Origin of the sequence: Acinetobacter sp. YH12136, from assembly GCF_013418545.1 — a bacterium.
Taxonomy (GTDB): Bacteria; Pseudomonadota; Gammaproteobacteria; order Pseudomonadales; family Moraxellaceae; genus Acinetobacter; species Acinetobacter towneri.
In genome coordinates this window covers 1-57,671 of record NZ_VPBV01000003.1, presented here as the reverse complement: position 1 = coordinate 57,671, position 57,671 = coordinate 1, and the positions used below count along the sequence as shown (strand labels likewise).

The window sequence follows — 57,671 nt, the reverse complement described above, 5'->3', positions numbered from 1 at the left end:
TCGACACGGTTTAAAAACTCTTTGAGTAAACGGTCTTCATTGGCGGCTGTGGCACGTTCTGCACCGCTGGTGCTATATAAGTTATCATTTTGAACAGGAAATGCACCATGTGGCAGTCGTTCATTCAAGTCGCTGTCATCTACAGAAAACTCATGGATTACACGATCATTGGAGGCCTTAATCAGACGTCCAATTTCACGACTGATCACTACCACATAGTATTGCACTGCATAAGATAGCTCACGAATAAAATCACGCACTGAAAATTGTTGATCAATCACAATACGTTCTTGGGTAGGGAATGGCAGACGCAGTACTTGTGCACTGTCGGCTGTGGCAAAAATAGCCAGACTGTCTAAATGGTAGTTGGGATTCAAATCTTTGGTTTGATGATGAATCTGTTCTAAAATTTGTGCCACCAGACGTTTGTCATAGTCTGCCAACAGGCGTTCTTCGAGTTGTTTAAGTTGGTTTTTAAGAGCAATCACATCTTGCTGATTGTCTGGAAAGGTACGATGTGTGGGTAGAAATAAGCTGACTGCAGGTTGTGCCTGCACATTTTTAAGTTGGTTGAGGGTGTCTGTTAAATTAAGCATGTTGGAATTCCTCTTCTAATGAAAATAAGAAGAACAACCAAATGCTTGAGCAAGATAAAACTCAAAGTACTGCTTTATACTCCACTCAAGTCAGTTTTAGTCAGCATCTACAACATTTTGCTACCGTGCTAAGTGCTGCATAAAATGCCGAATAGCATTGTATAAAAGCTGACAAAACAACATTTTCGGTTGTTCAAGTCTGAAAAAAACGAAATAAAAAACTAAAAATAGAAAAGATAAAAAATAAGCAAAAACAGCATAACAAGGAAAGTTATTCAATCGCCTGCTTTTGAATAGAGAAATACCTGAAAAATGTAAGGGATTATGAGACCTTGGTAATTTTGTAAACTGTGTATAAAAAAGCAGTGCCGAGGCACTGCTTTTGGGTTTCTCAATTGCGATTCGCAATTACATATTCGGGTAATTCGGACCACCGCCACCTTCAGGTGTTACCCAAGTGATGTTCTGTGATGGGTCTTTAATGTCACAAGTCTTACAGTGAACACAGTTGGCTGCGTTAATCTGGAAGCGTTTTGAACCATCATCATTTTCCATGATTTCATAAACACCCGCAGGGCAGTAGCGCTGTGCAGGCTCATCCCATTTAGGTAAGTTTACGTTCACTGGAATAGAGGTATCTGTCAACTTTAAGTGTGCTGGCTGATTTTCTTCATGTACGGTATTCGATACAAACACTGAAGATAAACGGTCAAAAGTCAGCTTGCCATCTGGTTTTGGATAGTTCGGTTTAAAGCTGGTTGCATCTACAGTTTTGAGTGCGCTGAAATCAGGCACTAAATCATGCAAAGTAAATGGTACTTTAAACACGTTCTGGTCGATAAAGTTAAACGCACCACCCATCCATTGACCAAACTTATGCATTGCAGGGCCAAAGTTACGTGCGCTATAAAGTTCTTCTTTCAGCCAGCTGTTGTTGAATTTTTCAGTGTAAGCCGTTAGCTCTTTCACAAAGAAATCTTCGCCTTCAGTTACGCGAGCAATCGCCAAGTCACCGCCTTTTGCGACACCTGCAGCAATCGCTTCAAATACTGCTTCACCGCAAAGCATGCCAGACTTCATGGCGGTATGAGAGCCTTTGATTTTGGCAAAGTTTAAGAAGCCTGCATCATCACCAATTAAAGAACCACCTGGGAAGGTGAATTTTGGCAATGAGTTAAAGCCACCTTTGGTCACAGCACGTGCACCATAAGAAATACGCTTGCCGCCTTCTAGATACTGTTTAATTAGAGGGTGAGTTTTCCAGCGCTGCATTTCCATAAATGGATACATGTGTGGGTTGGTATACGACAAGTCCACAATCATACCCAAAGTCACTTGGTTGTTTTCTGCGTGGTATAACCACCAACCGCCTGAAGAACCTGTTTCACTTAATGGCCAGCCTGCACCGTGCATGACTAAACCTGGTTTGTGTTTTGCAGGGTCAATTTCCCAAAGTTCTTTAATACCAATCCCGTAGTGTTGCGGATCGGCATCTTTATCCAAATTGAATTGCTGGATTAAACGCTTACCTAAATGACCACGACAGCCTTCTGCGAAAATGGTGTATTTGGCATGTAGTTCATAACCCGGTGTGAAGTTATGCGTTGGCTCGCCATCTTTACCAATGCCCATGTCACCAGTTTGGATGCCTTTAACCGTACCATCGGCATGGTAAAGAATTTCAGATGCCGCAAAGCCAGGGAAAATAGAAACTTCTAATTCTTCGGCTTTTTGACCTAACCAACGCACCACGTTGCCTAACGAGATCACGTAGTTACCATCGTTATGCATGGTTTTAGGCACCATCCAATGCGGTGCTTGCTGAGCTTTTTCAGGTGACATCAAGAAGAAAGTTTTATCTTCAGTCACAGGCACATTTAAAGGCGCACCTTCTTCTTTCCAGTTAGGAAATAACTCGTTGATGGCGCGAGGCTCAAGAATTGCACCCGAAAGGATATGCGCACCAACTTCAGAGCCTTTTTCGACCACACAAACGGACAGATCATTTAAATTGTTTTCAATTGCAAGTTGACGAATTTTGATCGCAGCAGAAAGACCCGCAGGGCCTGCGCCTACGATGACTACGTCAAACTCCATCGATTCACGTTCGATGTGTTCCATGTAGGACTCCTCATATAATTGAAGGTGGCAACCGCATCAAGCAACGGTGCTGCCATGAGTATTTTTAGTTGCCAGACACAAATTTAATCGTGTCTTTTACAGTATGGGTAAGTATTGTGAGCTAGTATAGTTTTAAACCGAGTCTTAGCCAATTGGCTGAATCGTATTATTTTTCCGTCAGTAAGGTACTGCAGCATGAAGCATGACGATAATTCAATCAAACCGACAGAAAATGTAGCTACGGCTGATAATAAAAATTTAATGCACATTGCACAATATATAAAAACTGGACAGTCAGGTCACAAAAGATCAATCCCTCCTTTGGAGCAATGGCATCCAAAGCATTGTGGAGCAATGGATTTGCTGGTCAAAGCCAATGGAGAATGGTGGCACGAAGGTCAATTGATCAAACGTCAGGCATTGGTTGATCTGTTTTCTAGTGTGTTATGGAAAGAGCAGGGCAAGTTTTATTTAAAAACCCCAGTGGAACAAATTGAAATCCAGGTAGAAGATGAGCCTTTGTTCATCAATCAGGTTGATGTGGTCGAAATCGGACAGCAAAATTATATTCAACTTATCACTACACATCAGGATATTGTGATTGTTGATGCCGAGCATCCTATTTTTATGCGTGAATATGCAGGTGAGCTGCGTCCTTATGTGCATGTGCGTTTTGGTATTAATGCCCTGATTCAGCGTGCGGCTTTTTTACATTTGGTGGAATTGGGCGAGCTGAGTGAAAATGCGCAGGGCGAAACGATTTTATCGTTGAAAAGTGGTGATTTGCACTTGCATTTAAGCAGCTGAGGTTTAAGCTTTATTCATCCCATTTTGTATTGCTGAATCTCTTGCTATGACAGCCATTCATCCTGTTTCTCCCTTAAATCAAGCCATGCCAAAAGCACAAGCCAGTGCGCCAATTGGTATTTTTGATTCGGGCATAGGAGGCTTGTCAGTTGCCATTGAAATTGCAGAATATTTGCCCAATGAGCGCATCCTTTATTATGCCGATACTGCACATGTGCCGTATGGCCCACGTGATGATCAAAATATTCGAGAACTCACTGCAGCTGCAATCGAATGGTTATATCGACAAGGTTGTAAAGTTGCGGTCGTGGCGTGTAATACTGCTTCTGCTTTTAGTCTAGATTATCTGCGCGATCATTACGGCGAAGATTTTCCCATTATTGGTTTAGTGCCTGCTTTAAAGCCTGCCGTATTAAATAGCCAAAGCAAAACTGTGGCTGTACTTGCGACGCCTGCGACTTTTCGCGGACAACTTATTAAAGATGTGATGCAGCGTTTTGCGATTCCTGCTCAAGTGCAAGTCTTGAATGTCACCAATCTAGATTTAGTGCCTTTTGTTGAGCAAGGGGCGCAAATGAGTGAGGCATGTTTAAGTTCCTTACAGCAGAGTTTGCAACCTGTGGTCGATCAGGGCGCGGACTATTTGGTGCTCGGTTGTACCCATTATCCTTTCCTAAAACCTGCGATTGAGTCCATTTTTGGTCAGAAACTGACATTAATTGACTCAGGAATTGCCGTTGCGCGTCAAACTTCCCGCATTTTAATTAAAAATGAGTTATTATTTGAACAAAGTTTGGCAGATACTTTACAAATTGCGTGTTATGTCAGCGGGAACAATGCAGAACAATTAAAGCCCGTGTTGCAGCATCTTATTCCAGGCAATATTTCTTGGAGTATCGCAAATGTGAGTACTGTGGACTGACTTTAAGATAATTTTTTTATGATTGGGGAAAGGCATTACAAGTAGACGGTGACCGACTTGTAATGGCAATAGGAGAGGGGAAACCAATGCTCGATAAGCGCTATCAGGTCTTTATCTCGACGTCTGGGGCAGATATGCAGCCAGAACGAGTGATCTTGGCACAAACATTGGTGGGAATGGGTTTTTTTTCGTGGGGTTTAGAACAACGTACCCCACTCAGCACTGCATTTGCACGCCGTCAAATTGATGATTGTGATTATGTGGTGATTCTATTGGGCAGCCAGTACGGTGAGCAATCGGTGTCGGGCGTGGGGTATATGCATTTAGAGTATATTTATGCAGTCACCAAGCAAAAGCCGATCATTGTATTTATGCACGAAGACCCAGATTCACGTGATTCATCTTTACATGATGAAAAACCTGAATTGCGTGAAAAATTCAAAGAGTTCCGTAAATTATTACAACAAGAAGTCGATCAGGTGTTTAGCTACCGCACTCTGCGTGATTTAGAGCTTGCTGTCCGCTTTAATATGTCGCAAATGCTAGAACGTTATCCGACTTCTGGTTGGGTGCGCCCGCAAAATACACAAGCTTTGCATGATGAAATTGAACGTTTAAAAAGTAAGTTACGTCAGCTGGAAACCGATGTGGGACAGCGCGAAGCAGACCCGTTTCTAAGCGTATCTAAAGTGTCGATGAATGAATCATATCGTTTTGAATATCGCATGCATGCCTATCAGGATGGTAACTTTAGAGAGCTGAAAGTTGAGCGAAGTTTAAGTTGGGCGCAGTTGTTGGCAATTTTAGGCAATACTTTTATTCATCCAACCCCTGAAGAATATTTTTCGAAACGCATGAATGAATATTTGAATGAAACTGGTTTGGAGGATGCACGTCGGATCATGCCACGTGCGCATGCAGTTGCACGTGCCCAAATCAATATTCGGGCCTTGCATCAGATTAAAATGCAAATGCGTCAAAATGACTGGATTGTGCAGGCGGGGCGTGATGATCGTCAGCGGATGTTGTGGCAAACCACGGCAAAAGCGCAAAAACTTTTAGAGAGCAATTTGCTAGATACCGATCGGGTTTATTCATTTAAAACACCGTATTAATCTCTCAATACAGAGTGAAAAAACTGTTAAAGTAGTCGGGCTCAATCATCAGACACGAGGGCTGAATGTTGTCTACAGCAAAACCCAAAGTAACCGTTCTTTTAGCCAATTTAGGTACGCCTGATGAACCGACTGCAGCAGCGGTTCGCCGTTTTTTAAAGCAGTTTTTATCCGATCAACGGGTGATTGAAATTCCAAAACCGATTTGGCAAATCATTTTGAACTTATTCATTTTGCCATTTCGTCCTAAGCGTGTTGCACATGCTTATGCCATGGTCTGGCAGCAAGATTCACCGATGCGGGAAATTTTGTTGCAACAGGTTGATGCTTTAAAACAGCAGTTATTGCCGCTATATCCTGAGTTTGAATTGAATATTCTACCGGTAATGACCTATGGCAATCCGGGTATTCAACAGGCTTTGGCAGCTTTGAGTCAAAATCCTCAAGATCACGTGATTTTGTTCCCTTTATTTCCACAATATTCGGCAACTTCGACTGCACCTTTATATGATGCCGTTGCCAAATGGGTGCCACAGCAGCGTAATTTGCCGGGCTTATCCATCATTCGTGATTATTATCAGCATCCTTTATATATACAGGCTTTGGCACAAAGTGTACGTGACTTTCAGGCCGAACATGGTGTGGCAGAAAAATTGTTGATGTCATTTCATGGCATTCCACAACCCTATGCAGATAAGGGCGACCCTTATGCCGAGCGTTGCCGTATCACTGCGCAATTGGTTGCCGATGCATTGAATTTAAATGAACAGCAATGGGCAATCAGTTTCCAGTCACGTTTTGGCAAGCAGGAATGGGTTAAGCCCTATACGGATGTTTTGTTAGAAGAGTGGGGGCAGCAGGGGGTGAAATCTGTGCAGATCATGAGCCCTGCTTTTTCTGCAGATTGTCTGGAAACCCTAGAAGAATTAGCGATTCAAAATTCAGAGCTGTTTTTGCAGGCAGGTGGAGAGCAATACGCCTATATTCCTGCCTTAAATACCCGTGCCGATCATTTGGATTTGCTCAATCATTTACTTCAGGCTAATCTTGAGGCTTTAAAGCTTCAGCTCGCCCATTAAATTTTGAGGTCTAGACCTATGTTGCAAGTCAAAATTGTTCCTGTAACTGCATTTCAACAAAACTGCTCAATTGTTTGGGATGCTGAAACCAAAGAAGCAGTTTTGATTGATGCGGGTGGTGAATCTGAAAAATTAAAAGCCGAAGTAGAAGCTTTGGGTTTAACCGTAAAAGCCTTATGGCTAACGCATGGACATTTAGACCATGCTGGTGCAGTGGGTGCTTTGCAACATCACTGGAATGTTCCTGTGATTGGTCCACAGAAAGAAGACGCATTTTGGTTAGATCAGTTGCAAGAAGTGTCTGCGCGTTATGGTTTTCCTATCCCTGAACAAGTCACTGTGAGCCAGTGGTTAGATGGTGGCGAAGTACTACAACTTGGTGAAGAAAGTTTTGAAGTGCGCTATGCCCCAGGGCATACTCCAGGTCATGTGATGTTCTATAACGCCAAATATGGCATTTTGTGGACGGGTGATGTGCTGTTTAAAGGTTCAATTGGCCGTACAGATTTTCCGCGCGGTAATCATCAACAATTATTAGATTCAATTCAGCGCGAGTGTTTCAGTTTGCCAGATGACACCCAGTTTATTTCAGGTCATGGGCCAATCAGCACCATTGGTTTTGAAAAACAGCATAACCCGTTTGTAGCAGGGCAAGCAGGTTAAAAGCAGTGTGTATTTATGCTTTAAGAAAAAGTCAGCAGTCGCTGACTTTTTTATTTGCGAAAGGGATTATTCAGCATTTGTTTGCTTTCAATTGCAAACAGCATTGTGAAAATTGTCAGTAAGATGCCTATGCACAGCATGAGTAAATCATGCGCGTACAGTCCAAAGCCTAAACTGCTGGTAGAGAGTAAAATACACAGCATTACAATTCCTTTTAACATGATTTCCATGGTGAAATGTTCCTAGGTTATTTTTTGCTTTCTTTATTGTTATGTGCAGTGAAGGAGTCACGAATAGTGCAAAGTATAACCTGTGCTAATTCTGCTGAAAGCAATTATAGAACAACTAAATTTTGAATAATTTTTCTAAAAATGTGAAAAATTCCATGAAACTGTGTGTAGTTTTAGGCAATATTTGGCGTGGAAATTTATTGCTTATTCCTCAGAGTTTTCTGCTTGCGGAGCATCTTGGGTGGGTAAACGATACTCGTCATTTGCCCATGCGCCTAAATCAATGAGCTTGCAACGCTCAGAACAAAAAGGACGAAATGGATTGTTTTCCCATTGCGAAGGTTCACCACAACGAGGGCAAGGAAAAGTGCGTGGCATGCTGAACTCCTATGAAAAATACAGGATTGGATTAGGCAAATAGCACCTGACTTGGTAGACTTGTGCCGAATTTTGTAAGTTTGATCTGATTATGCCAATTCGTCAATTTCAAGCACAGCGTATGCATGCCCCTCGTGATTTTCAAGCCATTGCCAATGAATCGATTTGTGTTGAAATTGGTGCGGGAAAAGGCAAGCATGCTTTATTATTTAGTGGGCAACATCCCGATAAAAAATTAATTGCGATTGAGCGTACCCGCGAAAAATTTGTAGCGATGCAAAAACAGCATCAACTTGAAGGTCAGCACAACTTACAAATTGTGCATGCCGATGCCATTCCATGGATTGTGCATGCTTTATTTCCTGCTCAAGTTGAGCAATTCTTTATTTTATATCCGAATCCAGAACCACATAATGCCACCCAGCGTTGGTTGAATATGCCGTTTTTTGAGTTTTTACTGTCACGCCTACAAACAGGCGGCAGTATTACTTTGGTCAGTAATATTCCTGAATATATTGCAGAAGCACAGCAGCAGTTGATTGAGGTGTGGAAGTTGCCATTTATTCAGCAGGATGTTCCAGTAGATTCGGCACGTACCCATTTTGAAATTAAATATTTAGCCCGTGGTGAGCGTTGTCAGGAATTGCGTATCACTAAGCCAGCAGGCTATCAAACTCGTTTTGATGATTTTCAGCCTTTACAGGGACAGCAGCCAGTTTTAATGCCTGCTGAAACAGTTGAAACAAAATCTTCCGCAGACTCAAGCTCAGTTGCCGAGTAAACAGGCATGAAACAGCGCATTGCAATTATTGGTGCAGGCCCTGCAGGCTTAATGGCTGCCGAAGTGCTGAGTCAGTATGCCTATGATGTGCATGTCTATGAGCAGAAACCTTCAGCGGCACGTAAGTTTTTGATGGCAGGTAAAACGGGGCTGAATATTTCACATGCCGAACCGATTGCACAATTTATTCAGCGTTATGATCGGGCGGAATGGTTGGCGCCGTGGATTCAACAATGGGATGCGGCTTGGATTCAAAACTGGATGCAGAGTTTAGGGATTCAGTCTTATGTAGGTTCATCGGGGCGGATTTTCCCACAAGAAATGAAAGCCGCACCTTTGCTACGCGCATGGTTAAAACGCTTGGTTGATGCAGGCGTGCAGTTTCATTATCGGCATCAGGTATGTGATTTAAAGAACAATCAACTCAGTATTCAAAATCTAAGTACAGCGCAAGTTGAACAACAGCAGTTTGCCGCTATTGTGATGGCATGTGGAGCAGTGTCGTGGTCGAAATTAGGTAGTGATGGTGCATGGCAGCGTTGGTTATCTGCCAATGAAATTCAGCCTTTTCAAGCCAGTAATGCAGGGGTGGAATGTCACTGGTCTAACTATATGCAGCCAGTTTTTGGACAACCTTTAAAACGTGTGCAAGCATGGGTGAAAGGCGCTGAACCGAGCATGGGCGATATTGTGATTAGCCATTATGGTTTGGAAAGTGGCTTAATTTATAAGCAAGGGCGAGCATTGCGACAGTTGCAGCACGCTCAACAACCGCTGCAGTTACAACTCGATTTGCTACCCGATTTAACCGTTGAGCAACTCTACCAAAAGTTGCAACCTTCCAAAAAACAGTCTGTAAGCAATATTTGGCGTAAGGCAGGTTTGGATGCCGTGAAGTCTGCAGTCGTGCGTGAGTTGGTGGATAAAGCCCTTTGGCAGCAACCTATGCAATTGGCGCAGCAGATTAAAAATTTAACGGTGCCTTTAAAGGGTTTTCGTCCTATTGAAGAAGCAATTAGCTGTGCGGGCGGAGTCAAACGTGAGGTTTTATCTGCACAATTGCAGTTAAATTCCAATCCACACGTTTTTCTCTGTGGTGAAATGCTGGATTGGGATGCGCCAACGGGCGGCTATTTGCTGACAGCCTGTTTTGCTACGGGACGCGCTGCTGCTGAAGGAGTGCATCAGTATTTACAGCAGCGTCCGTAAAACACGTTATTCATCAAGTTGTGGATATTGCTCACGCCAATGTTCTAGTTGTTGCTGCGCCTGTAGCAAGTCTGCTAAGCCTTGCTGACGTTGTTCTTTACTGACAGGATAAGGTGCAGAAGTTGTATTTTGAGTTGCTAGATATTGCGCTTGCTGTTCCCAATAATGACTCATTAGGCCTTGAATATAACGCCCTTGCGGTGTCTTTAAATCCAGTTCTTTGAGCATACTCAAGGCAGATTGAATGTTGTCCTGCAGGCGATTTTGTGCAAATGCAGCATAGAGTTGTTGGCTTTCATGCAAGCGTTCTAACTCATCTTCCAAATCATTGCTCATTTGGTCATGGCGTTGTTCATAATCCATCAGCAATTGAATATCATGCGGGTCATCCGCAGTCATTTCAAAGGGCTGAATCGCGGCTTGCTCGACCTGAGTTTGCATGATTTGATCTTCAGGGCTGAGTTTGTCTGCATGTTCTACTTTGCTGCGCTCGCAAGCGCTGAGGGAGAACGCCAAAAAAATTGTTAAGGGAGCAATCGCGTGTTTAAAGGTTATTTGCATTTATTTGCTCCCTCTCATTCAACTTTTTGATAGACATACAAATGTGTACAATAGGGAAATTCAATTTCATCTTGCACATGCTTATTCGTATATTCTAATACTAATTGTTCAAATTGTGTTTTGAGTTGTTGTTGCTGAGCGGCAGGCATTGCAGCGATAAAACTGGTCGAGAGTAGACGCTTGGAAACCACTTGCTCGACTGTGCCAACATGCCTGTGGTGAAATTGCTGTTCGTGGCAAAGTTGGAATAAATCTGTATCTGCAAAGACCTGACGCCAGTCTTGATTGTGAAAGCGTGGTGTATCGCCCTCAAAAGGGAGAATCATTTCTGCGAGGGCATTGACCCAATTCACTGAAATATCACGCTGATTCCAGATGAGTAACAAGTGAGCTTGAGGTTTTAAGATTCGGTGAATTTCCTTTAAACTTTGCAGATTGGCAAACCAATGAAAAGATTGCGCACAGCTCACCAAATCTGCACATTGATCGTGCAATGGTAATTGCTCACTTCGTGCTTGAATTGTCTTAACCTGTGGGTAAAGTTGTTCTAATTCGGCTAACATGCTGGCAATTGGATCTACCGCTATAAGCTGAGTTGTCAGTTTGAGCAAATGTGGCAGGAACTTTCCTGTGCCAGAACCCAAGTCTACAATATTGCTATTCAGTGGAACTTGGAGCTGATCTTGCAGGAAAACATCGACTTTTTGCGGGTAACTGGGGCGAACTTGTTGATATAGGTTTGCCCCTAAAGCAAAGCCTTGTTGTGCGGCAGGATGTAGAGATTGTGTCATATTTTGCGATTTTTAATCTGCTGTGCATCTATAAAATAACATATTCACTTTTGAACTTGCGTACAGGGTATTCAAGTTTAAAGTAACGGTTTAATTCAGCGCCTTGGCGCCGGTGTGGGAATGGACAAACACATAATTTTTGAAGACGGACATATCCGCGCTATTTTCATGAAAGGCTCATCTCAGGAGCTGATTTTTTCTTTTGGCGATTTAATTACACGGGCCAAAGGAACGTCTATTAATGCCGAAAAATCACTGGAAAAGTTTCATTTTAATGTGATTGGGGTCATGCCTAAGGAAAAATCATGGTTTCCTGAAGCTTCTATGCGTGCCATGTTGGCAGCCATTCAAGAGCTCATTGCCCCGTTTAAAGTCCGTGTCGGCTATGGCGGCTCTATGGGAGGCTATGCGGCAATTAAGTATTCTAATTTACTGGATTTAAACCGCATTGTGGCTTTGGTGCCGCAGTACTCGATTGACCCTGAAGATATTCACGACGCACGCTACAATATGTTTTACCATGCCGATGTGAATGCCAATATGCGTATTCAAGCGCAGGATGTATCGGCACAGCGTGAATATATTGTGGTTTATGACCAATACTATCCAGAAGATCGTGGGCATTATTTAAAAATACAGCCATTAATTCCGCATTTACATACCTTGCATTTGCCATTTACAGGGCATGATGCGATTGCGATTTTGGCTAACTCAGAATTATTAAATGACTTTTTGACCCATCCTTTTGATGCGCCGTTTTTTTACCAAAAAATTCGCAAGGTGAAAAAGAACAGTAAGTTTTACTACCGTAAAGTGATTGAAAATGTCTTACCGAATCACCGTTGGTCTTTAGGTCGTATTTTAAAATACAACAATTTACAGCTAGACAGTAATTTCTTTGATGCCAAGCTGAAACAAAACCTGATTCGTTCTTTATTGAGCAATAAACAGGTCGATCAGCACGACCTAAACAAATTGGGTCTGCAAATCCAGTTACCGTATGAAAATCGGAATGTATTGCTCGATCATTTTGGTCATGGTTTGGTGTTTAACATCATCAGCCAAAAAATTGAGAGCTATGCAGCAAATGCAATTGCCTTAAACCATAAATTTTTGATTCCGATTTATGCCAAAGGCAGTGGCTTGGTACAAATTTATCTAAACGATGAGCGCTACTTAATTAGTATGAATGATCGTCATGTCATGAAATTATGCAAAGAGCAAGATGCGCTTGCGGCAGGCATGCATCCCTTAATACTGAAAAAATATAGCGACTATTTTGTCTTGAGTTATAAGGATTTAAACCTGAGCAGCGATGAGTTTGGCGGCAACGACTTTGTAGAAGATTTACCAGATACTGCCAAATTTACTCTAGAACTTGAACAGTAGTCTGCAAAGTTTTAAAGCCTTAATTTCTATGGTTTAAATTTTAGACACTTGTATTGTTTTGCCATTGGGCTAAGATGGTCTTGAAACCTTGTTTTATTGATCATTCCAAGGGTAGTGTGTATGACCAAGTTGTTAATGCCTGCTGTGCTTGTTTTATTGTTCAGTTTAATTGTATCTGCAACGGCTTTTGTCGATGCGCCAGAGCCTAAAGCCTATTTATTCTTTGCTTTAGCTGTGTTGGTATTACTTGGGCTTAGCCTATATGTGTTCCGACAAATACAAAACTCTATTCGTTTTCACATGAATAAGCCTGCAGAATAATTGCAGGCTTTTTTATAATTTTAAAGCAAATCATCAATCCAATATTTTTATAGTTTAATCACTTTAATTTCTTCTTCAGATTCGTCACTTGGGGCAGCCTGAGTCTGTGCTTCCTGTGTCTGTGGTGTTGTAGTGGTTGGCGCAGGCGTTACATTTTGTGATGGTGTACTTAATGGCGCTTGATAGATTGGTACGGCTTGATCACTTTGCCCTGTAATCACTTCTTTGGTTTCCTGAATTTTATTATTGACCTGACCCGCCAGTTGCTGCCCTGTTTGCTTGGCTTGCGCTGCACCCTGACTGCCCAAAGTTTTGGCATTGTCTAAAGCCTGATGTGCCGATGGACGAATTTTCTCAATGCCTTTTTCTGTGACTTCACCCACTTTATGTGCAGCCTGAATCACACCTTCCTGAGTTTTATAAGCCCAGACGTGTAATAAATTTGGATTGTCTGCATAAGGGCGAATCGGTTTGTGGCTTTGATTGTCTTGTGTAGGTTCAGAACTGTTTTGCGCACATACAGCAGCACTGCTGAGCAATAATCCAATGGCAATACCGAAACTGATTTTATTCATGTGTTGGCCTCTTTAAATACGCAGTGTGGTGGCTACTGAAAGCTTGAATGTAGATGAGGATTCTTGGCAGTACCCATCTTAAAATTACAACCTTCACGCGCTATGTAGTGATGTTGTTGAGGATTGTATAAGGAATACATGACAAATACTGTTTGCTTCTCGCAAGTTTAATTGTCTTTAGAGTGATGATTGAACATGCGTTTGAATCATGTGGTGTTTCTAAGCACAATTTATGCAGATCATAAGCAGAGCATAAATAGAAAGACCCACAATAATTTGTGGGTCTTGTTACTCTGGAGAGTTTTAAAGCAGGGCAGTATTGGACTGCACTGCACGATTATCTTAATTTGAAATATCTGAAGATGGCGGGTTTGTGTTAAAAGTCACACAATCTTGCTACATCAGGATACATTCAAGTTCGTTTTAAATTAGTTGCATTGTGCAAGTGCATCTTTATGAAAGTGACTGCGCAAGGTAATGAAGTTTTTTTGTACCGTAGCATCGTGCAAGTCAAAGTGCTGTGCAGTGCTGGTGCCGTCTTGGGCAAAAGTTGCAGAACCTGCTGAAATTAAGGTGTTGCCTTTAAATGCCCATTGTTCGATTGAGCGACCTGCCTTGAGTGTACCTGTAAATTCAATAACGCATTTATCAATAAATTTAGTGAGTTTTGCGCTGTTGTTTACGGTGTCTGGGTAAACTTCGATATTTTGAACTTCTTGTAATACACCTGCTGTGAGCTGAGGAATAACAGGTGCAGAGGTACACGCACTAAGAGAAAGGCAAGTTAAACCCGATAAGATGAGTGTTTTAAGTTTCATAAGCTTGTTTTCTTGTTGAGTGTTGTTAGGTTGAGTATAGGGAATCTAGAGTAAAATGCCTACCGATTAATGATTCCAATCTTGTGAACGGATACGTCCAGTCTGATAGTAAATCGACACTAATTCTATAAAATTCTTAAAATCTGAGTTTTCATTTAGAATTCTATTGATTGATTGCCAGTCAACTTCTTGTCTACGTCGTGCAGGCAATAAAATTTCACTTTCGGTTGGATTCTCAGGAATTAAAATTATTACACCAATACCATGAAGTGCAGAAAGCATCCGAAGTTCTTCCTCCACTTCACTTGTTGATATTGAGGTTGCGACTAAATAACCTTCATTGGCCCAACTTGAATTACTCACAGCTTGGAAAAAGCTACTACGCACATTTGAACTATTTAATTCTTTTTTGACTTCAAAAGCCCAAAGACGAACATTTTGCCCAGAGCTATGTTTGACGCAAGTTTTAACTAGATCATTCCAACGATTATCTACTGCTTGCATGGCCACAATATCAGGATGTAACCACTGATTTCCATTTTGACCACGAGTGTTTTTTGAACGTTTCTCATCAATTCTAAGACAATATAGATTAAGTTCCGAATTTAAGAACTCAGTCAGAATGGGATAAAGATCGTGCTCTGATAAGTGATCTAATTTAATTATTGGCAAGTGAACTTCAGTGTTAGTATTTTCAGAAATAATTAAATTACCAATGCCTTGTTCTACTTCATAGGTTGAATTAGGATCAAACCATAATTGTCTTGGTCGTGGTTGATCACGTATATGAATATGTGGTGAAACTTTTAGAATATTGGTTTTTGCACTACTACTAATTTCACGAACAATTTGTTGTATAAAATCTGCATCAGATTCAAATCGATCATTTAATCTTTTGGCTTCATAATCTTCTGGAAATAATTGGATAATAGCTTCCGCTATATCTCTTGAAGTAAATTTTTGATTTGGATGTGCTTTTAAAAATTCTGCGACTTTTTGTGGTTGTGATAGTTTCATCTTCATAATTATATAAAAAACCCCACTATCAAAATAGCGGGGTTTCTTTTATTTTACAAGCAATTAAGACTTTAGTGCTGCAACACACTTACATCTGCAACACGTGTAAATAAGCCACGTAACTGTGCCAGTAAACGTAAACGGTTGGCTTTCAATTCAGCATCATCAGCCATGACCATCACATTGTCAAAGAACGCATCTACTGGCGCACGTAATGCAGCCAATTGAGAGAGTGCAGTGGTGTAGTCTTTTGCTGCCAATAATGGCTCAACCACAGGTGTGATTTTCGCAAGTTCCGCGAATAATGCTTTTTCTGCATCTTCCACCAAGTTAGCTTCAATGACGCTTCCTTCAGGTGCGGTTTCTTTGGCTAAAATGTTGGCAACACGCTTGTTTGCAGCAGCCAATGCAGCCGCTTCAGGCAAGGCACGGAAGTGATTTACCGCATTCACACGTTTATCAAAATCTAGTGGAGATTTTGGTGATAACGCTTGAACCGCTTGGATCACGTCAACATCAACGCCTTGGTCTTCGTACTTCGCACGGTAACGGCCTTCTAGGAATGCAACCGCATCTGCCAGAGACTTGTCGTGGTCTTTTAATACATCGCCATAAGCAGCTAAGGCTAGCTTAATCAAGTCTTCAATTGAAACATCAAGTTCATTTTCAGTCACTAGACGCAGGATACCAATGGCAGAACGACGTAGCGCAAATGGGTCTTTAGAACCTGTAGGTGCCTGACCAATACCGAAAATACCAGTTAAAGTATCTAGACGATCCGCAAGGGCAATCGTTGTACCCGTTTTGGTTTTAGGCAGAACGTCGCCCGCAAATTTAGGTAAGTATTGTTCACCCAGTGCTTCTGCAACTTCGTCATTTTCACCTTCAAGACGTGCGTAGTAAGTTCCCGCAATCCCTTGAAGTTCTGGGAATTCACCTACTAACTCAGAAGTTAAGTCGCATTTTGCAAGCAGGGCAGCTTTTTCAGCATCTTCAGCTTTTGCACCCGTAATCGGAGCAAGTGCGACAGCCAGTTTAGCAATACGTTCAGACTTGTTCCACAAAGTACCCAGTTGTGCCTGGAATACCATGTTGGCCAGTTTCTCTTTACGAGAAGCTAATGGCTGTTTCTGGTCTTGCAGGAAGAAGAACTCAGCATCTGACAGACGTGGACGAACCACTTTCTCATTACCTTCAATAATTTGAGTCGGATCTTTAGACTCAATGTTTGAAACGGTAATGAAGTAAGGCTGTAATTTGTTTTCAGCATTCACCAGACAGAAATACTTCTGGTTATCTTGCATGGTAGTGATCAGGGCTTCTTGAGGAACGGCAAGGAAGCGTTCTTCAAAGCTGGCACGTAGTGCAACAGGCCATTCTACCAATGCAGTCACTTCATCCCGTAGGTCACTAGGCACAATCGCAATTGCATTGACTTCATCTGCCAACGCTTTTACTTGTTGGTCGATAATTCCTTGACGTTCTTCAAAAGACGCAATGACTTTAGCTGCACGTAACGCATCTAAATAGTCATTGGCGTGTTGTAGTCTGATTGCTTCAGGGGCATGGAAGCGGTGACCATAAGTGACATTACCTGCCTGATGGTCTTGAATCGTTGCTTCAATTACTTGATGATCTTTAAGTAAAACGACCCATTTTACTGGGCGCACAAATTCAGTACGGCTCGCAGCAGAGCGCATGCGTTTTGCAATTGGCAGGTTGTCCAACGCAGTTTGTAGAATTTGTGGCAATAATGCATCAAGGCTTTGACCTTTCACATCTTTTAGGTAGCAGACTTTTTCTACTTTACCTGCTTGGAAAGTAGAAACCTGATCAACCGTAATACCTTGACCACGCATAAAGCCTTCAAGCGCTTTGGTCGGTTTGCCTTCGGCATCATAGGCGGCTTGAACAGCAGGACCATCAAAACGTTTTTGGGTGTCTGCTTGCGCACCATCTACATTGACAATTTTAAGTGCCAAGCGACGTGGCGCTGCATAGGCTTCGATCGCATCAAAAGCCAAGCCTGCATCTTTTAAGCCTTTTACGGTTTCAGCTTGTAATGCATCACGTAAAGTTTTTAAGCTTTTTGGGGGAAGTTCTTCACAGCCAAGTTCAAATAAAACGGTATGCTTAGACATTATTTGTTCTCCGCTGATTTTTCTGCTTGAGCCGCTTCTGCTTCAACCTGAGCTTTCAATTGAGCTAAAACTTCATCACGTAAATGCGGTTCAGCCATTGGGAAGCCTAATTTTGCACGTGCAGCCACATAACTTTGTGCAATAGAACGTGCCAAAGTACGAACACGTAAAATATAACGCTGACGTTCAGTCACAGAAATTGCACCGCGCGCATCCAACAGGTTAAAGCAGTGAGATGCTTTAATCACTTGCTCATAAGCAGGTAATGGTAATTCTGCTGCAATTAAACGGCTCGCTTCTACTTCATAGAAGTCAAACAGTTCAAACATTTTTTCTACAGGTGCGTATTCAAAGTTATAGGTCGATTGTTCAACTTCGTTTTGATGGAACACATCGCCATACGTCACAGTACCAAACTGTCCTTTAGTCCAAACCAAGTCGTAAACTGAATCGACACCTTGCAGGTACATTGCCAGACGTTCAAGACCATAGGTGATTTCGCCTGTTACAGGGTAGCATTCAACACCACCGACTTGCTGGAAGTAAGTAAACTGAGTCACTTCCATGCCGTTTAGCCATACTTCCCAACCTAAGCCCCAAGCGCCAAGTGTTGGAGATTCCCAGTTATCCTCTACAAAGCGAATGTCATGCACCAATGGGTCAATTCCAATTGCTTTTAAAGAATCTAAATACAATTGTTGGATGTTGTCTGGGTTTGGTTTCAGCACCACCTGAAATTGATAGTAGTGTTGTAAGCGGTTCGGGTTTTCGCCATAACGACCATCTTTAGGGCGGCGAGATGGTTGTACATACGCCGCGTTCCATGTTTCTGGACCTAAAGCACGTAGGAAAGTTGCAGTGTGGAATGTACCTGCCCCCATTTCCATATCGTAAGGTTGTAAAACGACGCAGCCTTGCTCCGCCCAGTAGTTTTGTAAGGCAAGAATTAAGCCTTGAAAGGTATCAATATGCGATATGGCGCGACTCATGGTCATCCACTTAAAATTAGAGAAAAATTGTGCTCAATTATAAGGATTTTGCGGGGTGCTGGCAAAGGTTAAAGCACAACTAGCGGTTGGTTGTTTGGGGTTTTACAAATTCACTGATAAATGAAAGATATAAAACAAATACATCATTACTAAATGATTGCCTTATAATCTTGTCCAATTGTCACCACTGGATTGCCTGCCCGTGTTTCATTCACAACTTGATTGGCTGAATACGCTGAAACCCAATTTTAAAGTATTGCCGTTAAAAGAACGCCTACTTTGTGGTTTGGGCGCATTATTGGGTTTGGCATTATCTTCCCTGATCAGTTGGTGGGTGTTGGGCGATATTAACGCATGGTATATCGCGCCAATGGGTGCATCTTCGGTATTGTTGTTTGCTGTGCCTGCCAGTCCTTTGGCGCAGCCGTGGAATATTGTAGTTGGGAACAGTATTGCAGCAATTATGGGCGTGAGCTGTGCTTTATATATTCCAAATTTAACCGAAGCCTTTAGTGTGGCTGTGGCTTTATCTATTTTCTTGATGATGACCACCGATTCGCTGCATCCACCGAGTGGAGCAGTGGCCATTACCGCAGTGCTTGGCGGAGATGCCGTGCGTGAGCTGGGTTATCACTTCATCTTTTATCCTGTGCTGCTTAATTCAGTTTTGCTGATGATGATTGCAATCGTATTTAACCGCATGATTGGCAAGCCTTATCCTCAAACGCCACAGTTGAATCAACGTACCCAAGACCCAACGCCTACTCAAAAAGCCACTATTCAGCCGCAAGATATTCAAGATGTTTTAGATGCACAAACCCAGTTGCTAGATATTAGTGAATACGACTTACAAAAAATCATTTTAGAAGCGCAACACAAAGCCAGTGAACGACAAACTCAAGCACTGACTTGTGCCGATATTATGAGTAAAGATGTGGTCAGTTTGCAGCAAGATGAGGATATTCACAGTGCTTTAGAAAAATTCAAACACATGAATTTAATGAGTTTGCCAGTCATTGATACTGAACAACATTTGGTGGGAACTTTGGCATTGTATGAAGTGGTGGAATGGTTTAAACACGCAACAGATTTACCTTATAGCTGGAAACATCAAGTAAAACATATCATGTTGCGCCAAGTGGTCACGGTGCAACCGCAACAAAGTATTCAAGACCTTGTACCGTACTTTGTCGAGCGTTCTTTTAACTACATTCCTGTGGTAGAGCAGCAGCGTTTGGTGGGGATTATTAGCCGTGCCGATATGATTGCCGTCTTAAATCAACAGCTTGCTGTAAAGACCAATTGATTGACTTGTATTGTCGATGCGTATTCAACACGACTCAATCCTGAAATGCTGTGACTTTTAAAATATATTGCAGGTTGAAAGGCAAAAAAAAGCTACGATGCTTGGGGGAGCAATCGTAGCGAAAAAGAAAAAAACTGTGTAAATAAGGGATATCTAAGAGTGAATCAGCGAACGATTAAAACCTATAAATCTTACATGTGGTCAGTCTTTAAAATTTCAATACCATTTATCGGTCTTGATCAGAATTGACCGTGCGCACAGGTCTTGTGTAGCCCTGAGTATAGTTTGCTGTATTCAACTGGTTTTGTTTAGGGATCACCAACCACAACACCAAATACACCAAAATGCCTGGAAAGGCAGCACTCATCACGGAAACAATCACAAAAATTAAGCGCAGTAAATTTGCGTTCCAACCAAAACGTTCAGCAATACCACCCATAACCCCAGCAATCATATTTGAGCGGTTTGAGCGATATAAACCAACATTGGCCATCTAATTCTCCTTGAGAGATCTAAAATTCAAAATAAATACAGACTGAGGTTTAGGTTTACAGCACATCATCTGTCTATAGAATAAAAATGGTGATGCACTTGGGTTTTTTAAAGGGCGGTGGCAAAGCAATTAGTAAAGTTATGTAACTTTTGGTGTTGCTTAAACCAGCATCCACCTAAAATATCGTAAAGAAGCAATGGGCAGAGTAAGCGCTTGACCACAAAGGATTGAGGAAAAGCATGGCTTACATTGAGCTGTCTATTCGGTGGTTTGAATAGGACTGAATACTCGGTCTGGTCACTCTATATGAGGGATAGTGTGTCGGCTAAATTAAATATTTGCGCAGTTTCTATATGGAGTGCAGTGGCATTGCTTGGATGCGATGATTCACAACTTGAGCAAGCTGCAGTGCAAAAATATACAGAACAGGTAGAAACCAAAAGACTGACTGAAGTAGCAGGGCAGGCAACCGCACCCATGCAAACGGCTGCAACAGAACATCATATTCCCGAAAATCATCTGACTTATGTGGGACGCTATACTATTCAGATTAGCTGTGAAGATAAGTTTGTTATGTGCGAAAGCGGAAAAGTCGATTATATTCTGACCTTATTGCCTGATGGGACAGCGCATCGTATTTTTGTCAATGCGGGGCAAATCAGTTACGACAATAAAAAAAAATACCGCAAAGATTTATGGTTCTATGATGAAGACGCGCATCAAATTGTGGTGGCACGCGCCTCTGGGGTGAACTTTTACTATAATGTTGATCAAGACCATAATTTAATTATGGATAAAAACAAAATTGCGATTGCAACAGAAAATAATCGTGAATACTTTAAAAGCAATCCCTTACCTTCGCAAAACTATCATTTAATCAGAGCAAGTTAATTATTCGCTCATTCAATTCTTGGCCCATTCGTGAAAAACTTTTGGGCTTTTGTTTTTTACATCAAGTTTTTATTTGGGATGTGTAAAGTATGATTTATCAATGATGGCACATCGTCTACAACTGAATTGAGCAAGGTGTAGTGGATAAAAGTGTTAGTCAAACAGGGCAGAATACGGGAATTCTATAGTAAATTACGAAACTGCACGATCCACAGAACAGTGCTGTGATGACTGGTAATTTAAAGATTTTTTAGAAGGAATGGTGGGTCGTCCGCGATTCGAACGCGGGACCAACGGATTAAAAGTCCGCTGCTCTACCGACTGAGCTAACGACCCAGAGGAGTAAAAATGACGATGATCATTTTTAAAGTATCAACCTTGAAGAAGATGGTGGGTCGTCCGCGATTCGAACGCGGGACCAACGGATTAAAAGTCCGCTGCTCTACCGACTGAGCTAACGACCCATCTAAGGTTGATCAAGGAAATGGTGGGTCGTCCGCGATTCGAACGCGGGACCAACGGATTAAAAGTCCGCTGCTCTACCGACTGAGCTAACGACCCTGAACCAGCAATCAAGCAGGCTTGATTGTGAAGTGCAAGAAAAACCAGAGGGTTTTAAGCACCACTTCGTTTGATGGAGCGTATTGTAGCAAGATATGAAGCGAGCGCAAGTAAAAAATAAAAAAGTTGCCTATGTTTGATTATAAATGCAACAAATTTGTCGTATCTAATCAAAAAATAGGCAACATAGTGGCTTAGAAGCGATATTGATACTGTTGAATATTGTCGTAAATTTCTTGGGTCAGCTCGCAATAAGCAGATTGGTTTGGCAATAACACCAGAATTTTTTCATCACACTGTTTTAAATCAAAACCTTGAGTTTTCAGGGTGTTCTTCTGATATTTAAATGTACCTGTGGTTTGCATTTGCTTTTGAATGCGTAAAAAAACGGGTACTGCATAAGCGGGCATTGCTTTTTTAAACTCCACCAGCATTTGACGCAAGTCTTGTTCATCTAACTGGCAGCCTTCGTTTAAGGTAATCGCAGCCATACCTGCACGACCATTGGTATGTGGGATTTCAACGCCATACACGACAGCTTCAGCAATTTTTTCATAGTCACTGACAATGTTTTCTACTTCTGTGGTGGATACGTTCTCACCTTTCCAGCGGAAGGTATCACCTAAACGATCAACAAACTGGGCGTGACGGAAGCCAATGTCGCGGACTAAATCGCCCGTGTTAAAATAGGCATCGCCTTGTTTAAACACGTTTTGCATCATCACCGCCTTGTTTTTTTCAGGGTCGGTGTAGCCATCAAACGGTGAGCGACGGGTGATTTTTCCAATCAATAAGCCGACTTCGCCTTTTTTGACTTTCATGCATTTGCCTTTGGCATCGCGTACGGGTTCATTTTTTTCTTTATCAAACTGAATGACCGCATAAGGTGTCGGTGAAAAACCAACCGTGTTGTCAAAGTTAAACACGTTGCTAAAGCCGACGTTGCCTTCGCTAGACGCATACAGTTCCAGAATTTCCTGAACACCAAAGCGTGTTTTGAATTTGCTCCAAATATTAGGACGCATGCCATTGCCAATCATTTTGGTCACACGATGCCCACGCTCTAAATCAGAAGCAGGCGCATCCATTAAATAACGGCACAATTCGCCCACATAGCCAATCGCAGAGGCATTGAATTTGTGTACATCTTGCCAGAAGCATGAAGTGGAGTATTTTCTACGGATGGCAAAGGTGGCACTGCCTGCAATTACGCCACACCAGCACACCACAATGCCTGTGGCGTGGTACAGCGGCAGAGTGCAGTACATCACATCATCCTGATTTAAACCCAAGACATGACCATAGGTACCATAAGCCAACGTCCAACGGCTATTGGTGAAAATCACCGCTTTAGGTAAGCCTGTTGTACCTGAGGTATAGATATAAAACAGCCCATCTTTGCCCTGTACTGACCGTGTGGTGGCAGGGTTAAAGCTTGGGAATGATGCAATGCATTGCGCTAAATTTTGAAAACCTTCAGGGGCAGTGCCAGCATCGGTACGGGTATTTTGATCTGCAAACCAATACAGTCGATTTTCTGTAAGCTCAAGTTCTTGGCGAATATCGGCAACGGCTTGACGACATTCTTCCCCCACAATCACGGCAATTGGTTTGACTAAATTGATGCTGTGCGCCAAAACTTTGGCAACTTGTGCGGTATTGACCAAAGCCACGGTAACGCCAATTTTTGCTAAGCCAATGACACTGGCAATTAATTCAGGGCGATTTTCCAACATCACCGCAATGACATCACCTTTACGTGCACCTATGCTTAAATAGTAATGGGCAATTTGGTTGGCCCAAGCATTGAGCTGTAAATAGCTGTACTGCTGATCTTCAAACACTAGTGCACAGCCATGCGGGTTACGATGCACGGCTTTTTCAAATGCTAGACCTAAGCCTGCAGGCGTGTTGGGTGTGCGTAAATAGGCTTGCTTTAACCCTGTGATCAGGTGAGGCACTTTAGTCATAAACTGCGGAATTTTTGCCGCAACATCCGTTAAGCCAATTAAATCGCTTTTTGTCATCTGGTTCATAAGAATCCTGTTTTTGTCATCATCCGTTGCATCTGCACAGCATCACGTCTTGTTGTTTTGTAATCCCTAAGTCCTAGTGCAATCAACCTAATTTTTCAGCTTTGTTAGGTGTTTTTAGAAAAGCTGTTAAAAATCAAAAACACCTAAGTTCAAATTAGCTCGCTTAAATTTAAGTCAGCACCGCGTTGGCTCTAAAGTAGCAAAAAAAATCCAGCCATTAAAATGACTGGATTTTTTTATTCCGCTGCAAAAGTGCGAATTACGACTCAGTTGGCGGAGTTACTTTTTTAGGTGGACGGCCACGTGGGCGACGCGGACGTGCAGTTTTCTCTTTTTCTGCTTTGTCCTGTTCAGATTCAGCAGTTTCGACTGGGTCATCTACTGCTAATTCCACTTGTACAGGTGCGACCACTTCAACGGCAGTTTCTTCTTGCGCTGCTGCAGTTTCAGTGACAGCTTGTGCAAGGTCGTCTTGCGCGTTCAACTCAGGCTGAGTAGCTTCAGTTGTAGCCACTGCTTCAGGGTTTACTTCTGTAGTTGCTTCGACTTCAGTGCTTACTGTTGCAGACGTTTCTACCGTAGAACTTGCTTCTACAGATCCTTCTGTAGCTGCCACAACTTCAGTCGTTGGCTCTGCTGCAGGTGTGCTTTCCGCTTCAGCTTTTTCTACTGCCTGTGCTTGCTTGGCTTGTTCCAATGCTTGCTCAGCAGCTTGTTTGGCTAAACGACGACGCTCACGCGGATCGTTGGCAACACGCTTATCTGACACTGGTTTTGGTGGTGTTAGGTCTAACACAGGTGCAGGCTCAGCTTCAGGAGCAGCTTTGGCAACTTCCACATCACGAGTGACAGGTTTTTTCTCTGCCACAGGCGCAGTGCTAACAAGGCTTGCAGCATACTCGTCAGTGAACTTCTGCAAAGCACGATTGAACGTTGGAATTAAACCAAACTGTTCAATCAGAACTGAACAATCTTCGCCATATACGTGGCGAATCAGGCTACCAATGCTGTATTGCGCTAAAGTTGGCACCTGTGAAGGTGTTAACTTTGGTGCAGTTACTTGCTGCGCTTGACCTTCACGTTGCTGACGACGACGCTGACGCGGGTCATTGCTGGCACGTTTTGCAGGCGCAGTCGGTTGTGCTTGAGCTTCCGCAGGTGCAGCTGTTTCTTCTGCAACAACGGCTGCAGCTTCTACCACTGCAACAGCTTGAGTTGGTTCAGTAACCGTTTCAAGCACAGTTGCTTCTACTGCTGTCACTGGTTCAGCCGCTACTGGCGCAGCATTCAATGCCACAATTTCAGTTTGAGCTTGATCGACATTCACTACCAAAGCCGTCGTGTTGAACTCTTGACGCGGTGCATCAATTAAGTCCACTTTTGGCTGATTAGAAGCCACTGCGGTAGGTGCTTGCTCATTCAATACGCTTGGGTCGCGGTGACGATTTGGGCGTTCTGGACGAGGTTGGTTACGACGGTCACGACGTGGTACGGCATTTTGCTGCTGCTCATTGTTATTTTGAGCTTCTTGCTGCTGCGGTGCTTGGTCATTGCTGTGCTGACGACGAGAATTGCGTTTGTTTTCACGCGCTTCCTGACGTTGCTCCTGACGCGACATCTGAACCACTTCTTCATGCACTTGATGTTGTTGATTGTCGTGCTGAGTTTGTGGCTCACGTTGCTCTTTGTGCTTGTTGTTATTGTTGTTGCTATGACGCGGCTTTTTGTTGTTGTGACGCGGAGCCGGTTTGTCTTCACGTTCAGCAGATTTCTCTGCAGAGTCACGTTCAGTTTTTTGTGCCACTGTCGATGGTGCAAGGTATACATTTTGACTGCTTGCAGCAGGGGCAGCAGATGCAGTTGCAATTTGACCAAACTGACCACGGCTCACGGCACCGCTATTTACCATTTGCTCAATGGCTGCCGCCGCATTGTTGGCACTACGTGCTTGATCAATGGTGCTGGCTTGCTTTTGAACAAACAGGTTTTCTAACCATGCACATGGGCTTGCAGCTGTTGTGGCTGCCGCAGGTGCAAGCTGCTGTTGTGCAGATGCTTTATTTTGCTGTGCTGCTTGTGGTTTTCTTGCAGAAGTTTTTTCTGCCGCAGGTGCAGCAGCGTGGCTGTGCGATTGATCGGCTTCTTCTAAATGCCATTCAGAAGATTCATAACCCAACTCTTTTTCGCTTGAACGAGTTGCTTCAGTACGTTCATAGCTGGTTGGTGCAAAGCCTTCAGGATTATACGAAATTTCGTAATGCGGGGTTTCTAAGTGTGGGTGAGGTAATACAGTCACACGCACATTTGAAGTTTGCTCAAGGTAAACCAGACTGTGACGTTTTTCATTCAGTAAGAATGCTGCAATTTCAACAGGTACTTCGACTTGAACTTCACCATGACGTTCACGCAGGGCAATTTCTTCCACTTTACGCATAATTGAAAGTGAAAGAGAGCGTAGGTCACGTACCATGCCTGTACCGTGACAGCGTGGGCAAACGTAACCAGTCGCTTCTTCAAGTGATGGACGTAAGCGCTGACGGCTCATTTCCATTAAACCAAAACGTGATAATTGACCAAATTGAATACGTGCGCGGTCACTTTGTGTTGCTTCACGAAGTTTGGCTTCAACCATACGTTGGTTGCGGTCTTTGGTCATGTCGATAAAGTCGATGACCACCAAACCACCGATGTCGCGTAAACGCAATTGACGCGCAATTTCTTCGGCAGCTTCAAGGTTGGTATTAAGCGCAGTATCTTCAACATCTTGACCACGGGTAGACTTAGCCGAGTTGATGTCAATTGAAACTAATGCTTCAGTTTGGTCAATGACAATTGAGCCGCCTGAAGGCAATTTCACTTCACGCTCATAAGCTGTTTGAATTTGGCTTTCGATGCCAAAATGCGCGAATAGCGGCTCATTTAAAGTATAGGTTTTTAGCTTGTCTAATTGACGTGGCATCACGGCTTTTACGAAGTTATAGGCTTCGTTATAAGCTTGTTCTGAGTCAATTAAAATTTCGGCAACATCATCACGTAAGTAGTCACGAATCGCACGTGTCACCACACCTGCTTCTTGGTGTACCAACATTGGCGATGGGCCAGAGCTTGCGGTGTTTTGAATTTGCGCCCAAAGGTCAAGCAAGTGTTGTAAATCAAGCTGTAATTCTTCTTGTGAACGACCAATGCCCGCAGTACGTACAATCACGCTCATGCCGCGTGGCACGTTTAAAGATGCCAACATTTCTTTGAGTTCTTCACGCACAGAACCTGAAATTTGACGACTGATACCGCCACCTTTCGGGTTATTTGGCATAAGCACTAAATAACGACCAGCCAAAGAAATGAAGGTAGAGAGCGCAGCACCTTTGTTGCCACGTTCTTCTTTTTCTACCTGTACCAAAAGCTCAGTGCCTTCAGTGATCAGTTCACGAATATTAGAAGTTTGGCGAGGGTCGGCTTTGTAATAAGAGTTTGCGATTTCACGCATCGACAGGAAGCCTTGGCGACCTGCACCGTATTCAACAAATACGGCTTCTAAAGAAGGTTCTACACGGGTCACATGACCTTTGTAGATATTCGATTTTTTTTGTTCACGGGTACGATTTTCTAAATCGAAATCGTAAAGACGCTGACCAGTGACAAGTGCAACGCGAATTTCTTCGGCATGTGTTGCATTAATCAACATACGTTTCATGGGTGTAACACCTAATAGTGATACACAGCAAAAAATCGCTAGACACGTAGCGAACATCAAGCATCACGGATCAACTGCTCAGATCTCAAAAAAACCAATTGTGGTCTGAGTTTTTTTTACCGGCCTTTTTGTGTGGGGCTGCGGTGTATGATTCACGTATTGATGATGGCAATACGGCTTTAACCTTTAAACGGATAAAGTCACCTGATCGCTTCACTGGCGGACGAGCGGTGTATTGGATGTGTGTAACTTTCACTGTCACATTGCTCGAAGATCATCTCTTCTTTCATAGATAGAGTGTCTTGATACGGAATTATCGTCGTATCTTTACAAATTGTGCAGATCCAATACATCAAACGCTTTAGCCTGAAGTGGTTTTCAGGGTGCGACTAATCTGATGTGTATCAGTTTACGTTTAAAAACCAACTAGAGTTGGCGACATATTTTTTCAGGCAAACTGATTTATGTACCTGAGGTACAATTAAACGCAACAGTTTGCTTTTTTGCCGATATAATAAGCCTTCGGCGTCGGCATAATTCTTTTGGGACCTGCTCGTATGTAGTGGGATGTTGGTTGATTGCTCTATTTCAGAAAAACCTGAAAAGATTCAACGTGAACCCACTGACGATGGTTTCCGTGCGCTGACTATATCAAACCTTGCATCATCTGCCTATGGGCTAAGCTTATGTTTCTTGTGTAAAGCATAGCCTAAATGATCAGTTTTTAATCAATCTTAGTATTTTATTAGGTCTCTTAACTGTATGAATTCTACCCAACAATGGCAAAGTGTCACTTGGTTTGAAGTGGATGAGCATCAAGCGGGTCAACGCATCGATAATTTTTTGTTTAGTCGTTTAAAAGGGGTGCCTAAAAGTCGCATCTATCGTTTGATTCGTGAAGGGCAGGTGCGGGTCAATAAAAAGCGCATTAAAGCAGAAACCAAACTGAATATTGGCGATCAAATTCGTGTGGCGCCGATTCGCTATGAACAAAAAGACGACAGTGCTGCTCCAATTTCAGACAAGGTGGCACAGGGTTTATTGAGCCGTGTGGTTTATGAAGATGAAGGCTTGATGGTGGTGAATAAACCTTCGGGCATTGCAGTCCATGGCGGCAGTGGCGTTGCCTACGGGTTGATTGAAGGCTTACGTGCTGCGACAGGTAAAAAATATTTGGAATTGATTCACCGTATTGACCGTGATACTTCAGGCTTGGTGATGATTTCCAAAAAACGCAGTACCTTAAAAACCCTGCAAGATTTATTGCGCGAACATAAAATCCAAAAAACTTATGCTGCGATTGTCAAAGGGCAGGTGAGTTTGGATCAACAATTGATTGATGCGCCGTTGCATCGTTATGAATTGGCGAATGGCGAACGTCGTGTACGTGTATCTAAAGAAGGTAAAGAGTCTAAAACCCAGTGGAATGTGGCTGAGCGTTTTATGCATGCAAGCTTGGTATATGCTTCGCCGTTGTCAGGACGTACCCATCAAATTCGTGTGCATGGTTTAAGTATTGGGCATCCGCTAGTAGGTGATGATAAATATGGTCATCAAACTGAATATCGGGGTCCTGCGCCACGTCGTTTGTGCTTACATGCCATGCGTTTGGAAATTCCAGGCTATCCTGTGATTGAAGCGCCTTTACCTGAAGATATGCAGAGTTTGGTGGCGCAGTTGAGAGCGCAAAAGGCGGATAAGCCGACGGCGCCACCTGAGTTTTAATTTTTGTAACTCTCTGTTGTGCGATAGCAGCTTGCTTCTTTTTAAAGATGAGGAACATTGTTTCGCAAAAAGGAGATGAGGTTTTCAGGGGTAATTCACTGCCACATTTTAAAGTTTTTAATTTAAATTTTTGGTGTATAGGCTATGCCTTACTTTTCAAAGATGAAAAGTAACAAAAAACTTTTGTTTCGCTGATGGAACATCTCTGTGCCACAGCGAAACGGCGACATCCATGTCGCCCTTCGCGTATCGAATATTTGTTGTGATATATGTGCTGATTCTTGGTCGTTTATCCTTTTGAGTTAAGGTAAATCGAGGGAATTTTAAAGTCGAATCAAATCTAGGAACCTAATATGAACAAACCTGTAGAACTCATCATTTTTGATTGGGATGGCACGCTATTTAATTCCGTCGGTCAAATTGTGGCGAGTTTGCAGTTTGCAGCACAACAATTTCAGCAACCACTGACCGATGCTGCTGCCAAAAGTATTATTGGTTTGGGCTTGCCTGAAGTGGCACAGCGCCTGTTTCCACAGGTGCCTGAACTGCATCAGGATATTTTGCAGTGCTATTCAGAACACTATGTGGAACACTCAAAAACCGATGTTTGGTTTGATGGTGTGGCAGAAATGCTAGATGAATTGTCTAGTTTAGGTTTGAAACTGGCCGTGGCAACAGGTAAAAGCCGTAAAGGTTTAGACCGTGTATTGGCTCAAACTAAAAGTCAGGATTTATTTGTGGCAACACGCGCTGCCAGTGAAACCAAATCTAAACCAGACCCTTTAATGCTGCAGGAAATTTTAAGCAGTACTCAGGTGCAGGTTGAGCAGGCTGTTATGGTGGGTGATACCTCTTATGATTTGGAAATGGCGCAGAATATTGCCATGCCACGTGTGGGTGTGAGCTATGGCGTGCATAGTGTAGAGGTATTGCAGCGTTATCAGCCTTTGACTATTGCACATGACGTACCGAGTTTGCATGCATTTTTATTGCAACAGTACCGTTTGCGTCGGGCAGGCTAAATTACAGCACAACAAAAAGGGCAGTTTGGCAGCAAGCAAGTTGCCCTTTTTTATTGAATATATTGTGCTGACAGGAAATGCTTAGCTTTTAGTCTAAAGTAAGGATTAAGACATTTTAAGATTGCTACAAATAGTCGAGTCATCTACTCGGAAAATAATAGTAAAGCCCGCAGGCAGCTGTTTTGATTGATTTTTACAAAAACAGACTAATAGCTAATAGCTATTGAAAAAAAGAAAATAAGTATTGGCATAAAAACGCCATTTTTCAGATGCTAAATCAGTTTATACATACCTCTGAGATGGATAGCTTATCACGCTGACGGTCAAGATCAGGGTCATGGTGCCTTTTCTTCTTTTATCACCTTTCCAACACCTCGGGGTATAAGCCCAATTTTTGCAGTTTAAGGAAACATTGATGTCGAATTCTGCTGTTGTTGAATCAGTTGCGCAAGCATTACGTACTGCCGAACTCTCTCAAACTGCGATTGCGCCAATCCGCCCAGAACTTGGTGGTGAAAGTGCTGACGTAGATATTGCCTATGCCGTTCAAGAAGTGAATACCGAACGTGCCTTAAAAGAAGGTCGTCGTTTGGTGGGGCGTAAAATTGGTTTGACCTCTAAAGTGGTTCAAGCACAACTGGGTGTAGATCAGCCTGACTTTGGCATGTTGTTTGCCGATATGGCTTATGGTGATGGTGAAGCGATTCCTGCAGGTTTGCTGATTCAGCCAAAAGTAGAAGCAGAAATTGCATTGGTGATTAACCAAGATCTAACCAAAGAAAAACACACGTATGCGGATATTATCAGCGCGACTGAATATGCCTTGCCTGCCATTGAAGTGGTCGATAGCCGTATTGAAAACTGGAAAATTAGTTTGATTGATACCGTGGCCGATAACGCATCTTCTGCTGCATTCGTTCTAGGTTCAAAACCAGTCAAGCTAGAAAATCTGGATTTGGTGAACTGCAAAATGGTGATGACCCGTGGTGAAGAAGTAGTTTCTCAAGGCGTGGGTAAAGCTTGTTTAGCAAATCCATTAAACGCTGCCGTGTGGTTAGCCGATGAAATGGTGCGCCGTGGTCGTCCATTGTTAAAAGGCGACATCATCTTAACTGGTGCTTTAGGTCCTATGGTTGTTGCACAGCCAGGTGAAGAATTTAAAGTCGAAATTGAAGGCTTTGGTTCAGTGACAGCTGCGTTTGCTGCGGAATAAATCGAGATTCTAAGAGAGTACATGCATGAAAAAGATTAAATGTGCAATGATTGGTCCAGGTAATATTGGTACAGATTTGCTTTATAAATTACAACGCAGTGAATGGTTAGAGCCTGTGTGGATGGTGGGAATTGACCCAACCTCTGAAGGTCTAGCTCGTGCGGCAAAAATGGGTTTAAAAACCACAAGTGACGGTGTAGATGGTCTTCTTCCTCACGTACTTGAAGATGACATTAAAATTGCTTTTGATGCAACTTCCGCTTATGTGCATGCAGAAAACAGTCGCAAACTGAATGAACTTGGCGTGTTGATGATTGACTTAACGCCTGCAGCAATTGGCCCATTCTGCGTACCACCAGTGAACCTTGAAGCGTTGCTACAAGCGGGCGAAGTGCCAAACGTCAACATGGTGACTTGTGGTGGTCAGGCAACAATTCCTATGGTGGCTGCAGTTTCTCGTGTTCAACCTGTGGAATACGGTGAAATTATTGCAACGGTATCGACTAAATCTGTGGGACCGGGTACACGTAAAAACATTGATGAATTTACCCGTACAACTGCAGGCGCGATTGAAGAAGTTGGCGGTGCAAAACAAGGTAAAGCCATCATCATCATTAACCCAGCTGAGCCACCATTAATGATGCGTGATACCGTTCACTGCTTGGTGGAAGGTGAGCCAGATCAGGCAGCGATTACAGCATCTGTGCATGCCATGATCAAAGAAGTGCAAAAATATGTACCGGGTTACAAACTTGTAAACGGCCCTGTTTTTGATGGCAACCGTGTTTCAATTTTCTTGGAAGTTGAAGGTTTGGGTGATTACTTGCCTAAATATGCAGGTAACCTAGACATTATGACTGCAGCGGCTGCACGTACTGCAGAAATGTTTGCAGAACACGTTTTCAAAACTGCTGAAGCTTAAGGAATACCAAAATGTCTAAGATTATTATTAATGATATGACTTTACGTGATGGTATGCACCCAATGCGCCATCAAACCACGCCAGAGCAAATGGTTGCGATTGCCACTGCTTTGGATGATGCAGGTGTGCCTTTAATTGAAGTCACACACGGTGATGGCTTAGGTGGTAACTCTGTGAACTATGGTTTTGCAGCCGCTACTGATGAAGAATATCTGAAAGCAGTGATTCCAAACCTGAAACAGGCAAAAGTTTCTGCACTATTACTGCCAGGTATTGGAACAGTTGATCATCTGAAAATGGCGCATGATGTAGGCGTGGCAACCATTCGTGTGGCGACACATTCGACTGAAGCAGACGTTTCTGAACAGCACATTACTGCAGCACGTAAACTGGGTATGGACACTGTGGGCTTCTTGATGATGGCGCACATGGCTTCTCCAGAAAAATTGCTCGAAGAAGCACAAAAAATGGTGTCTTACGGTGCAAACTGTATCTATGTAACAGATTCTGCAGGCTATATGTTGCCTCAAGATGTGACTGATCGCGTAGGTATTTTACGTGCCAACCTCGCCTCAGACATCGAAATTGGTTTCCATGGTCACCATAACTTGGGCATGGGCGTTGCGAACTCTGTATCGGCTGTGACCGCAGGTGCAACCCGTGTTGACTTGGCTTCGGCTGGTTTAGGTGCAGGCGCAGGTAATACACCACTTGAATTGTTTGTAGCGGTCGCAAACCGTATGCAAATGGAAACAGGTGTGGACTTGTTTAAAGTGCAGGATATTGCTGAAGACTTGATCATTCCAATGATGACGCATCCAATTCGTGCAGACCGTGATGCAGCAACTTTAGGTTATGCAGGTGTTTACTCATCGTTCCTATTGTTCGCAAAACGTGCCGAAGCAAAATATGGAGTATCTGCGCGTGAAATTCTACTTGAGCTTGGTCGTCGTGGCACGGTGGGCGGTCAGGAAGATATGATTGAAGACTTGGCATTGACTATGTCTAAAGCACGTGAAATGCAAGCCTAAGTTTTTAATATAAAGCAGGCTTGAATTAAGCACTCCAAATGCGTTTGGGGTGCTTTTTTATGCTGTGAAAGATGTAAAACGTGCTGAATTTTGTGCTGATTAAAATGTTTTTCTTATAAGTTGGGTTTATAGAAAATAACGCTAACACATGGGTTTAAAGTTAAAAAAGATTAATCCTTCACATGATGCAAAAAATAACAGCGTTTTTCACCTAAATTAAGCAGTGAATTCAAATAAAAATTCATTTAGTGAGGATTTTGAGCTTAATTTTTTATCGTTAAAAAGAATTAAAAAACTTGGAAAAAAGCTGCTCGATACAGAAAGTGCTGAATTTGTAGAAAAGCTTAATACTGTGGTCGGATTTTTTTCATGACAAGAGTTTTGCATGATGCCCAGATTCGCTTATTGGATGAATAGGAAAAACGCATGCATCGTCACAATTTATGGATAGCACTTTTTGCTGCGACAGCAACTTTAGGGACAACTGCAACTCAGGCAGATTTTATTGACGACAGCAATGTTCAACTTAAATTTAAGAATTTTTATTTAGATCGTCAAATTAAAGACAACCCTGCGGGGAACTTTGGTTCATGGTCACAAGCAGTCACCTTGGATGCTAAATCGGGTTATCACGATTTAGGCGTAATTCAGGTGGGTGCTGATCTTCTGGTTCAACACGCAGTAAAACTCAATGGTCGTGATAAAAATGCAGACTGGGTTTTACCGCATGATGGTAAAGAGTCAAAAGATCATTTTGGTAAGGTCGGTGCAACTCTAAAAGTTAAATTTTCTGAAACTGAATTAAAAGTAGGTGACTTATTACCAATGTCACCTGTGGTGTTTTTTGACCCATCGCGTCAATTGTTAACGACTTATAGCGGTGCATGGTTAGAATCAAAGGATTTAAAAGATACTAAATTAACTTTGGCTTATTTAGACGGTATTAATGCACGTTATGATAACCAATACCAAGATTTTACGTTGTTCCCTCAAAATAATTTTTCTGCTGCTGAAGCGAATAAATTAAGCACAGACGATGGCATGTATCTTGTGGGAGTAGATCATCAATTTACCCCTAAAGTAGGTGGAAGTTATTGGTATGCGGATGTAACCAACATCTATCAACAACATTATGTCGCTGCAAACTATAAAACGACTTTGGCTGAAAAAACTAAGCTGGATACCCATGTACGCTATTTTGACAACAGCGAATCGGGTGACAAGCTGTATGGCAATATTGACAGCCAGGCCGTGTCTGCGGGTGCAAAAATCAACAATGGGATGCACACTGTACAGTTAGGTTATCAACAAATGTTTGGTGAGCACGGTACAAAAGCCCCAATGTTCCCGACCTTGGGCGGGTGGGTGCCGCAGCCTTACTTAGACAACTGGTCTGTGGCGAGCTTCATTCGTAAAGATGAGCGTTCTTGGAGTTTGGGTTATACCTATAATTTTGCTGATGTGGGTGTTCCTGGTTTAACAGCGACAGTACGTCATTTCCGCGGTGACAATATCGATCTGGGCGCAGGCAAGCCAGAAGGTAAAGAAAACGAAAATAACGTCATTGTGAACTATGTTGTGCCAGAAGGTAAGCTTAAAGGTTTAGGCTTTAACTATATGTTCATCGATACCAATTTTAACTTTGCGAATGACTTAGAAGAACACCGTATCGCCACGACTTACACTTATAAATTCTAAAGCTAGATAAAAATTAGAGCGGCTTTTTATAGTCGCTCTTTTTTTAATATTTACTGAATAAATACCTTATATAAATTAAGACTTTTATTTTATTAAATTTATAAAATTCAAAGAGTTGTTTAATCGTTTTTTTGTAGGTTGTGATCGTAAATTTGTATCAGTTGATGCCGTGTGAACAGGTAATATAAGCCTGTAAAAGTAATGTTGAATGAGTCCACTTGACGTCAAATTCTATACCTAGAGCCAAACGCAAGCTAAAGACTGTACGAGGAGTATATATGAGCACTGTTCAAATCCCTGACTATACAACAGATCCATTCTTTGGCTTAGAAGATAAATGGATTGAAACAGCAGAAGGCGAATTAACGCATTATCACGAAGTGGGTGAAGGTACACCTATTCTATTTTTACACGGTTCAGGTACAGGCGTATCGGCTGCTGCAAACTGGTGGTTAAACTTGCCACAAATTGGTGAGCAAGCACGTTGTATCGCCATTGATACCATTGGCTATGGTCAAACTGTGGTTGCACCAGGAACACAATATGGCATCCGTGCATGGGTCGATCATGCTGTGCGTACTTTAGATGCCTTAGGCATTGAAAAAACTTGGTTGGTGGGTAACTCGTTGGGTGGCTGGTTGGCATTCCAGTTGGCATTGGACTACCCAGAGCGTGTTCTTGGTATTATCTCGATGGGTACAGGCGGTGCAAAACAGACTGCAGCCCTCAAAGCGCATGCAAATCCTGTATTGACTGAAGAAGGCATTAAAAAGACGCTTTCAATGTTCGTGGTAAATAAAGACTTGATTACAGATGAGTTGGTCAAAGTCCGTTTTGCTTCTGCAAAAAATGACTATGCTTCAGACCGTTTAATGGATGTTGTGGGCGCGCGTGACCGTGACCGTTTCGAGTTCCCACTCGACTTTGACAAAATGAAAGACATCACTGTGCCTGTATTGCTGATTCACGGTACACAAGATGTGGTGATTCCAGTATCGCGTACATGGGATATTTTAAATATTGTGCCACATGCCGATGCACACATTTTCAGCCAATGTGGTCACTGGTCACAGGTTGAAAAAGCGGAAGAATTTAACACTGTAATTAAAAACTACTTAACTGCACGTGGCGTAAATTAAGCGCAGTGAGGTAAAAAAGGATGGCAATTTGCCATCCTTTTTTATGGATGTTTTATGTACCCAATTTAGTGCTGAATAAAGCTCGCGACCAAGTTAATGCAAATTGCCAAAATAGTGGTATTAAAGCTATAAGCCAAAATAATATGTAGCGTGTTCAGTACCCGCATGGGTTGTGAGCTAATCGAGACATCGGCGGTTTGTGCAGATGTACCAATCACATAGCTGAAATATAAAAAGTCAGGATAGGTTGGATGCGACGTCTTGGGAAAATCCAAACCACCTTCTTGCTGCTGTTGCAGTGCCAAATAATAGTCATGCGCATAGTGAATCGCAAAAATGGTGTGCATAAAAAACCAAGCACATAAAATAGTGGTAATGGATAAAATAAAATGTCCCATGCGCACAAACTCACTTTGTGCAAATAAATTCACCTCGACAATGATCGCAATAAAGCACATCACTAAGGTTAGAAATACCAAGAATAAAATCAGCCATTTGCTGGCATCTTGTTGTTGGGCACGTTGTAAAATATGTGCATGATCGCTGTGCCACAAACTGCGCATGGTTAAAACCAAATAGCAGGAAATCGCGATATTCCAGCTAATCAATAAACAGCTTGACCATGACCATGCAGTGAGGGTCTGAAAAATAGCATACAGCACAATGGTAATCACAAAACTGATAAAAAAATAAGGACGATATTGAATCCCTGTTTTCATTCTGCTGAAGGGTGTTTTTATCATTCTTGATCCTTTCTGGATGTGCAATCTAAAGGTGTTACTGCCTGTTATCATCGGCTTAATTTTAGAAAATAGCGATGGGGTGCCTATTTTAACTTATTAGACTTAAGTTGTAATTTGCAGGAAATGTGGTAGCGAAGCGAGGAAAAAGCAGACTGCAAAAATGCGAATGTTTGAGTGTAAGAATGAGCAGTAGTTCAGAAAAAGATTAAAAAAATAAGTTTAGACTTAAGTCTAAAGCTTTGTTTTAGCATTTAGGATGCACAAAAAAAGTGCTTACTACATCAAGCAGCAAGCACTTTTGAAAGGTTGAAAAACGCGAGTGGTTTTAGAATTATTGTTCGCGGTTGATGTCCAAATAGAACACACGTGTGAGCAGTTCCATAAATTTCTGTACCGCAGCGGAATGGCTGTTTTTGCCGTAGCTGACGTACAAATCTAAATGCGGAAGTTCTACATCAAGTGGGCGGATGACGGTATTTTCCATGGTGAGGGGGGCAACATAGCCCGGTAAAATGGTGCAGCCCAAGCCCATACCAATCGAGTTGATATTAAATAAAATGTTGTCAGCTTTTTGCACAATGTTTAGTTCAATGTTGTGCTGTTTGGCAAAATCGACAATCAAGTGATGCAGATTATAAGAAGCCTCTGCCGAAGGAATAATAAAATCAATGCCATTCAATGCTTTGACAGGAACGCGTTCGTATTTTGCTAACGGATGATCTTTGGGCAAAATAAAAATCAGTGGTTCACGCAGTACAAACTGGCTTTCAATTTCATCACTGTTGATATTGTGACGGGTAAAGGTGATGTCGAGTTCACCTTTTTTAATCATTTTCATTTGCTCAGTGTTGTTTAGGCTCAGCAATTCAATTTTTAAATCTGGGTTTTGTACTCGTAAATTAGGCAGTACAAAAGGGAAAATTTTCATTTCTGCCACAGGAACAAAGCCAATGCGCAGCATTTGCTGTTTGGCTTGTGACACCTGACGCGCCATGGCAACCGCTTTGTCGGCTTGCGCCAAAGTCAGACGGGCCTGTTCTAAAAATACAGCACCTTCTTCGGTTAGCTCGACTTTACGTTTGGTGCGGTTGAGTAGCTTAACGCCGACATCTTCTTCTAAATCTTTAATTTGCTGACTCAGTGAAGGTTGCGCCGTATAAAGTTTAAGTGCGGCTTTACTGAAGTTGAGTTCTTCAGCAACGGTAATGAAGTAGCGAAGGTGACGTAATTCCATACAACCATTCCAAAGATTAATTCAAAATATGTCTAATTATAGATTAATAAAAGAATGATCTATAAACAACTATTCGGTGAAAATTATTGTGTCATTCACGAAGTAAATAGGGTTTCATCATTATGCAACGATTTAAATGCAAAATATAATGTTGGATTAATCTATAAAAACTATTAATTGAAACAAAAAAAATATTTCACTAAACGTCCCTAAAAAACCATTATCCATCAGAAGTTGAGTCTATTTACTTTGTGCCGTTGTTGGTCACAGGAGAGCTTTTCATGAGTGGAAAAATTGATGTGCGCGAAATCGACGCTTTGGTCGATGCACAAAATGGACGTATCACTCCATCTATTTATACAGATCCAGATATCTACGAATTAGAACTTGAACGTGTGTTCGGCCGTACGTGGTTGTTCCTGTGTCATGAAAGCCAAATTCCTAAAGCTGGCGACTTCTTCAACACCTACATGGGTGAAGATCCAATTATTGTGGCACGTCAAAAAGACGGTTCAATCAAAGCATTTTTAAACCAGTGCCGTCACCGTTCTATGCGTGTGAGCTTTGCAGACTGTGGTAATACCCGTGCATTTACTTGCCCATATCACGGTTGGTCTTACGGTATTGATGGTTCACTCAAAGATATTCCTTTAGAAGAACGTGCGTATCCACAAGGTGCTTGTAAAGAGCAATGGGGCTTGGTGGAAGTGAGCCGTGTGAAGTCTTACAAAGGCTTGATCTTTGGTTGCTGGGATGAAACTACTCCAGATCTAGAAGAATACATGGGCGACATCGCTTGGTACTTAGATGGCGTGATTGACCGTCGTCCGGGTGGTACTGAAATTATTGGTGGTGTACACAAGTGGGAAATTGACTGTAACTGGAAATTTGCTGCAGAACAGTTTGCTTCTGACCAATATCACGCTTTGTTCTCACACGCCTCTGCGATTCAGGTACTTGGTGCAAAACCAGATGATGACAGCAGCAAACAATTAGGTGCAGCGCAAACAGCTCGTCCTGTTTGGGAAACTGCCAAAGATGCGATTCAGTATGGTTCACGTGGTCACGGTTCAGGTTTCTTCTTTACAGAAAAACCAGATGCAAACGTTTGGGTTGATGGTGAAGTTGCCAACTACTTCCGTGAAACTTACGAAGAAGTGAAAGAGCGTTTAGGCGAAGTACGTGCCTTACGTCTTGCAGGTCACAACACCATGTTCCCAACACTGTCTTGGCTGAACGGTACTGCAACACTGCGCGTATGGCATCCACGTGGGCCAAACAAAACTGAAGTATGGGCATTCTGTATTGCCGATGCTGAAGCACCTCAAGACGTGAAAGAAGCATTTGAGCGTTCTGCAACACGTGCTTTCGGTCCTGCAGGTTTCTTAGAGCAAGATGACTCTGAGAACTGGATTGAAATTCAAAAAGTATTGCGCGGCTATAAAGCACGTCAAAACAAGCTCATTGTCGAAATGGGTAAAGGCAACGAAAAAGTACGTGAAGATGGTATTCCAGGAATCACCAACTACATTTTCTCTGAAACTGCAGCACGTGGTATGTACCGCCGTTGGGCAGACTTGCTGATCCATGAAAAATGGGAAGACGTTGAAAAAGCAGCTGACGAATACGAGAAGGAGCTAATGAAATGAGTCAAATCAGTTTAGAACTTCAACATGAAGTAAGCCAATTCTTGTATCGCGAAGCAAAATTGCTGGACGACTGGAAATTCCGTGAGTGGTTAGACCTCATGGCAGAAGACATTTCTTATACCTTGCGTACTACACCAAATGCACAAACTCGTGACCGTCGTCGTTCAGTTGAACCGCCAACAACGTGGGTGTTCAACGACAACAAACACTTGCTTGAGCGCCGTGTTGCACGTCTGGAAACTGGTATGGCGTGGGCTGAAGAACCTCCGTCACGTACAACGCACATGGTCAGCAACGTGATTGTTGAAGCGACAGAGGTAGCAGGCGAATACGACGTACACGTGACTTACTTGTTGTACCGTACTCAAAAAGAGAAAGACGTGACTATTTACTGTGGTAAGCGCCATGACAAAATCCGTCGTGTTGAAGGTGGCTTAGGCTTCCAGATCTTCAACCGTAAGATTGTGCTTGACCAAGTAACCTATAACTCACACAACCTGAGTGTATTCTTCTAATGAATAAAATCTTTGTTTGCCAAGTTGACGAATTAGACGAAGGCGAAGCGTTAAAAGTGGACTGCGGTGTGAACGGTATCGAGGCACTGGCAGTATTCAACAACGGTGGTGAGTTCTTTGCCATGAATGACCGTTGTTCACACGGCAATGCCTCAATGTCTGAAGGTTATCTTGAAGATGATGGCACGGTTGAATGTCCACTACATTCTGCACGTTTCTGTTTAAAGACTGGTCAAGCCTTATGCTTGCCAGCCACCGACCCGATTCAAACTTTCCCTGTGGTGGTTGAAGACGGCGCGTTATATGTAGAAATGGCAGGAGAGTAAGCATGGGTTGGCTAAAAGGCGAAGTGGCACTGATTACAGGTGGTGGTTCTGGTTTAGGTTGGGCTTTGGTCGAGCGCTTTCTTGAAGAAGGTGCGCATGTGGGCGTGTTACAGCGTTCACAATCTAAAGTCGATGCCTTAAAAGAACGTTTTGGTGATCAAATCGTGGCAGTCGCTGGTGATGTTGCCAACTATGCAGACAATGTCCGTGCTGTGCAGGCCACTGTGGAGCGTTTTGGAAAGCTGGATTGCTTTATTGGCAATGCAGGGATTTGGGATCACTACGCAGATATCGTCAATACTTCTGGTGAGCAGCTTGAAAAAGCCTTTGATGAAATCATGGGCATCAATACCAAGGCGTTAATCTTGGGGGCAAAAGCAGCACTGGATGAGTTGGTGAAATCTGAAGGTTCTATCATCTTAACCTTATCCAATTCTGCGCTGTATTCTTCAGGCGGTGGTCCTGTTTACACTGCATCTAAACATGCAGGTGTTGGCATCATGAAAGAGTTGGCTTATGAGTTGGCACCTAAAGTACGTGTCAATGCTGTTGCGCCTTCAGCGATGAATGTCAATATTAAGGGCGCAGCATCTTTAGGTCAGGAAAACCTAGGCTTACTCGATGCACGTGATCCTGAAAAAATTGCACGCGGTATGCCGCTGAATTTCTTGCCTGAGCCAGAAGACATGACTGGTTCGTATGTGCTCTTGGCATCGCGTCAAAATAACCGTGCGCTGACTGGCGTTCTGATCAATGCAGAATGTGGTTTGGGTATTCGTGGTTTGCGTCAACCACGTGCAGGTTTTTTTGACGAATAAAATTGAGTCTAAATTCAATAGACGAATCGGCAGCCTTTCTCTGGGCTGCCTTCCTTATTTAGGAGTCTTTCATGGCCGTTAAACTCATTTGTGCATCGCACAGTCCTTTAATGGAATTTGCAACACCGCAAGATCAATCTAAAGAACAAAAAGTTCGTGCTGCCTTTGAGCAACTTTCTGCCGAAGTCAAAGCATACGATCCAACCCTGATCATTACCTTTGGTCCAGACCATTTCAACGGTTTCTTTTACGATTTGATGCCAAGTTTCTGTGTCGGTATTCGTGCTACGGCTGCGGGTGACTGGGACTACGGCAAAGACAACAACCGTATTGATGTGCCTGAAGACAAAGCCTTGGCGATGGTGCGCCGTGTGTTGGATGAAGGTGTAGATGTTGCATATTCGTATCGTATGCAGGCCGACCATGGGGTGACTCAGCCATTACACTTTTTGTGTGAGGGGCAGCTAGATCGTTATCCAACCATTCCCGTATTTATTAATGGCGCTGCAGCACCGATGCCAACCACCAAGCGTACCATTGCTTTGGGTCGTGCTGTGGGTCAATTCATCAAGTCGTTGAATCTTGAAAATGAGCGCGTTTTGGTCTTGGGTACAGGTGGTCTTTCACACGATCCACCAACGCCACAAATGGGTTCAGTACCGCCTGAAGTTGAAGAATTTTTAATTGCAGGACGTAACCCAAGTGCTGAAGCACGTCATGCACGTCAGGCCAAAGTGATTGCAGTCGGTCAGAAACTTGCTGCAGGCGATACTTCTGTGGCTGTACCGTTAAGCCCTGAGTGGGATATTGCCTTGCTTGAAAAATTCAAACAGGCAGACTTTGCAGCTATGGAAGCCATGACCGAAGCTGAAATTCGTCGAGATGGTGGTCGTGGTGGTCAGGAAGTCCGTTCGTGGATGGCTGCTTTTGCTGCGTTAGATGAACTGGGTGCGTATGAAATGACCACGCATTGCTATGAAGATATTAGTGAGTGGATTGCGGGCTTTGGCATCGTATCTGCTGAGTTAAAAGGTTAAGCCCATGAGTGTAGAAACAATTGTGATTGTGGGGGCAGGTCAGGCAGGGGCGAGTGCCATTCTTGAGCTGCGCGGCAATCAATATGCAGGCAACATCATCTTAATTGGCGATGAAACACATTTGCCTTATGAGCGTCCACCGTTGTCTAAAGATGTGATTTTGCGTCCTAAAGAAACCAAAATCGAGATTCTGTCGGAAGAAAAATTGGCAGAACTAGGTGTGACCACTATTCGTGGCAATGGCGTGAGCAAAATCAATGCCGAAGCACATACGGTTGAATTGCAAAATGGTGAGGTCATTGCCTACGACAAGTTGTTGCTTGCCACAGGCGGTGCTGCACGTCGCTTGCCAAATTTTGATGCCTTAGGTAAACACGTTTACACGCTGCGTAACCTTGAAGACTCGCAAGCCTTAGTCCCTGTATTACAAGCGGGTCGTCGCATCATCTTAATTGGTGGTGGTGTGATTGGTTTAGAGTTGGCATCTTCTGCACGTTTTAAAGACTGTCAGGTAACTGTCATTGAAATGGGACCAATGGTGATGGGACGTTCATCACCACTCATCTTGAGTGAGTTTTTACTGCAACAGCAGTTATTGGCAGGAGTTGATGTACGTCTATCTACGCAAATTGCAGATTGCAAGCTAGATGGTGAAGAAATTGTCGTGACCCTAGAAGGTGGCGAAGAACTACGTGCCGATGCGGTGATTTACGGTATTGGGATTATTCCAAACGCACAACTGGCAGTTGAAGCAGGCTTAGATGCAGACTTTGCCGTGCATGTGAATGAAAACTGTCAAACTTCAAACCCAGATATTTATGCCGCGGGTGATGTCGCATCACAACTGCGTGAATGTGGCAACCATCGTCGTGTAGAAACTTGGGAAAATGCCAACCTGCAAGCAGGTATCTTCGCGCGTCATGTGATGGGCGTTGAACATCCTGTAGCCAATCCCGCTTGGTTCTGGACTGATCAACTCGACATTAACTACCAATTTGTAGGAGATATGTCAGCAGCAGAATGGCATGTGCGTGGTGAGATGGATGCTTCCAAACGCAGTGGGTCTTCATTCGTATTGTTTGGTGTGACCGATGGCGTGATTGTCGGCGGAATTACCGTCAACTCAGCCAAAGATATGCGTCACTTGAAAAAGCTGATTGCTAAACAAGCTGCTTTTGAAGCAGACAAATATTTAGATGTGAGCCAAGACCTTCGCAAATTGGTGAAGTAAGCTTGAACTGATGAAAAACAGACCTGAGGCAACTTGGGTCTGTTTTTTATCTGCCGAAGAAAAGTGTCCATTTTATGTTGAGCAAGCGATGAATACGAATACATCTCCTGTTGTGGTAACCGCCAGTATTTATGCCTTATTGGTATTAATCTGGGCGACCACGCCATTGGCGATTGTCTGGAGTGTGCAGGAAATTCATCCAATGTGGGTTTTGATTATCCGCTACTTTGGGGCTTCCGTGATTGCGCTGTGCGTGCTTAAACTCATGCGCGATCCACTGCCTTTTGATCACACCTCAATGAAAAGCTATTTGGCGGGTAGTCTGAATTTAATTGGTGCACAGCTATTTATTTACTTGGCCGCCAATTATTTAACTTCAGGCTTAATGGCACTGATTTTTGGTTTTTCTCCTTTAATCGCAGGCTTGATTGGTCATGTGATTTTACGCACGCAAAAATTGATTGCCTTACAGTGGACAGGGATGGCAATTGCGATTGCAGGACTCAGCTTTGTCTTTGCAGACTCTGCCGACAGCAAAGTGAATCCATGGGGCGTGGTGCTGATGTTTATCAGCATGTTGTCCTATATCAGCTCAATTTTTTGGGTCAAACAAATCAATGCTCCTTTAAAGCCGATGTCACAAGCCACAGGTTCTTTATTGGTATCATCGGCAGGGTCATTGTTATTAATTCCCTTTATTTGGTCGCATTTCCCGACTCAAATGCCAAGCAGCCAAGCCATGATTGGTTTTGTATTTACCATGATCATGTCGTCTATTGTCGCCATGCTGTGTTATTTCTGGCTGATTCGTCGTTTAAATGCCTCAACCGTATCTTTAAGTAATGTGATGACTCCCATCATCGCGTTAATTTTAGGTGCGACCTTAAATAATGAACACATCAGCATGAATGCGTTTATTGGCATTGCCGTGGTGATGTTCGGGATTGTGATGTATTTCTGGAAAGAATGGCGCGAACAATATTTTGCTAAACGCTAAGCCCGCATTGCTATACCCGTGTTTAGGTTTTTCTAAAGCCTCGTTTATCTGAGGTGTAAATTTCCGATCATTAACCCGCTGTCGATACGACTTTTTTCTCAAAACAACAAAAACATAAAGGAAATTGCCTGCTTGATTTCGCTACTATGCGTGATAGAGTCAACACATGAACCAAAGCTGTGTTTTTTTCTGAACAGATCAGGATAAAAAGCATCATGGCAGATGCGCTATATATTATTGGGCTTACATGAACAACGTGGAACAAAAGCATTTTCAACTGCCAACGGAATCCTGTTGGTCGCATACTTGGCGTAAACCCAAGCTGCAGTTTTTGCCTTCAAATCATTATGATGGAGCGCAGTTTTTTAATCCGATTGCGTGTCCTGAGGGGCGCAGCCAAACTGATTTATTGAAATGGTTGCTAAAACGCAAATCGAACAGTTGGAATGTCAATCCGCAACAAGAAGCACAGCAATTTTTTACAGCGCCAAGTGCTTTGCCACAATTACGTCCACACGCCAGTTTGGATGATTGGCAAGTTTGGTTTGTGGGGCATGCAACGGTGCTGATTCAAATTGGACCGTATAACTTTTTAACCGATCCAGTCTGGGCAGAGCATGCCAGTCCGAAACAGGGGCGAGGGCCTAAACGTGCCTGTCCTGCAGGGATTGCACTGGAAGATTTACCGACCATTCATGCCGTCTTCTTGAGCCATAACCATTATGACCACATGGATTTAGCCACCTTAAAATGGCTGAATCATCAATTTGCCATGCCTATTTATACAGGTTTGGGCAATGCTTGGTATTTACCACCAGACTTGCATGTGATTGAAATGGATTGGTGGCAGTCGGCTTTGTTTAAAGAGTTGAAAATTGTGTACACTCCTGCACAACATGGTTCTGGACGTGGCGCACGCGATCAGAACATGGCGTTATGGGGTGGTTTTTCTATTTTACATGGGCAAGATCATTGCTTCTTTGCGGGTGATACGGGTTATTCGCCACACTTTAAAGAAATTCAAACCCGTATGGGCGCACCACGTGTGGCACTTTTACCTATAGGTTCTTACGAGCCACGGAATCTGATGCGTTATATGCATATGAACCCTGAAGATGCCTTTCAGGCCCATAAAGATTTACATTCCAAATGTTCTTTGGCCATTCATTACCGCACTTTTGAGCTGACCAATGAAGGGCGTGAGCAACCAGAGGCAGACTTGCATCATGCCATGAAGCGTTCATCTAAATTAATGAATCCGTTTTATTGTATTCGTGAAGGTAAGAAGTTGATTGTTTAATCTTTTAAAAACTTGACCTTAAATAAAAGTGATGCGCTACTTTTCACGCTACTGAAAAGTGGCAATGATAGATATAGAACACAAAGCCCCTATCGAAATAGGGGCTTTGTTTTGGTGTTTAAAGTCTTGCTGTTTAGACTGACTTGATCTTTAACTACAAAGATTACAGTACGCCAGGCTGACCAAGTGCAGGGTCACTGGCACGTGCTGCTTGCGCATCGGCAACGGTCATGCCTAAAGCTGCTGCAACGCCTTCGCCATAAGCAGGGTCACATGCATAACAGTTACGAATATGACGATACTTAATAAAGTCTAAAGCATCACCCATCGCACGTGCCGTGTTATCAAACAGTGCTTGTTTTTGCTCAGGGTTCATTAAATTGAACAAGGCACGCGGCTGGCTAAAATAGTTGCTATCATCTTCACGATAATCCCAGAAATCTGCATCGCCACGAATTTTTAGCGGTGGTTCGCGGTATTGTGGTTGCTCTTGCCATTGATGGAAGCTGTTTGGCTCATAGTGTGGCAAGCTGCCATAGTTGCCATCCATACGACCCTGACCATCACGACGGTTTGAGTGCACAGGGCAGCGTGCAGCATTCACTGGAATTTGTGAATGGTTCACACCAACACGGTAACGTGCAGCATCGGCATAGTTGACCAAACGCGCTTGTAACATGCGATCTGGCGAGTAGCTAATTCCTGGTACAAGGTTGCTTGGTGCAAAGGCAGCCTGTTCAACATCTTGGAAGTAGTTTTCAGGGTTACGGTTCAGTTCAAATTCACCCACTTCAATCAGTGGATAATCACCTTTCGGCCAAACTTTGGTGAGGTCAAATGGGTGATAAGGGACTTTTTCTGCATCCAGTTCAGGCATGATTTGCACGAACAGCGTCCATTTCGGGAAATCACCGCGTTCAATGGCATTGTAAAGGTCAGTCTGGCTGCTTTCACGGTCACGACCAATCAATTCTGCTGCTTCTGCATCGGTCAGGTTTTGAATGCCTTGTTGAGTGCGGAAGTGGAATTTCACCCAGAAACGCTCATTATTGGCATTAATAAAACTATAGGTGTGGCTACCAAAACCATGCATGTGACGATAACCCACAGGAATACCACGATCCGACATCACAATGGTGACTTGGTGCAGTGCTTCTGGCAGCAAAGTCCAGAAATCCCAGTTATTGGTCGCATTACGCAGGTTGGTGCGTGGGTCACGCTTTACCGCTTTATTCAGGTCAGGGAATTGACGTGGGTCGCGGAAAAAGAACACTGGTGTGTTGTTACCGACTAAATCCCAGTTGCCTTCTTCAGTATAGAATTTTAAAGCAAAACCACGAATGTCACGTTCTGCATCGGCAGCGCCACGCTCACCTGCAACGGTAGAGAAACGAGCAAACATTTCAGTTTTTTTGCCAACTTCAGAGAAAATTTTGGCACGGGTATATTGGCTGATGTCGTGCGTGACAGTAAACGTACCAAACGCACCTGAACCTTTGGCATGCATACGACGCTCAGGAATTACTTCACGTACAAAGTTTGCCAACTTTTCATTGAGCCATAAATCTTGGGCAAGAAGTGGGCCACGTGCGCCCGCAGTCATACTATTTTGGTTATCTACAACAGGTGCGCCTGCATCGGTGGTTAAATGCGTTACAGGGCATTTTTTTATCTCTTGGCTCATCATTGTTCTCCATTATTGTGATCATCATGTGGTGGGCTGTATTAGAAATTTAGCTTCTAAAACAAGCGGCCATGAACCGTTTTGTTTGTTTAAAAAATCAACTACAACACCACAATACCATGCAGATCGGGCTTTGTAGATGAAAGCTTTTCAAATCTCACCATTTTAATGTAAAACGATTTTTATAATTTTACAAATAGATAAATTTATTGTTTATGATTGGTGTATTCGATAGATCTTTGTAAACTAAATAATCAGTTTTGCTGCACTAAATGTCTGAAACTGCTGCTAAAAACGGTTGAATCGCCAATGAAATATCGGTGTGCAAGGCATCCCAATCTTGATAATGTGGATTGATTAATAAACTTTGCGAAATAAAACCATAACTGATGCGATGCAGATTCAAAGCAAGGCGCAGTTGTTGTTCGGCATTGTGTATGACAGGTGCGAAAATCTGTTGCCACATCTGTAGCATCATGCTGTAACTTTTTTGGTAAGTTTCAATGTGTGATACCTGCCGTTCCAGTAAAAAAGTCTGCGCCCAAAGCCATTGTTGTGCCTGAATTTGCTGAAGCTGAAACTGAATGATGGTTGCAATATAGCGGTTTATTTCAACAACTGTGGATAACTCAAGTTGCTGTTGGGCATAACTTTTTAAGTGTTCTGCATGCTGTTTGACTTGCAGGTGAATCGTCAATGCCAGTAAATCTTCTTTCTTGGCAAAGTATTCATAAAAAGTGCCTAAACCGACACCTGCCAAATTAGTAATTTCACGAATGGTAATTTCAGCTGCCGAGCGTTCATGCAAAAGCCGAACAAAACTTTCCTGTAAAGCCTCTTGAGTCAGTTTAGCCCGCGATTGGCGCGGCTTACGGCGCACTTGAACCTCAGAATTTTTCATAAATAAAGCCGAACACCTGAGCACATATTTTTCTCTATACTAAATGCAATGATAGCATCGCGTTTATCTAGGAGTGACACAATGCAGACATGGATGACCCATCAAATTCAAAATCAGTTTGATGAATTACAAGACTATAACTTATTTGAAACCGATACGGTTTTACAAGAAATTTTAACCCGTTATGGCAGTCAAGATCAGACTCGACTGAGCGAATTGGGACATATTGCAGCATCGGCAGAATATTATCACTATGCCGATTTAGCCAATCGGCATACGCCTATTTTACATGCCTTCGATGCACGTGGACGCCGTAAAGATGTAGTGGAGTTTCATCCCGCATGGCATCACTGGATGGCGCTGAATCGCAAGTTTGACACGCATGCACATCCATTTAAACAACCGCAATCTACGGCAAAATGGGTCGATTGGGCCAGTCGCTTTTATTTGGCGGGACAGGTTGAGTGTGGCAATTTATGTCCAAATTCCATGACTTTAGGCAGTATTCCGCTCATTCAGCGTGAACCTGAATTATGGGCAAGCATGGGCGAAAAACTGTTATCGCATGAATATGACCCGCGTGATGTGCCGATTTCACAAAAGAAATCTATTTGGTTGGGCATGGGCATGACCGAAAAGCAGGGTGGTTCAGATGTACGTGCCAACCAAACGCTTGCCATTCCAGTCGCAGCAACAGGGCGTGGGCAAGCCTATTTGCTCACAGGTCATAAATGGTTTTTCTCTGCACCAATGTGTGATGCACATTTGGTGGTCGCCAATACCGAACAAGATGGTTTGGCTTGTTTCTTTGTACCGCGTTGGTTAGAAGATGGCAGAAAAAATAATATTCAGGTACAGCGTTTAAAAGACAAAGTGGGAAATCGGAGTAACTCCAGTTCTGAAGTCGAATTTCAGCAGGCGTGGGGCATCATGATTGGCGAAGCAGGGCGCGGTATTCCCACCATTATTGAAATGGCGAACTACACTCGTTTAACCTGTGCTGTGGGCAGTAGTGCCATGCTGCGTCAAGCCTTGGTGCAATGCCTTGCCTATACTCGACAACGTCAAGCATTTGGACAGACTTTGGCGAATCAGCCATTAATGCAGGCAGTCTTGGCAGATTTGGCTTTGGAAACTGAAGCTGCGGTACAGCTCAGTTTTCATTTGGCACATTGTTATGAAAGCGATGATGCTGTGTCTTTGGCATGGAAGCGTTTAATGACCCCTGCTGCAAAGTTCTGGATTTGCAAACGCGCGGTGGAACTTACAGGTGAGATGATGGAAGTTTTTGGTGGCAATGGTTATGTCGATAACAGCATCATGGCACGTATTTTCAAAGAAGCACCTGTAAATACCATTTGGGAAGGTTCAGGCAATGTCATGTGTCTGGATGTACTACGCGCTATGCAGCGAGAACCTGAGCTGATTCAGGTGTTATTGCAGGATTTTGCTCGCACTGCCGTTACTCATCCTATTTTGGGCAGTGAATTAGATGGTTTGCAGCAGTTATTGCAGACCACGAACAGCAACGATTTACAATTTATGGCACGTGCTTTGGTGAGCCGTTTGGTGATTTTGGCACAAGCGGTTTTGTTGTTGCGTTATGCGCCAAGTTTTGTGGCAGAAGGTTTTATTCAGTCGCGTTATAGTGCATTGCATGGGCAAGTGGTGGGTATGCTTAAACCTAAACAGGTCGATGTTGCATCCATCTTGCAGCGTGCATTTTCAGCATAGCATCCCTTGCTACTTGATTCTGCACAAAAAATTCACCCGCTTGGTAAAACCAAACGGGTGAATTGAACCGTATATTGCAGTCGAGTCGTGATCAATCACGCTCGCTTGTAGCAAAGCTGATTGCTTCAGCGAAACTTATTTCGCAGGCTCTTCAGCTTTTACACCTTTTTGATATAGAGTGTAGATGTAAATTGGAATATCCAAATCTTCTAAGTGTTTGTAGATGAGTGGACGTACATCTTCCCAATCTAAACCGCCTACACCTGTTGCAAGACGCGGTAACGCCAAGCTTTCAATTTTCTCTTCTTCAATCAACTGTTTTAAGTTTTTCAAAGTGCGGTTGACGTATTCTGTCGATGCTTTACCTGGTTTTGAACCGTTGTCATAAGCCGCTTCCTGAGTCATCAGGTTGACGATGCGTTGACCTTCGGCATTGACCCAAGTCCATTGCTCACCCGCTTTAGGATGGTAAATATGACAATAGTTGCGGAAGTCTTTATATAGCGCAGGCCAGTGCTCACGCAGACTTAAAGCCAAACCTGTTGCAAAGTTATCGTTAGGGGCAACACCGTGAGCAATCGCACGTGCTTCGCTCAGTAAAATATCTCCAGAAACTTCATAAATCATGAATTTGACTCCTGTTTTTAATGGTCTTGTTAAACTGATCTTCTATATTCATATTAGCCAATCATTGCAGTTTTTCTAGTGGATTTTATAACTAATAAGTATTTAAAAAGTAATAAAATTTTTTATAATTTTATGCTATAATTGTATGGGTAAAGCCGCTGAGTATTCTTTAAAATAGCCTTCAAAAATAACCGTCAGAAAAATCTGATAAAGTGGCGCAATAATTTATTTACCCTTCTTTTTATCTTAGCACTATTGAATGAAAGTCGCTTGTAAAATGTACAAAAAAGCGTATGATCGGCTTCCCAATTGAACATGGAACATTGGCGAGAGAATAGTCACGTTATGCAGAAGCAATTGGCTTGAATTTTCCCTCAACATCTCCATCTATAAAGAGTAGTGACACTGCTCATTTCTATGATCAACCGAAAGGAACAGCGCAATGGCAAAGAAAAAACAGCCTGAGCTTATTCAGCATAACTTTGTGGCCAAACACATGCACGAAGTCAACAAAAGTCAGGTTTTTGTAGACCGTAAGAAAAATGCCAAACGAGGCTATAGCAAACACAAACAAGGGCGATATTCCGATGATTATCGCCCTTGTTGTTTTTGGAGTGAATGGTGTGTTGCTTGAGGCTTAAACTAAGTTTTATGGAGATACGATACGTGTCGCTAGTTTCACCATATCGCCCAAGCCATGGGTTTTAAAATAATATTCCATCAGACTTTTCACCATCAGCGGATTATTCATTTTTAACGCCTGATCTAATAAATGTTGCGCATCGGTCATCGGTACATGACAAATTGCTTTACGCACCCGCAAGATATTACTTGAACTCATCGACAGGGTATTAAAGCCCATTGCCATCAGAATTACCGCAGACAGCGGATCTCCTGCCATTTCGCCACAAACGCTCACAGGCTTGTCATATTTATGACATTCTTTCACCAAGCGGGTTAAGGCGCGCAGTACTGCAGGATGAAAGTGTGAATAGACGTTGGCCACACGCGGATTGTTACGATCCACTGCCAATAAATACTGGGTTAAATCGTTTGATCCTACCGAGAAAAAATCCACCAACGGGGCAAATTCATCAATTTGCAGCAGCACACTCGGTACTTCTACCATAATGCCAATTTTCGGTTTGGTGATTTTAACCTGTTCTTCTTCCTGCACTGCTTGCAAGTCACGATCTAGCAAATACAAGGCTTCTTCAACCTCGCTGACACTGGTGATCATTGGCAGCAAAATATGCAGATTATTCAAACCAATACTGGCTTTGAGCATGGCACGAATTTGCGAAGAAAAAATTTCAGGATGATCTAGCGTGAAGCGAATCCCGCGCCAACCCAAGGCTGAGTTTTCTTCTTCAATCGAAAAGTACGGCAAGTCCTTGTCTGCGCCAATATCTAGCGTACGCATCACCACAGGTTTGTTGGCAAAGTGACTGAGCTGTTGGCGGTAAATAGCACGCTGTTCTTCTTCGCCCGGGAAACGGTCACGTAGCATAAATGGAATTTCAGAACGATATAAACCAACACCTTTAGCACCGCGTTGTACGCCACGCACCACGTCAATCATCAAGCCTGTATTGACATACAATTTTACCGCTACGCCGTCAGGGGTAATGGCATCTTTGGTTTCATATTGCTTGAGGTCTTTGGCAATCTGTTCTTCTTCTTTTTGAATTTCTTTATAGCGTGTCCGCATGCGACGTGGCGGGTTGATAAACACCCGACCTTGGTGCGCATCTACAATCATTTCCACATCGTCTAGGCTGTTGATCGGCAACTCAGTTACGCCAACTACGGTTGGAATACCCAAAGCACGTGCCACAATGACCATGTGAGAATTCATTGCGCCTTCGGTGGTGACAATTGCTGCAATTTTATCGACAGGCAGTTCTACCAAAGCTGCTGTGGAAATTTCTTCGCCAATTAAAATACTTTCATCGGTCAGTTCTCGGTGACTGGCATCGGCTTCTTGTAAAGAGGCGAGAATACGACGCCCTAAATCTTTCAGGTCAGAAACACGTTCGCGTAAATAGTCATCTTCCATTTGTGAAAATAGGGCAATGTGATTGTCAATTACAATACGCACTGCACCTTGTGCCCAGTTACCTTCACGAATCAGTTCTTTAATTTCTGCAGGCAGGGCATTTTCATCCAACATGCGTAGGAACACACTGAATAAAGCGCGTTCTTCTGCCATTAAGGCATCCTGCATTTTGTCATCTAGTGCCTGAATTTCTTGACGCACTGCATCTAGTGCGTTGTCTAGTAATTCTAACTCTTCACTAATGTCTTCAGCTTCACGATCAGGTACAGCCGCCAAATCTGCAGGTGGATACAGAATTACCGCACGACCCAGTGCAATCCCGCCCGAACCTGATACGCCCTGAAAGGTTTTGTAGGCAGGCAGGTTGTTGGGTTTGCGGAACACATCAATGTTGCCCACGGCATGCGCATGCGCAATGACACCTGAAAGCTGAGCACAAAGTGTGACTAAAAAGGATTCTGCGGCTTCAGAAAAGTCTTGTTTGTCCTTGTTTTGCACCACAAGAACGCCCATAACTTTACGGCGATACATGACAGGCACGCCAAGGAAAGAATTATAAATTTCCTCGCCTGTTTCGGCCAAATACATGAAGCGTTCGTGTTTAGGTGCGTCGTCTAGGTTGACAATTTCTTCACGTTGTCCGACTAAACCGACCAAACCTTCACTGGTATGTAGAGACACATGCCCCACAGCCTCAGGATTTAAACCCTTTGATGCCATGAGCAAATAGCGTTGATTGCGTTCATCGAGCAGGTAAATAGAGCAGACATCCACATGCATGGCTTCTGCGACCTGATTGACCATAATATCGAGTGATTCATGCAAACTGGTGGACGCATTGATTTCTTGTACAATGCGTCTAAGGGTATCCAGTTGCATGTTCGACATACGCGCTACTCCATATTCCAATCAATGATTTGAGGTCAGTTTTACACCACAGATGACCCTATAACAATAAGCTAAAAAATCTACATCTTCATGCAAATTTTAAGGTTTTTTCAGGGGCAATTGATTGCACAACTCCACCATCGCTTTACGGTAGACGTCACGTTTAAAATTGACGACCTGACCAAGCGGATACCAGTAACTGACCCATTGCCATTGATCAAATTCGGGTGGATCTGACAAATTCAGCCGAATATGATGCGCTGACGCTGTCAGTTGCAATAAAAACCACTTCTGTTTTTGACCAATACATACGGGATCCGAATCCGTGCGTATATACCGATGTGGCAAACGATAACGCAGCCAACCTTTAGTTTGCGCGATAACTTGGACGTGTTCGGGCAGTAAGCCAACTTCTTCTCTCAGCTCACGATAAAGTGCCTGTTCAGGGGTTTCTCCATATTGGATACCTCCTTGCGGAAATTGCCATGCATTGTGACCAATGCGTTTTGCCCATAAAACTTGTCCAAACTCGTTTGCCAAAATGATCCCGACATTGGGTCGGAAACCTTCTGAGTCGATCATTTGGCTACCTAAATATTGTTTAATTTATGACTTTGCACTCGGGGATGATGATTTCTTTTCTCCAACTCGAAAACGCAAAGTGTAAATAATGTTAAAATTGCTATGATCTTAACGAATTTCTATCGACTAGCGGAGATAGATTTACAATTTTTTTCTTAAATTTCAGTTTTTACGAGTATTTTCATGAAATTGGCGCTATTTGATCTCGATCACACCTTGTTAAATACTGATTCAGATCATTCTTGGGGTGAGTTTTTGGTAAGTGAAGGCTTGGTCGATCCTGTTCGCCATCGCGCCATGAACGACAAGTTTTATGAAGACTACAAAGCAGGGCAACTCGACCCAATTGCATATAACGAATTTGTATTTGAGTTTTTAACCCAGCACGACAATCAGTACCTCACAGATTTGCATGAATTATTTATGCAAAAGGTGATTCGTCCACAAATGCGCCCTGAAGGTTTTAAAGCAATTCAGCGTCATCAGGCTTTAGGACATGAATTGGTGGGCATCACCGCAACTTCTGACTTTATTACAGCACCTATTTTTCGTGAATTTGGCATTACTGAAATTATTGCCACCAATGCGGAAGTAGTCGATGGTAAATATACAGGCAAAGTGATTAACACCGCATGTTACCAAAAAGGCAAATTAGTGCGTTTGGAGCAATGGCTAGAAGGCCGCGATGTGACTGAGTCTTGGGCGTATTCAGATTCCATTAACGACCGTTTCTTGCTGGAATATGCCGATCATGCCATTGCGGTAAACCCAGATGCACGTTTACAGGCTTTGGCGGAAGAGCAAGGGTGGGATGTGCAGGACTGGTCAATTTAAAGCTTAGATTAGTGCAATTGTTGCTGTATCAGGTGTAACTAGTCGCTTGTTTCTGTTTTGTTTTTATTTGCTGCAATGTTGGATTATGTCATTCATTTTTAGAATAGGCATGCTAAGGTAAGACAAGAATTAAAAATGATCAGGAGTGAAAAAATGAGTGGTGTACGCCCAAGAATGACACATTTATTTGAACAACTGGGTTTGGATGCCAGTGAAGCTGCGATTCAGCAATTTATTGAAACGCATCAATTGAATGCAGAAACAACAATTGCCGAGGCAGAATTTTGGACGGAAGCACAGCGTCAGTTTATCGTCGAAAAAATGAAATCGGATGGTTCATGGGCAATTGTGGTAGACCAATTGAATGAATCTTTGCATGAAGATTCGGTGAGTCGTTAAGACTTCACTTGTGTCCAAGTTGAGCCAATAAAAAACACCCTCAGTACAATCGTGTCTGAGGGTGTTTTTCATTCAAAAGAAACCATTAATCTTTTAGTGTTTCATCATCTCAATCAATTCTAAAACAGCGCGTGATTGCGTCCGTCCCGGATGCCATACCATGCCCAATTGACGGTTCATTTCTAAGTCAATATCTAACTGTTGTAAGTCCTGATTGACCAACGTTTTAGGTAAAACAGACCATCCCAAACCAATTGACACTAACATCCGAATTGATTCTAACGGATTGTTGCTCATGGTAACTTTGGGTTTGACGCCTTGCTTTTCAAATTCTGCCAAAGTGATTTGACTGGTATAAGTTTGCGCGGCAGGCAACAAACTTGGGTAGGCGAGTAAATCGGTCAATTGCAGGTTTTTCTGATGTGCAAGAGGATGAAAAGGCGCAACCACAAACACCAATGGATCATTCCAAATGGTGACATAAGACAGACGTTCATCTAATTTAGGCGGTAAGGTCAGAAAAGCCAGTTCTAAATCGCCTGCCAAAACTTGTTCATGTGCCTGTTCTGAGTCGACAAAATGCACATCTAACGTGACGTTGGGAAATTCCTGTACATATTCACGTAAATGATTGGGTAAATGGTGCAAACCAATATGGTGACTGGTGCCGATTTTCAGTTTGCCTTGAACCTGTCCTTGCTCATGACTGAGAGTGTGGTGAATATCGCCCAGTTCATTCAGCCAGTTTTTGACTTTGGGCAATAGTGAGTGTGCTGCATGCGTGGCTTGCACCCCACGACCTGCCGATTCAAAGAGTTTCACGCCAAAATAGTCTTCTAGGCTGTGAATACGTTTGGTCACCGCAGGTTGGGTAATAAATAACTGATCTGCTGCCAAAGAAATAGAACCTGTTTCCATGACTTTAACAAAGGCTTCAAAGGCTGCAAGATTCATTTGCACCATCCATAAAGATTTTTTATTACTGTGCTTATTATTTAGAAAAAATTAGAATTAATCAAAACAAATTCTACTTATTTTTAAACTATGCATTCGGGATGATCTTGTAGAGATACAGCAGAGATAAAAAAAGATCATCGTGGGCTGCAACCAAGATGATCTCAAACTGAAATGGAATATTCACAAGCAGAATCTATAAAACCATTAAGCGATAATTTTAGAATCTTGCGTTTGTGCTTTCTTTTCCCAAATCCGCTCGTGAATGAAATACGCAACAGCTTGTACTGTCGGTTCGACCAAACTTAAGGTAATGGCCATCCAAATATTGCCTGTGACTATATAACCGACCACCATCGCCACGGTGATGTGCATGATGTAGTAGCTTAAAGTTTTTTTGAACATGCGTTGATTGTTGGCGACAAATTTTTGAATATGGCTCATGTGAATACTCCTTATGCTGCTTTGATCATTTTCTGTGTGGATAGCTAAAGGATAATCATTCTTATTTAATTTGTAAAAACGAATAATTTTGTAATTTTGATTGGAAAATTAGATTTTAATAAAAATATCAAAGATAAAAAATTTTAAGTATCTATCATGTTTTGCTTATAGGTAGGTCGTGATGAATCATTGACATCCTCCCCGACCTAAAGGACGGAGATTCCTACTGCTAGACGCTCATGCCCGAGCGCAAGAATATTCAGTGCGGAATTTACATCCCGATCATGGAGCGTACCGCACTCCACACACTGCCATTCTCTTATTCCAAGTCCTGCTCTACCTTCCGGACTACTGGAGCGTGAGCCACAGCACGAACAAATTTGGGTGGTATAGGCTTCATTGACTTCTTCATAACATACCCCTGCGTTCTCGCATTTATACTTGAGCATGGTTCTTAGTGTTGTCCAACTGGCATCTAGCA

Annotated in this window: 54 protein-coding genes and 3 tRNA genes (1 of these 57 running past the window's edge); 30 read left to right on the top strand and 27 right to left on the bottom strand. The window is 42.9% G+C overall.

The annotated features are described in order from the left end of the window. Positions 1-596: the 5' portion of a hypothetical protein gene (locus FTU71_RS02335; RefSeq protein WP_180005823.1), read on the bottom strand. The gene continues 538 nt to the left of window position 1, outside the view; the window shows 596 of its 1,134 coding nt (coding positions 1-596); it begins with the start codon at positions 594-596; its stop codon lies off the left edge, out of view. A gap of 408 nt (positions 597-1,004) precedes the next feature. Then, positions 1,005-2,717, bottom strand: a complete 1,713-nt coding sequence (locus FTU71_RS02330) for an electron transfer flavoprotein-ubiquinone oxidoreductase (RefSeq protein ID WP_004975965.1) — start codon at positions 2,715-2,717, stop codon at positions 1,005-1,007. Between the two features lie 195 nt (positions 2,718-2,912). On the opposite strand from FTU71_RS02330, the gene FTU71_RS02325 reads away from it, so the two are divergent. The 5 genes from FTU71_RS02325 to FTU71_RS02305 all read left to right on the top strand — a co-directional run bounded on the left by FTU71_RS02325 (position 2,913) and on the right by FTU71_RS02305 (position 7,303). Next, positions 2,913-3,524: a DUF1285 domain-containing protein gene (locus FTU71_RS02325; protein WP_004975967.1), complete on the top strand. Its 612-nt coding sequence runs from the start codon at positions 2,913-2,915 to the stop codon at positions 3,522-3,524. A 46-nt stretch (positions 3,525-3,570) separates the two neighbouring features. Continuing rightward, a complete protein-coding gene (gene murI / locus FTU71_RS02320; protein WP_004975969.1) occupies positions 3,571-4,446 on the top strand; it encodes a glutamate racemase in 876 nt (291 codons plus the stop codon). An 86-nt stretch (positions 4,447-4,532) separates the two neighbouring features. Continuing rightward, entirely contained in the window at positions 4,533-5,561 is a 1,029-nt protein-coding gene (locus FTU71_RS02315) for a DUF4062 domain-containing protein (RefSeq protein WP_096901324.1), read from the top strand. A gap of 65 nt (positions 5,562-5,626) precedes the next feature. Then, the gene (gene hemH / locus FTU71_RS02310; protein ID WP_179993514.1) at positions 5,627-6,640 is read left to right on the top strand and encodes a ferrochelatase; all 1,014 of its coding nucleotides are present in this window, start codon (positions 5,627-5,629) and stop codon (positions 6,638-6,640) included. Positions 6,641-6,658: 18 nt separating this feature from the next. Further along, complete coding sequence (locus tag FTU71_RS02305) at positions 6,659-7,303, top strand: MBL fold metallo-hydrolase (RefSeq protein ID WP_168525227.1); 645 nt, start codon at positions 6,659-6,661, stop codon at positions 7,301-7,303. 50 nt (positions 7,304-7,353) lie between these two features. On the opposite strand, the gene FTU71_RS02300 is transcribed toward FTU71_RS02305, so the two are convergent. Continuing rightward, positions 7,354-7,533, bottom strand: a complete 180-nt coding sequence (locus FTU71_RS02300; protein WP_004975984.1) for a hypothetical protein — start codon at positions 7,531-7,533, stop codon at positions 7,354-7,356. Positions 7,534-7,737: 204 nt separating this feature from the next. Further along, positions 7,738-7,911, bottom strand: coding sequence for a DNA gyrase inhibitor YacG (locus FTU71_RS02295; RefSeq protein WP_004975985.1), 174 nt, complete (start codon positions 7,909-7,911; stop codon positions 7,738-7,740). Positions 7,912-7,996: 85 nt separating this feature from the next. On the opposite strand from FTU71_RS02295, the gene FTU71_RS02290 reads away from it, so the two are divergent. Continuing rightward, positions 7,997-8,692: a tRNA (guanine-N(7)-)-methyltransferase gene (locus tag FTU71_RS02290; protein WP_257218282.1), complete on the top strand. Its 696-nt coding sequence runs from the start codon at positions 7,997-7,999 to the stop codon at positions 8,690-8,692. Between the two features lie 6 nt (positions 8,693-8,698). Continuing rightward, on the top strand, positions 8,699-9,901 hold the full coding sequence (locus FTU71_RS02285; protein WP_179993516.1) for a TIGR03862 family flavoprotein: 1,203 nt from the start codon (positions 8,699-8,701) through the stop codon (positions 9,899-9,901). Positions 9,902-9,907: 6 nt separating this feature from the next. On the opposite strand, the gene FTU71_RS02280 is transcribed toward FTU71_RS02285, so the two are convergent. Together FTU71_RS02280 and FTU71_RS02275 are read right to left on the bottom strand one after the other, a co-directional pair. Further along, positions 9,908-10,462, bottom strand: a complete 555-nt coding sequence (locus tag FTU71_RS02280; RefSeq protein WP_179993517.1) for a hypothetical protein — start codon at positions 10,460-10,462, stop codon at positions 9,908-9,910. A gap of 14 nt (positions 10,463-10,476) precedes the next feature. Further along, on the bottom strand, positions 10,477-11,253 hold the full coding sequence (locus tag FTU71_RS02275; RefSeq protein WP_179993518.1) for a class I SAM-dependent methyltransferase: 777 nt from the start codon (positions 11,251-11,253) through the stop codon (positions 10,477-10,479). 120 nt (positions 11,254-11,373) lie between these two features. On the opposite strand from FTU71_RS02275, the gene FTU71_RS02270 reads away from it, so the two are divergent. Together FTU71_RS02270 and FTU71_RS02265 are read left to right on the top strand one after the other, a co-directional pair. Next, on the top strand, positions 11,374-12,642 hold the full coding sequence (locus FTU71_RS02270) for a hypothetical protein (RefSeq protein ID WP_168460381.1): 1,269 nt from the start codon (positions 11,374-11,376) through the stop codon (positions 12,640-12,642). A gap of 120 nt (positions 12,643-12,762) precedes the next feature. After that, the gene (locus tag FTU71_RS02265; RefSeq protein WP_168460379.1) at positions 12,763-12,963 is read left to right on the top strand and encodes a hypothetical protein; all 201 of its coding nucleotides are present in this window, start codon (positions 12,763-12,765) and stop codon (positions 12,961-12,963) included. Positions 12,964-13,010: 47 nt separating this feature from the next. Here FTU71_RS02265 and FTU71_RS02260 read toward each other — a convergent pair whose 3' ends face one another. The 5 genes from FTU71_RS02260 to glyQ all read right to left on the bottom strand — a co-directional run bounded on the left by FTU71_RS02260 (position 13,011) and on the right by glyQ (position 18,503). Next, a complete protein-coding gene (locus FTU71_RS02260; protein WP_179993519.1) occupies positions 13,011-13,538 on the bottom strand; it encodes a hypothetical protein in 528 nt (175 codons plus the stop codon). 428 nt (positions 13,539-13,966) lie between these two features. Continuing rightward, positions 13,967-14,356, bottom strand: coding sequence for a hypothetical protein (locus FTU71_RS02255; protein ID WP_104852995.1), 390 nt, complete (start codon positions 14,354-14,356; stop codon positions 13,967-13,969). Between the two features lie 66 nt (positions 14,357-14,422). After that, positions 14,423-15,373 (bottom strand): COG2958 family protein, encoded by a 951-nt coding sequence (locus FTU71_RS02250; protein WP_179993520.1) that lies wholly within the window; start codon positions 15,371-15,373, stop codon positions 14,423-14,425. Between the two features lie 71 nt (positions 15,374-15,444). Beyond that, on the bottom strand, positions 15,445-17,514 hold the full coding sequence (glyS, locus tag FTU71_RS02245) for a glycine--tRNA ligase subunit beta (RefSeq protein ID WP_179993521.1): 2,070 nt from the start codon (positions 17,512-17,514) through the stop codon (positions 15,445-15,447). Continuing rightward, complete coding sequence (gene glyQ, locus FTU71_RS02240; protein ID WP_179993522.1) at positions 17,514-18,503, bottom strand: glycine--tRNA ligase subunit alpha; 990 nt, start codon at positions 18,501-18,503, stop codon at positions 17,514-17,516. The genes glyS and glyQ overlap by 1 nt, the downstream gene beginning before the upstream one ends. A gap of 202 nt (positions 18,504-18,705) precedes the next feature. Between glyQ and FTU71_RS02235 the strand changes: the two genes are divergently transcribed. Then, positions 18,706-19,809: an HPP family protein gene (locus FTU71_RS02235; RefSeq protein ID WP_096901312.1), complete on the top strand. Its 1,104-nt coding sequence runs from the start codon at positions 18,706-18,708 to the stop codon at positions 19,807-19,809. Positions 19,810-20,035: 226 nt separating this feature from the next. Here FTU71_RS02235 and FTU71_RS02230 read toward each other — a convergent pair whose 3' ends face one another. Then, the gene (locus FTU71_RS02230) at positions 20,036-20,302 is read right to left on the bottom strand and encodes a PspC domain-containing protein (protein WP_096901311.1); all 267 of its coding nucleotides are present in this window, start codon (positions 20,300-20,302) and stop codon (positions 20,036-20,038) included. Between the two features lie 318 nt (positions 20,303-20,620). Here FTU71_RS02230 and FTU71_RS02225 point away from each other — a divergent pair, with 318 nt between their 5' ends. Then, on the top strand, positions 20,621-21,193 hold the full coding sequence (locus FTU71_RS02225; RefSeq protein ID WP_178866047.1) for a hypothetical protein: 573 nt from the start codon (positions 20,621-20,623) through the stop codon (positions 21,191-21,193). A gap of 260 nt (positions 21,194-21,453) precedes the next feature. On the opposite strand, the gene FTU71_RS02220 is transcribed toward FTU71_RS02225, so the two are convergent. The 5 genes from FTU71_RS02220 to FTU71_RS02200 form a co-directional block, all read right to left on the bottom strand. Continuing rightward, positions 21,454-21,529: transfer RNA gene (locus FTU71_RS02220), tRNA-Lys, on the bottom strand. A gap of 52 nt (positions 21,530-21,581) precedes the next feature. Then, positions 21,582-21,657 (bottom strand) — tRNA-Lys (locus tag FTU71_RS02215). Between the two features lie 21 nt (positions 21,658-21,678). Beyond that, positions 21,679-21,754: transfer RNA gene (locus FTU71_RS02210), tRNA-Lys, on the bottom strand. Between the two features lie 194 nt (positions 21,755-21,948). After that, complete coding sequence (locus tag FTU71_RS02205; RefSeq protein WP_180111230.1) at positions 21,949-23,790, bottom strand: long-chain-acyl-CoA synthetase; 1,842 nt, start codon at positions 23,788-23,790, stop codon at positions 21,949-21,951. 259 nt (positions 23,791-24,049) lie between these two features. After that, positions 24,050-27,484, bottom strand: coding sequence for an Rne/Rng family ribonuclease (locus FTU71_RS02200; protein WP_180111228.1), 3,435 nt, complete (start codon positions 27,482-27,484; stop codon positions 24,050-24,052). Positions 27,485-28,246: 762 nt separating this feature from the next. Here FTU71_RS02200 and FTU71_RS02195 point away from each other — a divergent pair. The 7 genes from FTU71_RS02195 (at position 28,247) to FTU71_RS02165 (ending at position 36,234) form a co-directional block, all read left to right on the top strand. Then, complete coding sequence (locus FTU71_RS02195; protein ID WP_154321085.1) at positions 28,247-29,209, top strand: RluA family pseudouridine synthase; 963 nt, start codon at positions 28,247-28,249, stop codon at positions 29,207-29,209. 353 nt (positions 29,210-29,562) lie between these two features. Next, entirely contained in the window at positions 29,563-30,231 is a 669-nt protein-coding gene (locus FTU71_RS02190; RefSeq protein WP_179993525.1) for an HAD-IA family hydrolase, read from the top strand. A 415-nt stretch (positions 30,232-30,646) separates the two neighbouring features. Further along, positions 30,647-31,444, top strand: coding sequence for a 2-keto-4-pentenoate hydratase (locus tag FTU71_RS02185; RefSeq protein WP_004976036.1), 798 nt, complete (start codon positions 30,647-30,649; stop codon positions 31,442-31,444). 25 nt (positions 31,445-31,469) lie between these two features. Beyond that, positions 31,470-32,366 carry an acetaldehyde dehydrogenase (acetylating) gene (locus FTU71_RS02180; protein ID WP_096901306.1) on the top strand — a complete coding sequence of 299 codons (897 nt, stop codon included), beginning with the start codon at positions 31,470-31,472 and terminating at the stop codon, positions 32,364-32,366. 11 nt (positions 32,367-32,377) lie between these two features. After that, a complete protein-coding gene (gene dmpG / locus FTU71_RS02175; RefSeq protein ID WP_179993526.1) occupies positions 32,378-33,397 on the top strand; it encodes a 4-hydroxy-2-oxovalerate aldolase in 1,020 nt (339 codons plus the stop codon). A 426-nt stretch (positions 33,398-33,823) separates the two neighbouring features. Further along, positions 33,824-35,095 carry an OprD family outer membrane porin gene (locus FTU71_RS02170; protein ID WP_154321082.1) on the top strand — a complete coding sequence of 424 codons (1,272 nt, stop codon included), beginning with the start codon at positions 33,824-33,826 and terminating at the stop codon, positions 35,093-35,095. A 278-nt stretch (positions 35,096-35,373) separates the two neighbouring features. Then, on the top strand, positions 35,374-36,234 hold the full coding sequence (locus FTU71_RS02165) for an alpha/beta fold hydrolase (protein ID WP_004976044.1): 861 nt from the start codon (positions 35,374-35,376) through the stop codon (positions 36,232-36,234). A gap of 65 nt (positions 36,235-36,299) precedes the next feature. On the opposite strand, the gene FTU71_RS02160 is transcribed toward FTU71_RS02165, so the two are convergent. Together FTU71_RS02160 and hcaR are read right to left on the bottom strand one after the other, a co-directional pair. Then, entirely contained in the window at positions 36,300-36,977 is a 678-nt protein-coding gene (locus FTU71_RS02160) for a DUF1345 domain-containing protein (RefSeq protein ID WP_096901303.1), read from the bottom strand. A gap of 331 nt (positions 36,978-37,308) precedes the next feature. Further along, positions 37,309-38,211, bottom strand: a complete 903-nt coding sequence (gene hcaR, locus FTU71_RS02155) for a DNA-binding transcriptional regulator HcaR (RefSeq protein WP_104853006.1) — start codon at positions 38,209-38,211, stop codon at positions 37,309-37,311. Between the two features lie 281 nt (positions 38,212-38,492). Here hcaR and hcaE point away from each other — a divergent pair, with 281 nt between their 5' ends. From hcaE to FTU71_RS02115, 8 genes are all read left to right on the top strand, one after another. Continuing rightward, positions 38,493-39,860, top strand: coding sequence for a 3-phenylpropionate/cinnamic acid dioxygenase subunit alpha (hcaE, locus tag FTU71_RS02150; protein ID WP_179994952.1), 1,368 nt, complete (start codon positions 38,493-38,495; stop codon positions 39,858-39,860). Next, positions 39,857-40,375 carry a 3-phenylpropionate/cinnamic acid dioxygenase subunit beta gene (gene hcaF, locus FTU71_RS02145; RefSeq protein WP_004976055.1) on the top strand — a complete coding sequence of 173 codons (519 nt, stop codon included), beginning with the start codon at positions 39,857-39,859 and terminating at the stop codon, positions 40,373-40,375. The genes hcaE and hcaF overlap by 4 nt, the downstream gene beginning before the upstream one ends. Further along, complete coding sequence (gene hcaC / locus FTU71_RS02140) at positions 40,375-40,701, top strand: 3-phenylpropionate/cinnamic acid dioxygenase ferredoxin subunit (protein ID WP_004976057.1); 327 nt, start codon at positions 40,375-40,377, stop codon at positions 40,699-40,701. The genes hcaF and hcaC overlap by 1 nt, the downstream gene beginning before the upstream one ends. 2 nt (positions 40,702-40,703) lie before the next feature. Further along, on the top strand, positions 40,704-41,519 hold the full coding sequence (gene hcaB / locus FTU71_RS02135; protein WP_004976058.1) for a 3-phenylpropionate-dihydrodiol/cinnamic acid-dihydrodiol dehydrogenase: 816 nt from the start codon (positions 40,704-40,706) through the stop codon (positions 41,517-41,519). A 71-nt stretch (positions 41,520-41,590) separates the two neighbouring features. Next, positions 41,591-42,556, top strand: a complete 966-nt coding sequence (locus FTU71_RS02130) for a 3-carboxyethylcatechol 2,3-dioxygenase (RefSeq protein WP_180005827.1) — start codon at positions 41,591-41,593, stop codon at positions 42,554-42,556. A gap of 4 nt (positions 42,557-42,560) precedes the next feature. Continuing rightward, on the top strand, positions 42,561-43,787 hold the full coding sequence (gene hcaD, locus FTU71_RS02125) for a 3-phenylpropionate/cinnamic acid dioxygenase ferredoxin--NAD(+) reductase subunit (RefSeq protein WP_180005828.1): 1,227 nt from the start codon (positions 42,561-42,563) through the stop codon (positions 43,785-43,787). Positions 43,788-43,875: 88 nt separating this feature from the next. After that, on the top strand, positions 43,876-44,784 hold the full coding sequence (locus FTU71_RS02120; RefSeq protein ID WP_096902690.1) for a DMT family transporter: 909 nt from the start codon (positions 43,876-43,878) through the stop codon (positions 44,782-44,784). Between the two features lie 247 nt (positions 44,785-45,031). Then, positions 45,032-46,084, top strand: a complete 1,053-nt coding sequence (locus tag FTU71_RS02115) for an MBL fold metallo-hydrolase (RefSeq protein ID WP_180005829.1) — start codon at positions 45,032-45,034, stop codon at positions 46,082-46,084. Between the two features lie 163 nt (positions 46,085-46,247). On the opposite strand, the gene FTU71_RS02110 is transcribed toward FTU71_RS02115, so the two are convergent. Continuing rightward, the gene (locus FTU71_RS02110; RefSeq protein ID WP_004976076.1) at positions 46,248-47,768 is read right to left on the bottom strand and encodes a catalase; all 1,521 of its coding nucleotides are present in this window, start codon (positions 47,766-47,768) and stop codon (positions 46,248-46,250) included. Between the two features lie 268 nt (positions 47,769-48,036). Beyond that, positions 48,037-48,669 (bottom strand): TetR/AcrR family transcriptional regulator, encoded by a 633-nt coding sequence (locus tag FTU71_RS02105; RefSeq protein WP_131261060.1) that lies wholly within the window; start codon positions 48,667-48,669, stop codon positions 48,037-48,039. An 81-nt stretch (positions 48,670-48,750) separates the two neighbouring features. Here FTU71_RS02105 and FTU71_RS02100 point away from each other — a divergent pair, with 81 nt between their 5' ends. Beyond that, the gene (locus tag FTU71_RS02100; RefSeq protein ID WP_131261059.1) at positions 48,751-50,403 is read left to right on the top strand and encodes an acyl-CoA dehydrogenase family protein; all 1,653 of its coding nucleotides are present in this window, start codon (positions 48,751-48,753) and stop codon (positions 50,401-50,403) included. A 135-nt stretch (positions 50,404-50,538) separates the two neighbouring features. Here the strand turns inward: FTU71_RS02100 and FTU71_RS02095 are convergent, their stop codons facing one another. After that, entirely contained in the window at positions 50,539-51,030 is a 492-nt protein-coding gene (locus FTU71_RS02095; RefSeq protein ID WP_004976080.1) for a macro domain-containing protein, read from the bottom strand. A 442-nt stretch (positions 51,031-51,472) separates the two neighbouring features. On the opposite strand from FTU71_RS02095, the gene FTU71_RS02090 reads away from it, so the two are divergent. Then, positions 51,473-51,664 carry a hypothetical protein gene (locus tag FTU71_RS02090; protein WP_004976081.1) on the top strand — a complete coding sequence of 64 codons (192 nt, stop codon included), beginning with the start codon at positions 51,473-51,475 and terminating at the stop codon, positions 51,662-51,664. Positions 51,665-51,679: 15 nt separating this feature from the next. On the opposite strand, the gene ptsP is transcribed toward FTU71_RS02090, so the two are convergent. Beyond that, complete coding sequence (gene ptsP / locus FTU71_RS02085) at positions 51,680-53,977, bottom strand: phosphoenolpyruvate--protein phosphotransferase (protein ID WP_167845752.1); 2,298 nt, start codon at positions 53,975-53,977, stop codon at positions 51,680-51,682. Between the two features lie 99 nt (positions 53,978-54,076). Continuing rightward, entirely contained in the window at positions 54,077-54,559 is a 483-nt protein-coding gene (locus tag FTU71_RS02080) for an RNA pyrophosphohydrolase (protein ID WP_004976084.1), read from the bottom strand. 183 nt (positions 54,560-54,742) lie between these two features. Between FTU71_RS02080 and FTU71_RS02075 the strand changes: the two genes are divergently transcribed. Both FTU71_RS02075 and FTU71_RS02070 read left to right on the top strand, forming a co-directional pair. Continuing rightward, positions 54,743-55,393 carry an HAD family phosphatase gene (locus FTU71_RS02075; RefSeq protein WP_004976085.1) on the top strand — a complete coding sequence of 217 codons (651 nt, stop codon included), beginning with the start codon at positions 54,743-54,745 and terminating at the stop codon, positions 55,391-55,393. Positions 55,394-55,546: 153 nt separating this feature from the next. Further along, complete coding sequence (locus FTU71_RS02070; RefSeq protein ID WP_004976087.1) at positions 55,547-55,792, top strand: DUF2789 family protein; 246 nt, start codon at positions 55,547-55,549, stop codon at positions 55,790-55,792. A 93-nt stretch (positions 55,793-55,885) separates the two neighbouring features. Here the strand turns inward: FTU71_RS02070 and FTU71_RS02065 are convergent, their stop codons facing one another. The 3 genes from FTU71_RS02065 to FTU71_RS02055 form a co-directional block, all read right to left on the bottom strand. Beyond that, complete coding sequence (locus FTU71_RS02065) at positions 55,886-56,746, bottom strand: LysR family transcriptional regulator (RefSeq protein ID WP_136144730.1); 861 nt, start codon at positions 56,744-56,746, stop codon at positions 55,886-55,888. Between the two features lie 207 nt (positions 56,747-56,953). Further along, on the bottom strand, positions 56,954-57,190 hold the full coding sequence (locus tag FTU71_RS02060; protein WP_004976091.1) for a DUF2061 domain-containing protein: 237 nt from the start codon (positions 57,188-57,190) through the stop codon (positions 56,954-56,956). 206 nt (positions 57,191-57,396) lie between these two features. Then, positions 57,397-57,671: zinc ribbon domain-containing protein (locus FTU71_RS02055; protein WP_179989746.1), on the bottom strand; the 275-nt coding region annotated here is incomplete at its 5' end.

What these genes read in the sequence shown, in the direction of transcription:
- FTU71_RS02330 (WP_004975965.1), bottom strand. Translation starts at nt 2,717, where the DNA reads ATGGAACACATCGAACGTGAATCGATGGAGTTTGACGTAGTCATCGTA.
- FTU71_RS02325 (WP_004975967.1), top strand. Translation starts at nt 2,913, where the DNA reads ATGAAGCATGACGATAATTCAATCAAACCGACAGAAAATGTAGCTACG.
- murI (WP_004975969.1), top strand. Translation starts at nt 3,571, where the DNA reads ATGACAGCCATTCATCCTGTTTCTCCCTTAAATCAAGCCATGCCAAAA.
- FTU71_RS02315 (WP_096901324.1), top strand. Translation starts at nt 4,533, where the DNA reads ATGCTCGATAAGCGCTATCAGGTCTTTATCTCGACGTCTGGGGCAGAT.
- hemH (WP_179993514.1), top strand. Translation starts at nt 5,627, where the DNA reads ATGTTGTCTACAGCAAAACCCAAAGTAACCGTTCTTTTAGCCAATTTA.
- FTU71_RS02305 (WP_168525227.1), top strand. Translation starts at nt 6,659, where the DNA reads ATGTTGCAAGTCAAAATTGTTCCTGTAACTGCATTTCAACAAAACTGC.
- FTU71_RS02300 (WP_004975984.1), bottom strand. Translation starts at nt 7,533, where the DNA reads ATGGAAATCATGTTAAAAGGAATTGTAATGCTGTGTATTTTACTCTCT.
- FTU71_RS02295 (WP_004975985.1), bottom strand. Translation starts at nt 7,911, where the DNA reads ATGCCACGCACTTTTCCTTGCCCTCGTTGTGGTGAACCTTCGCAATGG.
- FTU71_RS02285 (WP_179993516.1), top strand. Translation starts at nt 8,699, where the DNA reads ATGAAACAGCGCATTGCAATTATTGGTGCAGGCCCTGCAGGCTTAATG.
- FTU71_RS02280 (WP_179993517.1), bottom strand. Translation starts at nt 10,462, where the DNA reads ATGCAAATAACCTTTAAACACGCGATTGCTCCCTTAACAATTTTTTTG.
- FTU71_RS02275 (WP_179993518.1), bottom strand. Translation starts at nt 11,253, where the DNA reads ATGACACAATCTCTACATCCTGCCGCACAACAAGGCTTTGCTTTAGGG.
- FTU71_RS02270 (WP_168460381.1), top strand. Translation starts at nt 11,374, where the DNA reads ATGGACAAACACATAATTTTTGAAGACGGACATATCCGCGCTATTTTC.
- FTU71_RS02265 (WP_168460379.1), top strand. Translation starts at nt 12,763, where the DNA reads ATGACCAAGTTGTTAATGCCTGCTGTGCTTGTTTTATTGTTCAGTTTA.
- FTU71_RS02260 (WP_179993519.1), bottom strand. Translation starts at nt 13,538, where the DNA reads ATGAATAAAATCAGTTTCGGTATTGCCATTGGATTATTGCTCAGCAGT.
- FTU71_RS02255 (WP_104852995.1), bottom strand. Translation starts at nt 14,356, where the DNA reads ATGAAACTTAAAACACTCATCTTATCGGGTTTAACTTGCCTTTCTCTT.
- FTU71_RS02250 (WP_179993520.1), bottom strand. Translation starts at nt 15,373, where the DNA reads ATGAAACTATCACAACCACAAAAAGTCGCAGAATTTTTAAAAGCACAT.
- glyS (WP_179993521.1), bottom strand. Translation starts at nt 17,514, where the DNA reads ATGTCTAAGCATACCGTTTTATTTGAACTTGGCTGTGAAGAACTTCCC.
- glyQ (WP_179993522.1), bottom strand. Translation starts at nt 18,503, where the DNA reads ATGAGTCGCGCCATATCGCATATTGATACCTTTCAAGGCTTAATTCTT.
- FTU71_RS02230 (WP_096901311.1), bottom strand. Translation starts at nt 20,302, where the DNA reads ATGGCCAATGTTGGTTTATATCGCTCAAACCGCTCAAATATGATTGCT.
- FTU71_RS02205 (WP_180111230.1), bottom strand. Translation starts at nt 23,790, where the DNA reads ATGAACCAGATGACAAAAAGCGATTTAATTGGCTTAACGGATGTTGCG.
- FTU71_RS02200 (WP_180111228.1), bottom strand. Translation starts at nt 27,484, where the DNA reads ATGAAACGTATGTTGATTAATGCAACACATGCCGAAGAAATTCGCGTT.
- FTU71_RS02195 (WP_154321085.1), top strand. Translation starts at nt 28,247, where the DNA reads ATGAATTCTACCCAACAATGGCAAAGTGTCACTTGGTTTGAAGTGGAT.
- FTU71_RS02190 (WP_179993525.1), top strand. Translation starts at nt 29,563, where the DNA reads ATGAACAAACCTGTAGAACTCATCATTTTTGATTGGGATGGCACGCTA.
- FTU71_RS02185 (WP_004976036.1), top strand. Translation starts at nt 30,647, where the DNA reads ATGTCGAATTCTGCTGTTGTTGAATCAGTTGCGCAAGCATTACGTACT.
- FTU71_RS02180 (WP_096901306.1), top strand. Translation starts at nt 31,470, where the DNA reads ATGAAAAAGATTAAATGTGCAATGATTGGTCCAGGTAATATTGGTACA.
- dmpG (WP_179993526.1), top strand. Translation starts at nt 32,378, where the DNA reads ATGTCTAAGATTATTATTAATGATATGACTTTACGTGATGGTATGCAC.
- FTU71_RS02170 (WP_154321082.1), top strand. Translation starts at nt 33,824, where the DNA reads ATGCATCGTCACAATTTATGGATAGCACTTTTTGCTGCGACAGCAACT.
- FTU71_RS02165 (WP_004976044.1), top strand. Translation starts at nt 35,374, where the DNA reads ATGAGCACTGTTCAAATCCCTGACTATACAACAGATCCATTCTTTGGC.
- FTU71_RS02160 (WP_096901303.1), bottom strand. Translation starts at nt 36,977, where the DNA reads ATGATAAAAACACCCTTCAGCAGAATGAAAACAGGGATTCAATATCGT.
- hcaR (WP_104853006.1), bottom strand. Translation starts at nt 38,211, where the DNA reads ATGGAATTACGTCACCTTCGCTACTTCATTACCGTTGCTGAAGAACTC.
- hcaE (WP_179994952.1), top strand. Translation starts at nt 38,493, where the DNA reads ATGAGTGGAAAAATTGATGTGCGCGAAATCGACGCTTTGGTCGATGCA.
- hcaF (WP_004976055.1), top strand. Translation starts at nt 39,857, where the DNA reads ATGAGTCAAATCAGTTTAGAACTTCAACATGAAGTAAGCCAATTCTTG.
- hcaC (WP_004976057.1), top strand. Translation starts at nt 40,375, where the DNA reads ATGAATAAAATCTTTGTTTGCCAAGTTGACGAATTAGACGAAGGCGAA.
- hcaB (WP_004976058.1), top strand. Translation starts at nt 40,704, where the DNA reads ATGGGTTGGCTAAAAGGCGAAGTGGCACTGATTACAGGTGGTGGTTCT.
- FTU71_RS02130 (WP_180005827.1), top strand. Translation starts at nt 41,591, where the DNA reads ATGGCCGTTAAACTCATTTGTGCATCGCACAGTCCTTTAATGGAATTT.
- hcaD (WP_180005828.1), top strand. Translation starts at nt 42,561, where the DNA reads ATGAGTGTAGAAACAATTGTGATTGTGGGGGCAGGTCAGGCAGGGGCG.
- FTU71_RS02120 (WP_096902690.1), top strand. Translation starts at nt 43,876, where the DNA reads ATGAATACGAATACATCTCCTGTTGTGGTAACCGCCAGTATTTATGCC.
- FTU71_RS02115 (WP_180005829.1), top strand. Translation starts at nt 45,032, where the DNA reads ATGAACAACGTGGAACAAAAGCATTTTCAACTGCCAACGGAATCCTGT.
- FTU71_RS02110 (WP_004976076.1), bottom strand. Translation starts at nt 47,768, where the DNA reads ATGAGCCAAGAGATAAAAAAATGCCCTGTAACGCATTTAACCACCGAT.
- FTU71_RS02105 (WP_131261060.1), bottom strand. Translation starts at nt 48,669, where the DNA reads ATGAAAAATTCTGAGGTTCAAGTGCGCCGTAAGCCGCGCCAATCGCGG.
- FTU71_RS02100 (WP_131261059.1), top strand. Translation starts at nt 48,751, where the DNA reads ATGCAGACATGGATGACCCATCAAATTCAAAATCAGTTTGATGAATTA.
- FTU71_RS02095 (WP_004976080.1), bottom strand. Translation starts at nt 51,030, where the DNA reads ATGATTTATGAAGTTTCTGGAGATATTTTACTGAGCGAAGCACGTGCG.
- FTU71_RS02090 (WP_004976081.1), top strand. Translation starts at nt 51,473, where the DNA reads ATGGCAAAGAAAAAACAGCCTGAGCTTATTCAGCATAACTTTGTGGCC.
- ptsP (WP_167845752.1), bottom strand. Translation starts at nt 53,977, where the DNA reads ATGTCGAACATGCAACTGGATACCCTTAGACGCATTGTACAAGAAATC.
- FTU71_RS02080 (WP_004976084.1), bottom strand. Translation starts at nt 54,559, where the DNA reads ATGATCGACTCAGAAGGTTTCCGACCCAATGTCGGGATCATTTTGGCA.
- FTU71_RS02075 (WP_004976085.1), top strand. Translation starts at nt 54,743, where the DNA reads ATGAAATTGGCGCTATTTGATCTCGATCACACCTTGTTAAATACTGAT.
- FTU71_RS02070 (WP_004976087.1), top strand. Translation starts at nt 55,547, where the DNA reads ATGAGTGGTGTACGCCCAAGAATGACACATTTATTTGAACAACTGGGT.
- FTU71_RS02065 (WP_136144730.1), bottom strand. Translation starts at nt 56,746, where the DNA reads ATGAATCTTGCAGCCTTTGAAGCCTTTGTTAAAGTCATGGAAACAGGT.
- FTU71_RS02060 (WP_004976091.1), bottom strand. Translation starts at nt 57,190, where the DNA reads ATGAGCCATATTCAAAAATTTGTCGCCAACAATCAACGCATGTTCAAA.